This is a genomic window from Streptomyces sp. NPDC058864 (genome assembly GCF_042742985.1).
GTDB lineage: Bacteria > Actinomycetota > Actinomycetes > Streptomycetales > Streptomycetaceae > Actinacidiphila.
Map to the genome: position 1 here is coordinate 82586 of NZ_JBHYMQ010000016.1, position 55886 is coordinate 138471.

The window sequence follows — 55886 nt, forward strand, 5'->3', positions numbered from 1 at the left end:
CCCTCCTTTTTTCCCTTCTTTTTGTTAATACCCTACCCCACGGCGACGGGGGGCCCCCCCTTTGTTCATCCCCCCCCCCCGGGGGGGGGGGGCCCCCCCCCCCCCCCGCCCCCCCCCCCCCCGCCTGTCGACTTGGGGGACGGCTCCGGGTGAACTTCCCCTGGGCCGTACGGGAATGTTCTGGGCCACCGGAATGACAGCGGCACAGAGTCCGCGCGCCGGGGGGTACGCATCCCGTCGATCAAGCCCTGCGGCTTTCGCATTCGACGAGGAGTCCCCCATGAGTCCTGACGGCAGGTCGCCTTCGCCGCGCAGGTTCCGGCGGTACGGACGGCTGACCGGCGTGGTCGTGCCGCTCGCCGTCGCCGCGGCCGCGGTGTCGGCGCCCGTGCTCGCCACGACCCCCGGCGCCGTGACCACCGCGGCCGGCACGAGGGCGGCCGTGAACGACCCCCGGCCGCCCGGCACGCGGAGCGTCGCCGCCGACGACGACGAAGGCGAGGAGGGCGACGAGGGCGAGGACGGCGGCCGCCAGGACGAGGCCCGCGACGACGACGGCGGCGACGGCGAGCGCACCGACCAGCGGGGCGGCCGGGAGACCGACCGCGGCGACAACGGCGGCGACCAGGGCGAGGACGAGCGCACCGAGAACCGCCGGGACGACGGCGGCGACCAGGGCGGTCGCGGTGACCAGGGAGACCAGGGCAACGAGGGCGGCCAGGGCCGGGACGACCGCGGCGACCAGCGGAACGACCGGCCCCAGCAGCAGCGCCGCGACGACCAGGGCGGCAACCGCGACGACGGACGCCGGGACGACGGGGGCGACGGGCGTGACGCCCGAGGCGGCGACTGCGTGAGCATCGACTCCACCCTCCGCAAGCGCGACCAGGAGATCTCCGTCGCGGTGTTCGAGGGCCGGGTCTTCATCGGCGGCCGCACCCTTCCCCGCGGGCGCTTCGTCTGGCACTCACTCAGCGGCAACCGGGGCTACCCGCGCGGCGTCTGCGGGGCCACGGTGACCTCCGTCGGCGACGGCGTGTGGGTCAAGGCGATCACCCGGGACGGCCGGGTGGTCGAGACGCACTGCACCCTCCACGAGACCCCGGGCAAGCAGAGTTCGTGCGGGGAGTGGAAGACCCTGGAGAGCCGCTCCTTCCGCTCGGCCAGGTGACCTCGCGCCCGCGCCGGCCGGTGGGCGACCGGCCCGCGCGGGCGTGGTGCGTCAGGAGGCGTCCTGCCAGTAGAGCGCCGGCCGCGGGGTGCCGGACGGCACCGAGGCGAAGGCCGGCGGGACCTCGGCGGCCAGCGCCGGGTACATCTCCGTGGCGGGCGCCTCGGCCCGCGGCTGCGGCTGGACCTGCGGTTGCGGCTGGATCTGCGGCTGGGCCTGGGGCTGCGGCTCGGGTCTGAACTCGTAGACCGGCTGCGGCGGCGGTGGGGGCGGCGCGAAGGGCTGCTCGTACATCGGCTGGGGCGGCGGGGCCTGCTGGATCTGCGGCAGCTGCTGCACCGGCGGCACGGCGGGCTGCACCGGCGGGGCCGCCTGGATCTGCGGCAGCTGCTGCGGAGCGGGCTGCGGAGGCTGCTCCTGGACCGGCGCGGCGGCCCCCGGCGCGGGTGCGGGTGCGGCGTACCAGGTGCTGCCGTACAGCACCGTGCTCAGCCCCGTGAGCAGCCGCTGGACGTCTGCCTGGGGGCGGACCACCAGCCGCATGAAACGGCTGCTGCTGCCCAGCTTGTTGCCGCACTCGCGGACCAGCACCCCGTGCTCGGCCAGCAGCCGGTCGCGCAGCACCGCGCCGTCGACGCCGTCGGGGAGCTTGACGAAGACGAAGTTGCCCTGGGACGGGTAGACGGTCAGCCCCGGCAGCGCCGCGAGCTGCCAGGTCATCTCCTGGCGGTCGCGGGAGACCATGCGCAGGCTCTGCGCGTACTCCTCGCGGTGGTCCTTGAGCATGAAGACCACGGCCTCGGCGAAGGAGTTGAGGTTCCACTTGGGCAGCATGCGGCGGACCTTCCCGGCCAGCGCGGGGTTGGCGACGAGGTAGCCGAAGCGGATGCCGTGCAGGCCGAAGTTCTTGCCGAGGCTGCGCAGGACGATCACGTTGGGCCGCAGGACGGCCTCGTCGGCGACGCTCGGCCAGGCCTCGGCGTCACTGAAGTCGAGGAACGACTCGTCGATCACGACGAGGTCGAGGTCGGCCAGGGCGTCCATGAGCGCCACGACGGCGTGCTTGGGGAGGAAGCCGCCGTCGGGGTTGTTGGGATTGCAGATCACGGCCGTACGGGAGCCGCGGGCGCGGACGAACGCGACGAAGGCCGCCGGGTCGAGGGCGAATCCGGCGGCCTCCGGGAGGAGGAACATGTCGACGCGCTTGCCGGTCTCCATCGGCTGGTCCGTCCAGCGGCCGAAGGTCGGTATGGGGACGGCCAGGCTCTCGCGGACCAGCAGGTGGTCGATCCAGGTGATCAGCTCGGTGGAACCGTTGCCCATGGCCACGGTCTGCGGGTTGAGGCCGAGCAGCGAGCACAGCTCGTTGGTGATGACGTCGGTGCTGCTCGGGTAGTAGGTGAGGATGTCCCGCATCGACTCCTGGAGCTTGTCGTACATGGCCGGGCTCGGGAAGTACGGGTTGCACGGGATGCAGAAGTCGACGATGTCGTGTCCTTGACCGGAGGACGACAGGCCGCCGGCGGCGCGGCGCAGCGCGAAGTACGAGGGACTGTGCGCGGTGTTGGCGCGGAACAACTCGGTGGCATTACCGGTGACGCCGACAGCGACGGTCACGGCAGGACCTCCCTCGATCACGGGGGCCACGCCGCGGCGGCCCGCTTCCCCTTGCCTTCACCACCTTGTCGCACATCCCTCACATCTGGCGCATGTGGGTCGTTTGTGGGACAAGTCGTGCACGGTCCGGCTATCTTGCGGCCTTCCCGCGTCTCATACGGGCCGGGCCGCGCTTCCGTTCAGCCGAGCGTGCCCGCGGCCGCGACGAGGAGGGCGCGGATCTGGGCGGTGACCGCGAGGCGCCGGGCGACGAAGGCGGGGTCGGTGACCGTGCCGGTGGCCGGATCGGTGTTGCCGGGGCCGAAGTGGAGCACCGGGGTGTGGACATGGCCGCCCGGGGCGGGCAGCGCGAGCCCGTCCCGGAGCAGGGTGGCCCGGTAGGCGATCTCGTTGGAGAGGTAGTCGCCGCCGCCCCCGGCGCGGGCGGCGGAGCCGGCCGTCGGGCCGCCGTCGCGCGTGACGGGGCCGGTGGCCCCGGCGGGGATCTCGGTGACGGTGGTGCGGTCGTGCACCGGGAAGGCTCCGGTGCCGGCGGCGGCGATCGCCCCGTACGGGAGCGTGGACGCCGTCCACTGCGGCTGCCGGCCGGGGGCGGCGACCGGGACCGGGCCGGTGACGGACAGACCGGCGTTGTCGGGGAGGCCGCCGCGCCAGGCGCCGTTGAAGCGTTCGAGGTCGAATCGCCCGTCCCGGCCCTGGCTGACGGTGGTGAAGAGGTCGACCCGGCGCGGTCCGGGCCGGAACCGGGGGCGCAGCACGCTCTCGACCGTGCCGTCGGTGAAGTCGCCCCAGCGCACCGGGAAGACCACGGTCTCGACGCGGGCCGGGCCCGCGGCGGTCTCCAGCGTGACGCCGTCCAGGGCGAGCGCCGCGGCCCCGGACGGATTGCTGCGGCGTATGTCGGTGTCCAGCCGGAAGGGATCGAAGCCGGTCAGCAGGACGCGGCGGACGCCCTCGGCCACGGGCGGGCGGACGGCGTCCTGTCCCCGCGAGGCACGCTCCAGACGGGCCGGCAGCGCCGCGCGCAAGGTCGCGGACAGCGCGAACGCCGGTTCCCACCGCCGCAGTTCCCTGCCGAGGGCGAGCCGGGCCCAGTACAGCGGCCGGTCGTCGTCGTGGTCCAGGTCCCCCGCCACCGGCCCGCGGCCCTGGGCCCGGTCCACCGCGGAGCGCCACAGGGCGCGCCCGTGCCGCCGTACGGTCCGGGCGGCCGCGGCCGGGTCGCGGGCCTCCGCCAGCGCCCGGGCGAACCGCGGAGCCGCGGTGTGGAAGCCGCTGCGCCGCAGGATCTCGCGCGGCACCGCCCCCTCCAGGCGCAGTTCCTCGGCCGTGGGCGGCGGTACGTCGGTGGGCACACCGGGCTGGAGCGGCAGCCGCATCGCGGGGAACCTCCGGGCGGTCGGGTACGGGTCGGCCGCCCGGAGCATGGCGCACCGGGGCTCCGCTCCGCCACCCCGGCGGTCGAGCGCCGCGGTGTGCCCTAGGACGTCAGGGCCCTGCCCGGCTTGCGGACGAGGAAGAAGATGCTCGGCCCGAACCCCACGCGGGCCAGCGGGGACTGCAGCGCGCCCTCCGCCCGTACCAGCGTCGAGTGCGGGACCACCCGCTTCAGCCGCGCACTGCGCAGGTTGGACACCGACAGCCGCCGGTCCACGCGCAGTCCTACGGCCTCCAACTGCGCGGCGACCGTCCTCGGGTGGTGGTTCACGAACGGAATGCTGTCGCGCTCCCGGTTCTCCGCGGAGCGGATGTCCACCGGCGACAACGGCACCCGACGCCGGTGTGCGGCGTAGCGCAGCCGGTTGGCGGCGTGCGCGAGGTTGGCGGTCTCGACGACGGCGGTGCCGCCCGGGCGCAGCACCCGGGCTATCTCGGCCAGGGCGGGCCGCGGGTCGGGCAGGTGGTGCATGACGCGGATCAGGGTGACCAGGTCCACGCTGTCGGAGTGCAGGCCGAGGCCGCCCGCGCTCATCAGCCGCATGCTCACCCCGGCGATGCCCTTGAGGTACTCCTCCGCGTCGTTCAGCTGCTTGCGGCTGGCGTCCACCAGCGTGACCCGGTCGGCGAACTCCCGGAGCACGGGCACGAGCCGGCCGAAGCCGCCCCCGACGTCCGCCGCGTGGCCGAAGTGCCGCCCTTCGAGCAGCCGGCGCAACGCCGCCACCTCCGCGTCGTGTTCGTAGCCGCGGCCCACCCAGTAGGTGCGGTAGCTCTGCGGGTCGTCGTCGTACTGGTTGGTGCGCTGCGCCATGGCGCGCCTCCCCCTCGCGTGCTCGTCCTCCGGACATAGGTCACGCCGCAGGTGCGGAATGGTTCCCTCCGGATCGCCTCCGGCGGCTACGGCTTGCGGAGGTCCAGCGGACCCACGGGCGCGCCGGGCTCCGGCCGCGGCTCCGGGTCCTCCTGCGGCGGCATCAGGGACCGCACCAGAAGCGTGGCGCCGGCCACCGCACCGGGCATGAGCAGGACGGAGACCAGCGGCACCAGGAAGCACAGGATCAACGGCACCCCGAAGCCGAGCGTGAGCGCCATCCGGCCGCGCAGCATGCGCATCCGCTCCCGCAGCGGCACCTCCCGCCGCTGGAAGGCCACGCCGCTGAGTTCGAGCGCGAGGAAGTAGCCGGAGACGCAGAAGCCGATCGCTGGGACGACGGTCTGGCCGACGAAGGGGATGAAGCCGGCGGCGAAGAGCAGGATGCCCCAGGCCGCGACCCGGACCAGCACCCGCAGGCTGTCCCGGGCGGACTGCAGCAGCTCCCGCCACAACGGGACGTCGGGCCCGTCCGGGGCACCGCCCTCGGAGACGTCGACCCGCTCGGCGAGGGACTCGTAGAAGGGCTGGCCGACCAGGAGGGTCACCGCGGTGAAGGAGATCACCGCAAGCAGCAGGCCGCCGCCGAAGGCGACCGCGGTGAGCAGCCCGCGGAACAGGCCGCGCCAGGGCGAGTCCCAGTCGTCGGCGAAGGGCGTGGCCCAGGCGGTCGCGTCGTCGGCCCAGAAGGCGAGGGCGACCAGTGCCGCCGCGTAGCCGACGAGGGTGATCAGCGCGGGCAGCAGCCCGAAGCCGAACCAGCGGCCGTGCCGGAGCACCCAGCGCTGGCCGTCCACGAAGAGCCGTATACCGGAGGCAAGATCTCGCATGCGCGACAGGGTATGCGAACCGCGGGCGGGCGGTACGGCTCAGACCACGACCTCGCAGTCCCGGGCGCCCGAGGGGTCCGGGTCGAAGAGGCAGACGTCGGAACCCGTGTCACCGGAGACGACGCCGGTGCCCGCGATGTCCCCGGCCCTCAGGAAGAGCACGTCGTCGCCCGGCCCGCCGCCGGCGATGCCGGAGTTGGCGTCGGCGTCGCCGATCAGGTCGACGAGGTCGTCGCCGTCGCCGCCGGTCACGCGTCCGCCGTTCCCGCCGTTGATCTCGATCATGTCGGCCCCGCCGCCGCCGTCGACGGTCCCCGCGTTGCCGCCGTGGACGGTGATGACGTCGACGCCGCCGCCCCCCGCGACCACCACGCCGGCCGGGACGCCGTGCGCGCAGTCGATCTCGTCGAAGCCCTCGGTGCCGGCGACGACGGCACCGGTGACCGGCAGGCCGTTCACCGTGCAGCCGGCGACGACGGGCGCGGGCGGTTCGCCGGCCCGCGCGGAACCGGCCGGCAGCACGGACGCGCCGGCCAGGAGGAGTGCCGCGCCGGCCAGGACCGGACGGGTGCGCGTACGTGCCGTCATCGCTGCTCCTCGGATGGACGCCTGGAGTGGGGCGCGGTTGGCACGAGCGTCACGTCACGGCACGCCGCCCGCAATCGGGCGGGGTCCGCCCGGGGGACCGCACCGGCACACCGCCTGACGCTCCGTCACCGAGCGGCGGACGTCCCCGGCCCGGCCGCATCTCCTCCCGGACGTGGCGCCGGACCGCACCGGCGCGCGGGCACGGCGCGGGGAACCCGGTCGACGACCCCGCACCCCGGGGAGGCTGTCAGGGACCTCCCCGGGGTGGTGGGTCAGCCGTCCACGGCCACCGGCACCGTGAGACGGCGGTCGGCGACGCTGCGCGCGACCTCGGCGGTGTACGTACCCGCCAAAGTGCGCCAGTCACCCTCCGAGGGGTCCCAGATCTGCGCGGCACGGCGGGCGAGCGCGACACGGGCCTCCGTCACGGCGCCCGCGGGGAGTTCGACGGAGAGGAATCCGGCCAGGACGCGGGCCGGGCGGCCGACCGCCGGGTCCTCCCCCGCGGGCGCCGCCAGGTAGACCTGGACGACCTCGCGGCCGGGCCGGTCGCCGGTGTTGCGCAGCCGTACGGTGAGCGTGCCCAGCACGTCCGGGCCGCCGTCCGCGGCCGGGCCCGCCGCGGGCGTGAAGGAGGCGTCCTCGTAGGCCCAGTCGGTGTAGCCGAGCCCGTGCCCGAAGGGGTACGCGGGCGCCGTCCCCGCCCGCTCCCAGGCGCGGTAGCCGATGAAGACGCCCTCGTCGTAGCGGAGCACCCCGTCCCGGGGCACGACCTCGGCGACCGGGGCGTCGGCCAGCCGGGCCGGCCAGGTGGTGGGCAGCCTGCCGCCGGGCTCGGCCGCGCCGAGGAGCACGTCGGCGAGCGCCGCGCCGGCCTCCTGCCCGGGGAACCAGCCGATCAGCGCCGCGGCGACCTCCTCGCGCCATGGCATCTCCACCGGTGAGCCGGCGTTCACCACGACCACCGTCCGCGGGTTCACCGCGGCCACCGCGTGCACGAGTTCGTCCTGCCGGCCCGGCAGCCGCAGGTCCGCACGGTCGAAGCCCTCGCTCTCGACCCGTTCGGTGGTCGCGACGACGACCACCGCCACCTCCGCGTCCCGCGCCGCCGCGACCGCCTCCGCGATCAACTCGTCCCCGTCCCGCTGCGGTTCCCCGTGGACGAGCGAGAAGACGACCGCCCGGACCGGCCCCCTGCCGTCCCGGGGCAGGACGTGGGTCAGCGAGACCTCGACGGGCTCCCCGGCGGTCAGTTCGACCCGGCCGCGCTCGACGGGCGCGCCGAACATCCCCTCGAAGGGGCCGGACTCGGGGCCGGCGACCTGCGTCCCGTCGAAGACCACCGCACCGTCCACGACGAGCCGGAAACCGCCCAGCCCGCGGGTGCCGAAGTGGTGGGCGCCGCTCTCGCGCGGGGTGAAGGTGCCGGTCACCTCGACGGAGTGCAGGGCGTCGTGCGTCACGCCGTCGGGCAGGTCGCTGCCCATCCACTGCACGTGGCCACCGGGCAGCGTGCACCTGCCGAGGACCTCGCCGGCGGCGTCCCGGCAGACCGCGCGCAGCGCGAACCCCGGCCCGGCGGGCGCCAGTTCCCCGTTGGGGTCGGCGCCCACGGCGTAGGCCAGGGCGGTGCCCCGCGGCAGCGCCGCGCGCAGGCCGTCCAGCGGGGCGACCACGTGGTCGGGGAAGACCTGCGCGGACCCGCCGCCGAGCACCCGGGCGTCGCGCGCGGCCGCGCCGATGAGCGCCATCCGGCGCACCGCGGCGGGGTCGACGGGGAGGACGGGCCGCTCGCCGCGCGGTTCGTTGCGCAGCAGGACGAAGGAACGGCGGGCGATCTCCCGGGCCAGCGCGGGTCCGTCGATCGCGGCGGGGATCCGCTCGGCGGGCACCTCCGCCGGGGTGTCCGCCAGCAGGCCCACCCGGGCGGCGAGCCGCAGCACGTTGCGCACCGCCGTGTCGACGGCGGACTCCTCGGCCCGCCCCTCGCGCACCGCGCGGGCCAGCGCCTCCCCGTAGACGGTGCGCGGCCCGGGCATGGCGACGTCGAGGCCGCCCGCGAGGGCGGCGACGGTGTCCCGGGCGGCCGCCCAGTCGGAGACGACGAAGCCGTCGAAGCCCCACTCCTGACGCAGCACCCCGTTCTGCAGGCGGTGGTGCTCGGTCATGGTGGTGCCGTTGACGGAGTTGTAGGCGGCCATGACACCCCAGGGGCGGGCGTCCCGGACGACGGCCTCGAAGGGCGCGAGGTAGAGCTCGCGCAGGGCGCGCTCGCCGATCACGTTGTCGACGGTGAAGCGCTCGGTCTCGGCGTCGTTGGCGACGAAGTGCTTGACGGTGGTGCCGACCCCGCCGTCCTGGACGCCCGCGACGTAGCCGGTGCCGATCGCACCGGTGAGGTACGGGTCCTCGGAGTACGCCTCGAAGTGCCGTCCGCCCAGCGGCGAACGGTGCAGGTTGACGGTCGGGGCGAGCAGGACGTGCACGCCTTTGCGACGGGCCTCCTGGGCGAGCAGCCGCCCGGCGCGGCGGGCGAGGGCGGGGTCCCACGTGGCGGCGAGTGCCGTGGGGCTGGGCAGCGCGATCGAGGGGTCGTCCGCGGTCCAGCGCACCCCGCGCACCCCGATGGGCCCGTCCGACATGACCAGCGAGCCCAGTCCGATCTCGGGCAGCGCGGGCAGCGACCACATGTCCTGCCCGGCCAGCAGCCGCGTCTTCGCGTCGAGGTCGAGCTTGCCCAGCGCGCGTTCGACCGCGTCGTCGAGCGGGGTTCCGGAGGTGTCGCTCATGGGGTGGACTCCTTCGTGAGGACCTGACAACCCGTCGCCTGCCTGCCTGACTGGTCGCCATCCTCCGGCCCGCGCCCTGTTGATCGGTAGGTGTCGTCATCTCTTCGTTACATTCGGCCGCCATGTGCGAGGACAGGGCCTAGGCTCGCGCCTGTGACTGCCAACGACCGCGGCCGGGGACTCGGCCGCGCGGTCCGCAGCGAGGACCGCAAGGCCGGGATCGTCCGGGCCGCCCTCGAAGTGATCGCCGAACGCGGCTACCGGGGCGCCTCGCTGGCCGCCGTCGCGGAACGGGTCGGGCTCACCCAGCAGGGCCTGCTCCACTACTTCCCGACCAAGGAGGCCCTGCTCGTCGCGGTGCTCGAGGTCCGCGACCGGTGGGACATGGCCCCCGCGGTGCCGCACGGCACGGCCTGGCCGATGGAGATGGTGGCCGGCCTGGTCGAGTACAACGCCACCCGGCCGGGCGTCGTCCAGGTCTTCACCGTGCTCGCCGGCGACAGCGTCACGGAGGGCCACCCCGCACGGGAGTACTTCCGGGACCGCTACACCCGGGTGCGCCGCTGGGCCGCCGACTCGCTGCGCGCCGAGTACGGCGACGCGCTGCCCGGCGGCCTCACACCCGAGCAGGCCGCCCCGCTGCTGGTGGCGGTCATGGACGGTCTGCAGCTGCAGTGGCTGCACGACCCCGGCGAGGTGGACATGCCGGCGGTCTTCCGGCACTTCGTCACCCTGCTCGACCCGGGCCGCGACGACGGGGAACCACCCGGCGGCGCGTGAGGGGCGCGCCCGCCCGGGCACGCCCCTCGTCCCCGTTCGCGCCCGCGGTCACTCGGGCAGACGCACCAGCATCTTCCCGGTGTTGTCGCCGCGCAGGACGCCGAGGAAGGCCTCCAGGTTGTTCTCGATCCCGTCGACGACGGTCTCGCGGTAGCGCAGCCTGCCCTCGCGGATCCAGCCGCCGACCTCCTGGACGAACTGCGGCTGCAGGTCGTAGTGGTCGCCGACGAGGAAGCCCTCGATGCGCAGCCGGTTCTGGATGAGCCGGGACAGGTTGCGCGGGCCGGGGGCGGGCTCGGTGGCGTTGTAGATGGCGATCATGCCGCAGACGGCCACCCGTCCGCGCAGGTTGAGGGCCCCGATGGCCGCCTCGAGGTGCTCGCCGCCCACGTTGTCGAAGTAGACGTCGATGCCGTCGGGCGCTGCCGCCGCCAGCTGCTCGGCCACGGGGCCGTTCTTGTAGTTGAAGGCGGCGTCGAAGCCGTACTCCTCGACCAGGAGCTTGACCTTCTCGTCCGAGCCGGCGCTGCCGATCACCCGGGAGGCGCCCTTGAGCTTGGCGATCTGGCCGGCCTGGCTGCCGACCGCGCCCGCCGCGCCGGAGACGAAGACCGTGTCGCCCTCCTTGAGCCCGGCGACGCGCAGCAGGCCCGCGTAGGCGGTGAGACCGGTCATCCCGAGCACACCCAGGTAGGTGCTCAGCGGGGCGAGGCCGGGGTCGACCTTGACCGCGGCCTCCGCCTTGACCAGGGCGTACTCGCGCCAGCCGAGGGGGTGCAGCACGTGGTCGCCGGGGGCGAAGCCCTCCGCGCCCGAGGCGACCACCCGGCCGACCGCGCCGCCGTGCATCGGCTTGTCCAGCCGGTACGGCTCCGCGTACGACTTCGCGTCGTTCATGCGGCCGCGCATGTAGGGGTCGACCGACACATAGAGGTTGCGCACGAGGATCTCGCCGGGCCCGGGCTCGGGGACCTCGGTCTCGCGCAGCGCGAAGTCCTCGGGCTTCGGCCACCCGTGAGGGCGGGCGACCAGGTGCCATTCACGGCTCTTCGGCATGGGGGAGCGCCTCCAAAGCTTTAGGTTCTTAACTAACCATGAGCCTGGATGTTTGAGGAAGTCAAATAAATCGGCACGGGCGTGTCCCGTCGCACACCGGAGCGCCGGCCGGCGGGGCCGACCGGCGCGGAGGACCGGGGTTCGGAGGAGCGGAGGATCGGGGGCGGAACGGACGGGGCGGTGCCCGTCAGGTGCACCACCACAGGAAACGCGTGCAGGAGGGCGTCGGCTTCGGCGTGTGCGTGGGGGGTTGCGAGGCCGGGGCGGACTGCGGCGGGGCCGAGACCGTGGGGGCTCCGCCGGCAGGGGCCGTGGACCCGGAGCCGGCGGATGAGTGACTGGCCGTGGCGGAGACGGAGACCTTGGGGGACGGCGACTTCTTGGCGCTCTCCGAGGCGCTGGGCGACGCCGAGGTGCTCGCGCTCTCGGACGCCGAGGCCTCCGAGTCGGGCGTCACCGGGTCCCCGGAGGTCTTGCCGCCGGGCGAGGAGGTCGTGCTCGGGGAGGCGCCGTCGGTCCGCGTGTGTTCCGAGGCGGCCGAGTTCGCGCCCGTCACGTAGCCGGCGAGCGGGAGTTCCGCCACGCTCCAGCCGACGAGCACGATGGCGGCGCCCACCAGGGTGCCGACCAGCAGCCGCGAGCGGCGGCGGGTGCGGACGCGGCGGGTACGGGCCCGGCTGCCGGAGCGGCGCGGGGCGCCCTCCGCGGAGCCCCGCCCCCCGCCCTTGCGGCGTTCGGCGCGGCCGCCCTCGGGGGCGGCGGTCTCGCCGTCGCCCGTCTCGGGTCCTTGCGCGGGTGCGTCGGCAGGCCCCTGCGCACCGAGCTGGTGGGCGGGCGTTCCGCACCCCGGGCAGGAAAGGGCGCCGTTGATGTGCCGTCGGCAGGCTGCGCAGTAGTCCATTGCCCTGGCAGCGTATGGGACGCACCGATACGACGTACATATGAGTTGCCCGTCGATCCCGTGAAACCTCTGTGAAACCCGGGACATGCGGGTTTAGGGCGCCGATCAGCCCCGAATCAACCCCGAACCACCACGGAATCAACCACCGAACGGCACATCGGGCATCCCCTGCCCGGCTCCCGGCACCACCAGCAGCGATCCCGACAGGGGCCGCTCCGCCAGTTCCCGGGCGTCAAGACCCGTGCTCGCGGAGGTGATGTAGAGATCCGTCAGGGAAGGGCCGCCGAAGGCGCAGGCCGTGGGACGCCGTACCGGTACCTCCACGACCCGGTCCAGCTCGCCGCGCGGGGTGTAGCGGCGGACGGCCGCCCCGTCCCACAGGGCCACCCAGACGCAGCCCTCGGCGTCCACGGTGAGCCCGTCCGGCAGACCCGCGGATTCCTCGACGACCGCGAACGGCCGCCGCCCGCGCACGAGTCCGGTGTCCTTGTCGACGTCGAACACGTCGACGCGCCGGGTCGGGCTGTCCACGTAGTACATGAGGGAGCCGTCGGGGCTCCAGTCGGTGCCGTTGCTGACGGTCACGTCGTCCAGCACCGGCACGACCGTGCCGTCCGGGGCGATCCGGCGCAGGGTCCCGCCGCCGGGCGCCTCGTCGTAGCGCATGGTGCCGGCCCACAGGGTGCCGGCGGCGTCCACGGCGGCGTCGTTGGCCCGGCGTCCGGGGACGGGGTCGTGGTGCAGCCAGCGGAAGGCGCCGTCCGCGTCGTACAGGCCCACGCCGTCACGCAGGTTGACCACCACGCCGCCGGCCGCGCGCGGCTTGGCCGCGCCGACGTGCTGCCCGGTCGCCATCACGCTCCGGCCGCCGCCGGCCGGGTCGTACCAGTGCACCCGGGAGGCGAGGATGTCCACCCACAGCAACCGGGCGCCGACCGGGTCCCAGGTGGGTCCCTCGCCGAGCCGCGCCTCCGCCTTCAGCGCGAGTTCGACCCCGTTCACCGCGCACCGCCCCGGTGGCCGAGGCGCTCGGACAGCTCGGCGGCGCCCTTGACGGCCAGTTCCTCCAGTTCGGCCCGGCGTTCCTCGCTCCAGCGGATCATCGGCACCGAGATGCTCAGCGCGGCCACCACCCGGCCCGCCGAGTCGCGGACCGGGGCGGCGACGCAGGAGACGTCGGGGTTGGACTCGCGCCGCTCGACGGCGACGCCCCGCTCACGCACCGCGTCGAGCTGGCGCCGCAGTTCGCCGGCGGTAGTGATGCTGTGCTCGGTCATCGCGGCCAGCGGCCCGTCCCCGGGCAGGCGTTCGTCGAGGTCGTCCGGGGGCAGCGAGGCCAGCAGCATCTTGCCGACGGAGGTGCAGTGCGCGGGCAGCCGGCGCCCGGCCGCCGACACCATCCGCACCGCGTGGGTGCTGTCCACCTTGGCGATGTAGATGACGTCGGTGCCCTCCAGGATCGCCACGTGCACCGTCTCGTCGCAGGTCTCCGCGACCGAACGGGCCACCTGCTGGCCCTCGGCCGCGAGGTCCAGCTGCTCGGCGTAGCGGCTGCCGAGCTGGTACGAGCGCACGCCGAGCCGGTAGCGGCCGGCCTGACCGGGCTGCGGCACCAGGTAGTTGCGCGCGGCGAGGGTCGTCACCAGCTCGTGCACGGTCGTGCGCGGCAGACCGAGCCTGCGGGTGATCTCCGGCGCGGACATCGTGCCGTCGCCTTCGAGGAAGAGCTCCAGGATGTCCAGGGCTCTGGTCACGGCGGGTACGAGACGTCCCATCTCTGCTCGCTCTCTCCGGCGCCTGTTCGAGATTCCGTATAACGATCGGTATCGCGAACGCAGCGTATCCGCGCCAGGTCGTAACGGGCAATGGGCGCGCACCACGCCACGCCGATTGTCTGCTTGTCGGACAAGTCTAGGGCCGTTTGCTACGTTCTCATTGCCCATCAGGGACTTTGTCCCACTTTCCACCTTTCGGTGATTCCTTCACCTCTCTCCTCCTACGGGGTCGCCGTGACGATCACGCCCAGCAGCATGCGCAAGACGCCCACCCGGCCCGGCGGGCTCGTCCCCTCCCCGGCCACCGGCGACGGCGGCCGGCCCGCCCCGGACCCCGGCGCCCCCCGCCGCCACGACTACGCGCGCCACGGCACGCTCACCGGACCCCTCAACGACCCGCCCCGGCCGGGGGTGCTGTACCGGGTCAGGTACCGCAGCCTGATGTCGCGCGAGGGGCACCGGGTCCGCACCTGGCTGCTGCTCACCGCCGCGCCCCTGGCCTCGCTGGGGGTGCTGGTCTGGCTCCTGCAGCCGCGTCACTGGACGGCCCGCGAGGCCGTGCCGCAGTGGGCGCACGTCGCGGACGTCGCGATGCTGGTCTGCCTCGGTCTCGTCGAGCTCTTCCGGCTGGTCTCCGTCGTCTCGTACGCCCATGCCACCCTGGTCGCCCGCGACCCGGTCCCGGTCGCCCCGGCACCGGGCACCCGGATCGCCCTGCTGACCTCCTCCGCCCCGGGCGAGGAGTCCCTGGTGGGGGTGCGGGCCACCCTGGAGGGCGCCGTACGTGTCCGGCACGACGGACCCGTCGACGTGTGGCTGCTGGACGAGGACGACGACCCCGAGGTCCGGCGGCTCTGCGAGTCCCTGGGTGTACGGCACTTCACCCGCAAGGGCGTCGAACGCTGGAACCGGCCCTCCGGCGCCCTCCGCACCGGTGCCCGGCACGGCGACCACAACGCCTGGCTCGACGCCCACGGCGACGCCTACGAGTTCACGGCCTGCCTCGGAACCGGCCAGGTGCCGCTCCCCAACTACCTGGAGCGGATGCTCGGTTACTTCCGCGACCCGGACGTCGCCTTCGTCGTCGGCCCGCAGGTCCACGGCAACCACGGCACGACGGTGGCGCGGGCCGCCGAGAGCCACCGGCTCCTCGTCGACGCGTCGGCCCAGCGGGCCGGCAACCGCTACGGCTCCGCCCTGTTCACCGGCACCACCAACGTCGTCCGCGTCTCGGCGCTGCGGCAGGCCGGCGGGCTGTACGACTCCGCCGCCGGCGACCTGGCCACCGGGCTGGAGATCCACAGCCGCCGCAACCCCGCCACCGGCCGCAAGTGGCGCTCGGTGCACACCCCGGACGTGGTGGCCGTCGGCGAGGGGCCGTCCTCCTGGGCCGGCTTCCTCGACCAGCAGAAGCGCCGCAGCCGCGGCACCTGCGAGTCCCTCCTGCGTCAGTTCTGGAAGGCCCCGTGGAAGCTGCGTCCCGGCAGCCTGCTCTCCTACACGCTGACGGCCGCCCACCACCCCCTGGCGGGTCTCGGCTGGGTCCTCACCGCGCTCGCCTGCGTCCTCTTCCTGGGGCTCGGCGCCACCGGGTCCCCCATCGACCCCGCGGCGTGGCTGGCCCTCCACTGCACCGCCGTCGCGTTCCGCCTCGCCCTCCGCGTGGGCAACCGCGGACGCAGCGTCAGCCCGCACCGCCCCAAGGGCTCCTTCGGCGTCGCCGGGGCGGTGATGTCCGCGGTGGCCGCGCCGCAGTACGTGCTCGCCCTCGTTTCGACGCTGCTGCGGCGCACACCGGGCCCGGCCACCGCGGCCGGGGGCGCCCGGGTCCGCCCGGACCGGCTCGCCACCTTCGGTGTCCACCTGGTGTGGGCTGCCCTGTTCGCCGGTTCGCTGCTGGCCTCGGTGCTCCTCGGCCACGGTCACCCGGCGATGCGCGCCTGGGCGGCGATCGCACTGCTGACCTGCCTGGTCCCGCTGCTGGTCTGGCGGTGCAGCGTGCTGCGGCGCCGGGTGGCGGGCGCCCTGTCCGCACGGCGGGGCCGGCGTACGGTCAGGGGCCGGCACCGTGCGCCCCGGCAGCGCGCCTCCACCCGGATGGCGGCGGTGCGGCAGCACTTGGCGCGGCGCTGAGGGACGCGGGAGAACCGGACAGCCGAGGACGGCCGCCCCGACCGGGCGGCCGTCCTCGCTTGTTCCCGGCCTCGCCCTGGCCGTCCCCCACCGGACGCCGAAGCCGGGGCGGAGGCCCGAACCGGGGCAGCCACCGAAGCCGGGGCGAGTCCCGACGCCGCCCGCGACCCGGCGAACCGACGCACCGTCATGCGGTATCCGAATCCGGTACGACTATTCGGGTGATCATGCGCATCCATGGACAAATAGGGTCGTTGATCAGATCACGACCTTTGGTCCCCTCCAGTCCGAAAGGAACAGAAGTGAAGCGTTTCTCCAAGGCTGTCGCGCTGACTGTCGCCACCGGTGCCCTCGTCCTCGGTTCCGCCACCACCGCCCTCGCCGCCGGCTACGACGGCGGCGGCAAGGGTTACGGCAAGAGCCACGGCAAGGGTTACGGCAAGAGCTACGGCAAGGGCTACGGCCTCGACGGCTACGGCTACGGCAACCGCCGCGGCGGTGCCAGCGCCCGCGCCATCGCCGTCGGCTCGCCCGGCATCCTGAGCGGCAACGTCATCCAGGTGCCGATCAACATCCCGATCAACGTCTGCGGCAACGGCCTGAACGCGATCGGCCTGCTCAACCCGACCGCGGGCAACGTCTGCATCAACGGCTGACGCACACCGTCGCACCACCCGGGGCCGCCGGAGGGCACCATCCTCCGGCGGCCCCGCCATGTCACAGGTCGTTGGTGTACGCCGACAGCCGCGCGGTGCCGTAGCCGCCGTCGATGGGCACGTTGCGGACGGCGTGGCCGGTGAGCCAGGCACTGAGCGTCGCGAAGGAGGCGTCCCCGTGGGTGTCCTTGTAGAGGGCCGCGATCCCGGTGACGTGCGGGGCGGCCATCGACGTGCCGTCCATGTCGCGGAAGCTCCCGTTGAGGTACGCCGACAGGATGCCCATGCCCGGTGCGTGGATGTCGACGCAGGTGCCCCAGTTGCTGAACCAGGCGCGGCGGTCCTCCTGGTCGATCGCCCCGACCGTGAAGGCCGTCCGTGAGCTCGCCGGCGAGACGAAGCACGCGTTGAGGTTGTCGTTCCCCGCCGCGGCCACCGGGAACACCCCGGCCCTGGCCAGGCCCTCGACGGCCCGGTTGGTGGCCTGCGACCAGCGCCCGGAGAGCGACAGGTTCGCCACGGCGGGCTTCTTCGCGTTCCCCGCGACCCAGTCGATGCCCGCGATCACCGCGGAGTCGGAGGTCCGCCCGACGCACGGGAAGACCCGCACCGACACCAGCGTCGTCTTGCGTGCGACACCGGTGTAGCTGCCGCCGACGACGCCCGCCACATGGGTGCCGTGTCCGTTGCAGTCCCCGCCGTCCAGGCCGTCGCCGATCGCGTCGTAACCGGGGACGGCACGGCCGCCGAAGTCCGGGTGGGAGAACTCGATGCCGCTGTCGACGATGTACGAGGTGACCTTGGCGCCGGTGGCCCGCACCTCGAAACCGGTGCCGCCGAGGGCCCGGTTGTTGATCCGGGTCAGGCCCCAGGGCGTGAACCCGCCCAGGCCGCGCAGCCCCTTCGACCGGGGTCCGGAGGAGTCCGGCACCGGGGCCGAGGGCGTGCCCGGGCCGGTCGCCGCCGGCGGGACGGGGACGGGCTTGGTCCCCGGCCGCGGGGCGAAGGACTCCGCCGGGGGTGCGGGATACGGAACCGCCTGCCCGGGTCCGGCCGGTTCCGGCGCCGCCTGGAACGGCACCGTCTGATCCGGGGCCGCCGGGGCCGGACCGGACAGCTCCGGCACCGCCTGCTCCGGTGACTGTTCGGGGGACTGCTCCAGCGGCTGCCCGGCCGGTCCCGGCCCCACCGGCAGGGGTGCCCCGGGTGCGCCGGTGTCCTGGGGGAAGTCGACGGGGCCGGTCGGCTCACCGGGGACGCCCCCGGGGTAGGGGGGCTCCAGGTCGCTGTCGGCGGGGGCGTCCTCCCCGAGCGGAATGGCGACCACCGCGTCCTGCTCCACCTCGTCCACGCCGGGCGCCGCGCGTACCCGCTCCACCTGCGCCGGTGTGAGCCGGGCCGCGAAGCCGGCCAGCGCGTGCCGGTAGGTGAAGAGCGGCTGGACTCCCAGCCCGTCGAGGACGGTCCGCGGTGCGGTGCCGCGGTCCAGGGTCACGATGTACTGGTCCGGAATCGCCCCGGGAGGACCGGGCCGCGGTTCCGCCGCGCTCGGGAAGGGCGCCGCGAGGGCGAGGGCGGGAAGGGCGGTTGTCAGAGCGGCGGAAGCCGTCCGCCGCAAGGAAATTCGCATCTGCGGAGCTCCTTGACCGGTGTCGGGAACTGACGACCCCCCAGGTTTCTGGTTATCAGCTCACCATCCCGGGCGCCCGGTTCCGGCGGCTGATCGGGTGACGCTCCGCATCCGCCCCGCGCTGCGCGTCGTTGACCAGACCGCACGTCTGTGACCCAAGGAAAGGAAGAGCTCGTGAAGCGTCTCTCGAAGGCCGCAGTGCTGACCGTCGCGGCCGGTGTCGCGGTGATGGGCAGCGCGGGTGGCGCCCTCGCAAGCGACGGCGGCAAGGACCGCCACCACGACCGCGGCGGTGCCTCGGCCGAGGCTGCGGCCGTCGGCTCCCCGGGCGTCCTCAGCGGCAACGTCATCCAGATCCCGGTCAACATCCCGGTCAACATCTGCGGCAACGGCATCAACGCCGGCGCGCTGCTGAACCCCACGGCCGGCAACGCCTGCTTCAACGTCTGACGGCGGCGCCCGCCCCCGGACGCCCCGCCATCCGCCCGCACCTCATCTGGAGCTCCGCAACATGCTGAAGAAGGCACTCGCCTGCGCCACCCTCGCGGTGGCCGCGACCGGCAGCGCCGCGGCCCTCGCGCCGACCGCGCAGGCCTCCGACGTCCATGGCGGGAACTACTCGCAGAACGTCAACGTCCTGCCGCACCTCTGCCTGGACGTGAAGCGCGTCAACGTGCTCAACCCAGTCGCGCTCGACGCGCTGACCGAGACCAGCGGCCAGCAGTGCAACGAGAAGTCCAGTGTGGTGGACGGGCACAAGTCGGCGCTGTCCGACCTCGCCGACGTCGGCGCGTACCAGAACTGACTCCACGGCGGGATCCACGGTGGCCGTCCCCGGCGAACGGGGGCGGCCACCGTTCGTGCGTACGCCGGGGAGAGCACGTCCACCGGGCGGAAGCGGGCACCGGACACCGGAAAGGGCCCGGTCCGTCAGTTCTGGTAGGCGCCGGCGTCGATCAGGTCCGACAGCGCGGACTTGTGCCCGTCGACGACCTTCGACTTCTCGTTGCACTGCTGGCCGCTGGTCTCGGTCAGCAGGTCGGCGACCACCGGGTTGAGCACGTTGACGCGCTTCACGTCGATGCAGGGGTGCGGGATCAGGTTGACGTTCTGCGAGTAGTTCCCGCCCGAGGTGTCGGAGGCCACGGCGGCGGGTGCCACGGCGCCGGCGGCCGCGACGGCGAGAGAAGCGCAGGCAAGAGCCTTCTTCAGCATGGGGAGTTTCTCCTCTGGGAGTTCAACGACGTCCTCCGGACGCCGACACCAGGAGCAACGCCCCCCGCCGGGCGGACGTGACGGGCATTGCTCCAGGTTCTCCCTCATTCACTCCCAGGCCGTAGGGCACGCCGCTAATACGAGGAGTCCGCGTCCAACGACCCGAGGACCACGGCGCTGTTGAAACCGCCGGTCCCGCGGGCGAGCACCACGGCCGTCGTCAGCCGTTCCGGCCGCGTCCAGCGCGTGACGAGTCGGATGCCGTACCGATCGCGGGCGGCCCGCGCGTCGCCGCCGCGGGTGGGCGGGACCACCCCGGTGCGCAGGGCGAGGGCGGCGGCCACCGCGTCCAGGGCGCCCGCGCCGGAGGTGAGGCGTCCGACGCCCGCCTTGGGCACCGTCACCGGGACCTCCGCCAGCCGGTCGCCGAAGACCCGGTGGAGCGCCGCCGCCTCCGCCGCGTCCCCGGCCGGGTCGCCGGCGCCGTCGGCGAAGACCACGTCCACGTCCCCGGGGGCACGGCCGGCCTGTTCCAGCGCCGTGGTGACGGCCCGGGCCAGCTGGACGCCGTCGGCCGCGGGCGCCGTGTGGTGGTGGGCGTCGTGCGTGGCGGCGTGGCCGAGCAGTTCGGCGTAGCCGCGCACCCCGCGCTCCGCGGCGTGCGCCTTCTCCTCCAGGACCATCAGGGCGCCGCCCTCCCCGGGGACGAACCCCGAGGCGTGCGGGCTGAAGGGCAGGTAGGCCCGTTCGGGGTCGGTGCCGCGGTGCACCGTGGGCAGGGTGGACTGGCAGGCGAGCGCGTAGGGCGACAGCGGCGCCTCGGTGCCGCCGACGATCACGGCCTTGCCACCGCGCCGCAGCAGCCGCCAGGCGTGCTTGAGCGCGTCGAGACCGCCCGCGCCGTCCGCGGCGACGACGCCGCAGCCGCCGGTCAGCCCGTGCCGGATGGAGATCTGGGCGGCGCCGGCCGCGTGGAACCAGGCGATCGACTGGTGGGCGCCGGCCTCACCGGGCTGCCGCGCCCACAGGGCGTGCGTCTCCCGCTGGCCGGACTCGTTGCCGCCGGAGCCGCTGGAGGTGACCACCGACAGGTGGAACGGGGGGTGGCCGGCGGGCCGCAGCGCCGCGTCGGCCAGCGCCATCTCGGCCGCGGCCAGGGCGAACCAGGTCCAGCGGTCGGTCTCGGCGCGGAGCGTGTCGTCGATCCAGCGCGCCGCGTCGAACCCGGTGACCTCCCCGGCCAGTACGACCGGGGAGCGACTCGCGTCGGGCCTGCCGATCGGCCGGATGCCGTTGCGCCCCGCGACGGTGGCCCGCCAGTAGCGGCGGGCGCCGACGCCGGTGGGGGCGACGACCCCGAGCCCGCTGAGGACCGCGCGTGTGGTCATGCCTCCGCCTCCCGTTCGGGGTCCGGCTCCAGGGCCGAGAAGACCATCGCCGACTGGAAACCGCCGAGGCCGCAGGCCACCGACAGCGCGTGCCGTACCCGCCGTTCGCGGGCGAGGACCGGCGTGTAGTCGAGGTCGCACTGCGGGTCGGGCCGCAGCAGGTTGGCGGTCGGCGGGATCACCCCGCGCCGCACGGCGAGGGCGCAGGCGGCCATCTCCAGGGCGCCCGCCGCGCCGAGGCAGTGGCCGATGACGGACTTGACGGAGCTCACCGGGACCTTGCGCGCGTACTCGCCGAGGGCGCGCTTGTACGCGGCGGTCTCGTAGCGGTCGCTCTGCACCGTGCCGGAGCCGTGGGCGCTGATCCAGTCGAGCTGCTCGGGGGCGATGCCGGCCTCCGACATGGCGGAGATGATCGCCTCGCTCAGCTCGTAGCCGTCGGGGCGCAGACCGGTCATGTGGTAGGCGCCGGTCCGGTTGTCCCAGCCGCCCACCTCGCAGTAGACGGACGCGCCCCGGGCACGGGCGTGCTCCAGTTCCTCCAGCACGAGCACGGCGCCGCCCTCGCCGAGGACGAAGCCGTCGCGCCGGGCGTCGAAGGGTGCCGGGGCGAGTTCGGGGTCGCCGGCGAAGGCGGTGGTGGCGCCGATCGCGTCGAAACACGCCACCGTGACCGGGGAGATGGGCGCCTCGCCCGCGCCCGCCAGCATGACGTCGGCCTCGCCGTCGCTCAGCGTCCGGAAGGCGCAGCCGATCGCGTCGACGCCGGAGGTGCAGCCGGTGGAGACGACCGAGGACGGACCGTGCAGGCCGTGCCGGAGCGAGAGTTCGGCGGCGGCCGAGGAGGGGTGCATCGCCCGGTGGAGGAAGGGCATGCCGTGGTCGGGGCTGACCTCCCAGTGCCGGCCGCCGTCGCTGGCGACGACGTACTCGTCCTCCAGGGTGACGGTGGCGCCCACGGCGGTGCCGAGGCAGACCCCGATGCGGTCGGTGTCCTCGGCCTCCGTGCGCAGTGCGCTGTCGGCGAGCGCCTCGGCGGCGGCGGCGAGCGCGAACTGGGCGAACCGGCCGTTGCGGCGCGTCTCCCGGGGGGTGAGGCCGGCCGCGAGTGGGTCGAAGTCGGCCTCGGCGGCGATCCGCGAGCGGTACCGCGCGGGGTCGAAGCGGGTGATCCGGCGGATCGCCGGCCTGCCCCCGACGATCCGCTCCCAGAACGCCTCCCGCCCGACGCCGCCGGCGGCGACGGCCCCGACGCCGGTCACCACCACCCTGCGCGCGGTACGGCCCGCGGTCACCGGTCGACCAGTTCGCGGCCCGGTGCCGGGCCCTCCGTCGCGGGTCCCGCCGCGGTCGCGGCACGGGCGATGGCGGCGGCCTGCTCGCGGGTCTCGGTGTCGACGTGCCCCAGTTCGGGGCGCGGCGCGAGCGGTGCCAGGAAGAACACGGCGCGGGCCACGGAGCCGGAGGTGTTCACCAGCCGGTGGCGGACCCCGCGCGGGATCAGCAGGGCCTCGTTGGCGGCGACGCTGCGCGGCGAGCCGTCAAGGTCGACCCGCACCTCGCCCTCCACGACGACCAGTTGTTCCTGCGAGTACGGGTGGTGGTGCTCGGCGACGGCCTCGCCGGGGCCGACGGTGACCATGCCGCAGAACCCGTCGGTCGTACCGACCGAGGTGGTCGTCAGCAGGGTGCGGATGTCGCCGCCGCGGCGGGTGTCGGCATGGGTGTCCAGGGTGCCGACGGGACGGATCCGGCGGGACTCCAGCCGGTCCTTGATCAGCTGCATCTGGACACGGGAGTTGCTGTTGATCCGTTGCCGCATGCCCTCGTCGTCGACGGGTGCGTCCACCTTCATCCGGAAGTCCTGCAGCCAGCGCATGCGGGTGCTCTCCGGGCCGAGCTCCTCGTACTGCCAGTAGATGTTCATGAACTCGAACGGGCCGGTCTCCAGCCGCCGGGCCCGCACGGTGCGGGTGGCGGGGTCGGCGGTGCGCTCGGACACCCAGGACCAGATGCGGCCCTTCTCGTCGGGGTGCATGGTGAGCCGGAAGCGGGTGGTGTCGCCCTCCTGGGAGATGATCTCGGCCTCGGCGTACTCGCTGAAGAGGGTGGGCCAGCCGGCGACGTCGTTGGTCCGCAGCCACACGTACCGCAGGGGTGCGTCGATGACGATCTCGTTCTCGGTGTGCATCGTCATCGGTTCCGCACCTCCGCGGCGCGGTGGCCGGACAGACGTTCCGTCACTGGATTCATGGGGGGACTACCTCCAACCGAGCGGGCCGAATAATCACACAATCGGTCCCCGCGGTGACGGAACGTGACACACCCTCCCGGCCCGCTCCACCCGGACGGGGGCACACTTCGTGAGGGTCCGTCAGCGGGCCTTCCCGCGCCGGTGGTCGCGGACTCGGAGCGTCCGGTCCGGAAGCGGTGCGCGGCCCGCTCTCACGCGCGATGGTGGGGCGCCTCCGTGCCGTCCACGTGGGTGCCGGGCACCACCGGGGCGTGGGCGGGCGGCAGGTCCTCGGGGACGCGCTCGCGGTCGCGGCCGTCCTCGCGCTGCGGGGCGGCGTGGCGGGCGGGCCCACCCGTCCTGACCTGGGAGCGGTGCGGCCAGAGCGATGACTTCCTGTGCTTTCCGGTCATAACGGGCGAATACCCGTACCGGACCCCCGTCACCCGTCGTCCGTCACCGGTCGTCCGTCACCCGTCGTCGGTCGGCGTCACGCCGCCGTGAGCGCGACCGCCGCCTCCGCCGTGTGCACCAGGAAGGTGAGGGTCTCCTGGAAGTACAGCCGCACGCTGGTGTCGTCGTGCGACAGGTAGCCGATGGAGACGTCCTCGCCGATGCGCAGCTCGAAGTCGCCGCCGCGGGTGGAGAGCAGGAACGCCCCGTCGATGGCGGGTGCCCACACGATCTCCCCGTCGAGGAGCCGGGCCAGGTGGGCGTGGATCGGGTAGCCGTAGTGCGAGGTCTCGTTGACGGCGGTGTACGCGTCGGCGCTCAGCGCGAGCGTGTACGGGCCGCCGACGCCCGCGAGGCGGAGCGCCGAGATGGCCTGGCTGACGGCGTTGGGGTAGTCGCGCACGTCGGCGGGGAGGCTCAGCGGTGGATTCGAGGCGCTCGCGCGGATGCCGGTGATGCCGGCCGCCGCGTACCCCTCGAAGACCGCGCGGTCCTCGGTGAAGGCGATGCGCCGGGCGGCGTCCTTCACGGGCTGCCAGTCCGCGTCCTGGGCGCCGCGCTCCACGATGTCGACCTCGCTGCGGTCGACCGTGAAGGGCACGCGCAGCTCCACGACCGGCTGCGCGCGGCGCACGCGGGCGACGACGCCCTCGTGGGGCGCCTCGACCGGGTCGAGGTGGCCGGTGTTCACCCCGGCGAACGCGGGGCCGGCCGCCTCGGGCACGTCCACGATCCGGCGGGCGGCGACGTGGCGCTTGAAGGTGCGCCGCGCCTCCTCCTCCAGGTCGTCCCAGGCGGCTTCGGAGATGGGGGCGAGTTCCCGGTGCAGGTTGTTCATGACGTGACGGTCTTCCTCAGGTCGCCGATCCCCAGCGACTTCGCGGCCGGGACGGCCGCGACGGCGGGGGGATCGGGAAGGTCGTCCAGGAAGTCGGCGGAGGGCACGAAGAACAGCGTGCCGGTCACGGCCCGGGAGAAGTCCAGGATCCGGTCGTGGCTCGCCTGCCCGTCGCCGAGGAACATGTTGCGCAGCATCCGCTCGGTGACCTCGGGGGTCCGCGCGTAGCCGATGAAGTACGTCCCGAACTCGGCGGTGCCCACCCGGCCGAACGGCATGTTGTCGCGGAGGATCTGCCGTTCGGTGCCGTCCGCTTCGACGATCGTGGTCAGGGCGACGTGGGAGTCGGCCGGCTTGACGTCGTCCGCCATCTCGACGTTGCCCAGCTTGCTGCGGCCGATCACCCGCTCCTGCGCCTCCACGGGCAGGGCGTTCCAGGCGTCGAGGTCGTGCACGTACTTCTGCACGATCACATAGCTGCCGCCCGCGAAGTCCGGGTCCTCGTCGCCGGTCAGGACCGCCTCGATGGCCTCGGGGCCCACCGGGTTCTCGGTGCCGTCGACGAACCCCAGCAGGTCGCGGACGTCGAGGTACTTGAAACCGTGCACCTCGTCACGGACCGTGACGTGGCCGCGCAGCCGGTCCATCACCAGCGAGGCCAGCGCGAAGCACAGGTCCAGCCGGGTGGCCCGGATGTGGAAGAGCAGGTCGCCCGGGGTGGCGGGCGCCTGGTGGCGGGCCCCGGTCAGCTCGGCGAAGGGGTGCAGCCCGGCCGGGCGCGGTCCCGCGAAGAGGCGGCCCCACACGTTCGACCCCACGCCGGCGACGCAGCTGAGCCGCCCGTCCGGGGTGCCGAAGCCGACCGAGCGCTGCAGACCGGACAGGTCCTCCAGCAGATCGCGGACGGCACTCTCCCCGCCGGGGTCGACCGTCACGACCAGGAAGATCGCGGACGTGGTGAGAGGGCTGAGCACCGGCTGCGGCAGCGGTTCCGCCATCACCACGCTCCTTCGTGTCGGGGCGGCGCCCGGGGCCGGGCGGACACGCTCAAGTCTGCTCCGGGCCCCGGCCCGGTGCATCCTGACCAGGAGCGGCACCGAACCCCTGCGGAAGGCGGCTGGACATGAGCGGTGGCCCGGAAGGGGAACGGCGGCGCCTGCTGACCGTGCTGCTGCTGGTCCTCACCGTGCTCAGCGGGCTGGTCGACGCCGTGAGCATCCTCAGCCTGGGCCATGTCTTCGTGGCGAACATGACCGGCAACCTGGTCTTCGTCAGCCTGGGCCTCGCCGGGGCGGCCGAGTTCTCCGTCGTCACCTCGCTGGTGGCCCTCGGCGGCTTCGCCGTGGGCATCCTCTTCTGCCGGGCGGCGCTGTCCCGGCTGGGTCCCCCGGTCGCGCTGGTGAGCGCGGCCGCTCTGTGCGAGACCGCGCTGTTCGCCTCGGCCACGGCACTGCACGCGCTGGACGGGCCGCGGCGCGTGCTGGTGGCGGTCTGCGCGGTGGCGATGGGCATCCAGAACGCGATGGCCGGGCGCGTCGGCATCGCCGGGCTGACCACAACCGTGATGACCCGCACCCTCGTCGGGCTGCTCGGTGACACCGGCGCCGCGGCGCACGACCGGAGGGTGGCCGTGCGCCAGGCGCTGAGCGTCGCCGCCCTGGTGGCCGGCGCCCTCGCCGGGGGCCTGCTGGTGCTCCTGGTGACACCGCCCGCGGCGCTCGGCGCGGCCACGGGGTGCGCGCTGGCGGTGGCCGGGGCGGCGACCGTCGCCGCCCGCCGGTAACCCGTCCTCCCGTACGGCCGCTCAGAAGCGGACCGGGAGGGCGACCAGGCCGCGGGTGCGCATCGAGGGGCGCCACCGGAGCTCCGCGGGGTCCGCGTCCAGGGCGAGCCCGGGGAAGCGGGCCAGCAGTTCGGTGAGCGCGATCTCGGTCTCCAGCCGGGCCAGGGGTGCGCCGAGGCAGTAGTGGATGCCGTGCCCGAGGCCGAGGTGCGCGGTGTCGGCGCGGCCGAGTTCGAGCCGGTCGGGCTCCGGGAAACGGGCGGGGTCGCGGTTGGCCGCGGCCAGCGACAGCAGCACCGTCTCGCCGGCGGGGACGGTGACGCCGCCGATGGTGACGTCCTCCAGCGGGAAGCGCCGGATGGCCAGCGGGGCCGGTCCGTCCCAGCGGGTCAGCTCCTCGACCGCCGCCGCGGTCGAGCCCGGCTCGGCCCGCAGGGCGGCCAGTTGCCCGGGGTGCGTCAGCAGCGCCAGGACGGCGTTGCCGATGAGCTGCACGGTGTTCTCGTACCCCGCGAACAGGACGAGGAAGGTCAGCGACATCAACTCGTCCTCGCTGAGCCGGTCGCCGTCGTCGCGGGCGGCGATCATCGCGGAGAGCAGGTCGTCCTCGGGGTGGGCGCGCTTGCGGGCGATGAGCTGCCCGAAGTACGCGAGCATGGCGCCGACCGCCTCCTTCGCCGCGGAGGGACGCGCCGGGTCCGGTGCGACCAGCGCGTCCGTCCAGCCCCGGAAGTCGCGGCGGTCGCCGGGGGCCACGCCCAGCAGGTCGCAGATCACGCTGATCGGCAGCGGCGCGGCGTAGGCGGCGATCAGGTCGGCGCGGCCGTCGGGGGCGACGGCGTCCAGGAGTCCGGCGGCGGTACGGCGGACCGGCTCGCGCAGGTCCGCGACGCGGCGCGGGGTGAAGGCCTGCGACACCAGGCGCCGGATGCGGGTGTGGTCCGGCGGGTCCATGTTCAGCAGGTTGGCGTCGAGAGCGGGCGGCAGCGCGAACCCGGAGTAGTTGCCGGGCAGGGCGTTGCGCTTGTCCAGGGACAGCAGCGGGTCGCCGAGCGCCTGGCGCACGTCCTCGTACCGGGTGACCACCCAGGCGGGATGCCCGTCGGTGCCGGTCACACGGTGGACGGGACCGGCCTCGCGGAGCCTGCCGTACGCCCCGTAGGGATCGGCGATCAGCTCGGCGGGGCCAACGGGTGCCTGCCCGGGCGGCGTTGCGTCCGGCACGGCGTCCGGCTCGGCGTTCGGTGGGGTCGAGGTGGCCATGACCCCACCCTAAGAGCCGGCTCGTGGCGCTTCGTCCCTTCGCCCCTGCGGCCGCCTCGACGGGCCCTAACCGAGCGCCGCCGACAGGAGAGCGGCGGCCACGAGGTAGGCGATCACGGCGGCGACGATGACGCCCACCATGGCGAGCGCCTTCACCGCGGAGGGCAACCCGGAACGGGCGATCTTCAGGTTGATCATGGTGGCCGCTCCGCCGGCGATTCCGCCGAGGAGCCCGCCGAAGACGATCAGCACCAGCGGAAGGAACGTGCCCCCGGCCTGCCACGGGGAAAGTCCCCGGAACTGGGCCCATCTGTCGGGCTTCACGGCGGAATCGGGCAGGAGGTCGGGCAGCTGGGCCATGCGGGCTTCCTTGATCACATCGGAATGAGGAGCGCAAGGATGACGCATGTCCCGGACGGGCGAGGAAACTCCCGGTGAACGACCGGGCGACAGTAGGTCTCTCCCGCGGTGAGACGGGCCCGGCGGCGACCGTGTTGCCGAGGCTCTGCCCGCCGGAGAGCTTGGAGCCGCGGTGCGTCCGAGAGCGGTAAGCCCTCGGGCGGCATCAGCCGAAGACCTCCGGGTGCTCCCGGACCAACTCCGGTATGCCGGAGGCCGGTCTGCCCAGGATCTCCCTGATGTCGTCGGTCGCGCGGTCGTAGCGGTTCGCGGCGTGGAGGCGGGCCATGGTGGCGATGTGCTGCCGTACGTGGTCCGGGAGCCCCAGCGCGTCCAGGTCCCGGGCCCACTCCTCGTACGGCACGTCGAGGTAGCGGACCTTCCTCCCCAGCGCCTCGGTGAACTCGGCGGCGATCGCCGTCATGTCTCGGGACTCCGCCCCGGTCAGCTCGTGGACCCGGCCGACGTGCGACGCCGGGTCGGCCAGTACCGCCGTGACCACCTCGGCCACGTCGCGGGCCAGGACGGGCGAGGTGCGCCCGTCGCCGAAGGGCAGGCGGATCGTGCCGTCCCGGGCGATCGAGCGGAACCCGAGCCCGAGGAAGAGCGGGTTCTCCATGAAGACCGTCGGCCGGATGTGGCACACCGGGACCCCGGACCAGTCCATGACCTGCTCCGCCAGCCACTGCTGCCACTGCTGCTTGGACTCGGTGGTGCTGGTGAGCTCCATCTGCGAGACCGTCATCTGCGACATGTTGACCAGGACGTCGAGTCCGCCGTGGGCGCGGGCCACGGCCGCCGTCGTCGCGGCGGCCTGCAGGTACTGCGCCGACACGCCCATCCCGAAGTACATCCGGCCGCAGCCCTCCGCCGCCCGCGCGACGTCCGCGGTCCTGATCAGGTCGCCGGCGAACACCTCCGCCCCGGTGGCCCGCAACTGCTCCGCCCGCTCGTCCTCCCGGTGGACGAAGGCCCGGACGGGGAAGCCGCGTTCCCGCAGCAGCTCGACGGTGGTGTGCCCGACCGCTCCCACGCTGCCCGCGGCACCGGTCACGAGGATCATCGGGCGGTCGGAGGTCATCGCGGTGCTCCGCCGGTTCCGTCAGGACGGCGACGTCACGCAGGACTGTGGTGCGCCGCCCGCCTCCAGGCAGGAGACGACCGGTGCCAGCGCCGCCGTCAACTGGTCGGCCGTCATCCCGGGATGCGCCTGCAGCCACTGCGTGGCGAGGGCGGTGAAGGCCTGCACATGGGGATCGGCGGCGATGTCCGGATGGGCCTGCAGGAAGGACTGCAGCGCCTCCTGGACGTCCGCCGTGGACCATCCCGAGGCACCCGGCAGGCAGTGCGCCGGGGAACCGCCCTGCCCGTCCCCGCCCTGGCAGCCGTCGTCGGCGAGGGCCGTACCGGTCCCGCCGAGGGCCAGGGCCCCCGCCGCCAGCGCGGCGATCGTTCCTGCGGCGAGCTTCTTCGAGAGAGACATGGGGTCCACCTCGGGGTCGGGTGGTCGGATCGGCGGTGCCGGCGCTCCCGAGGCACCGGGCACACGACGGTGCCTGCGAGGGAGCGCGGATCACCGGCCCCCTGGGGAGGGGCGGGATAGCCGGGGCCCGGGGCACCCGGATCGCGGTGCCGGGCCGTCATCGACAAGACCCAGCACATCACAGTCACCCGGATGGCGCATCCGGAGGATCCGGGGCCCCGGTCGTCCCCGTTCAGCCCGTGATGCCGTCCAGTTGCTCCGGCGCGGGCCGCAGCGCCCACAGGTCGCCGCCCGGGGGCGCCTCCAGGTCCGGGAGCGCGGCGCGCGCCCGCCGGTCGCCGTGGTCGGCGGCCGCGTGGACCACGTCGGAGGCGGCGTAGGCGTGGAAGGCCAGCTCTGGGTGGGGCCACGGCCCGGCGCCGGTGGCGGCCGGCAGCAGGAAGTCGACGGCCCGCCGCAGTGACGCGCCGTCCGTGTCCGTGTGGTGCCACAGGTCGACGCCGACGTGGTCCCCGACGGCGGCGAGCCGGGTGAAGGCCACCAGGTTGAAGGTGGAGTAGTGCCAGCTGCGGGTGCGCGCGAGTTCCTGCGGCTGGCTGCCGTCGGCGGCGATCTGAGGGTCGATCAGCCCGGCCCGGGCGGCGGCGACGGTCTCCCGGGCGAGCGCGGTGCGGCCGGTGGCGGCGGCGAGCGCGGCGACCTGCATGTGGTGGAAGGTGCCGTGGTTGTTGGCGGCGGCACCCTCCTGCTTGCCGAAGTCGCTGTCCACCAGCCAGTCGAGGAACCCGTTCTCCCAGATCCGCATGCCGTCACGGTCCCCCGCCGACCAGCCGGGGGCGCCCAGGTCCAGGACGGCGGTGGCGTCGAGGAGGCTGGTGAAGCCCTGGGAGAAGTCGATGATGCCGATGGCCCGTCCGTCGTAACGGCACGGGATGGCCTGCGCGTTGCCCAGGTTGGGGTTCATCCGCGTCTCCGGGTCCACGAACCAGGTGCGCAGGATGCGGGCGGCGTGCTCGGCGTACGCGCGCCTGCCGGTGTAGTACCAGGCGAGGGAGAGCTCGTAGGCCGACTCGAAGACCTTGCCCCGCTCGTCGTGGTCGGTGAGCCCGTCGACCTCGGGGTTGCGCTCCCCGTCGCGCTGCACGTACGGGCAGCCCTGCGGGTTGTCGGGGGTCCTGGGCGCACCGGGCCACCAGTAGGGGGCCTGGCTGAAGTAGTCGTGCGGGTCGCCGCTGGGCGGGACGCGGTCCTTGTCCACGACCGTCCACGGACCCTGCCCCAGCCAGGCGTCGGCCTGGACGACGAGGTCCCGCAGGGCGCGGCGGGCCTGCGGATCGCCGGCGCGCAGCCGGGCCTTCGCCCGTACCAGGTCCTTCCCGTCGAGGACGACCGTCCGCGGTGCCGCGGCGGGCCCGCCGGCCGTGCCGTGGTGTCCGTCCGGCCGCGCCGCGGCGGGAGCGGCGGAGGCCGGCGGGACGAGGAGGGCCGCGAGGACGGCGGCGAGGACGGCCGCGACGCCTGCGCGGCGCCGCGGGTGACCCCAGGGGGTGCGCATGTCTCTTCTCCCTCTGTCTTCCTATGTGAACAGAGCTCAACTCCATGAACGCGCCACCGGAACCTAGAGCGGGGCCGGAGAAGCGTCAAGAGCGCCCCTCCGGCCATGGCCTCCACCCGGGCGTTCACATACAGGAACCTTCGCCACGTAGGTGTACAGAGATGTCATAGCCATGCCACGCTGAGCCCGGCCTCCTCGTGAACCTCCCCCCACTCCGAAGGGCAGGCACCCATGGGCATCTCCCGGCGCCACCTGCTGACCACCGCCGCCGGCGCCGCCGCGGCGACCGCGGCGCTCGCACCCCCGGCACAGGCCGCGCCCGACGCGCGCGACGCCCTCACCGCGTACGCCGACGACCCGGCCGCGACCACCCGCACGCTGCGGGAGGCGGCGGACTACGCCGTGGCCAAGCTGCGCGCGGTCGCACCCGGCGTGACCTCGTTCCCCGTCATCACGAAGTTCGAGAAGTGGACCTACTCCGCGGGCGGCGACTGGGTCGGCGGCTTCTGGCCCGGCACGCTGTGGATGGCGTGGCTGCACAGCGGCGACGCGCAGTTCCGCTCCCTGGCCCTCGCCGCCGCGGAACGCCTGGCGCCCCGGCGCACCGACACCGGAACGCACGACCTCGGCTTCCTCTTCTACCCGTCCTGGGTGACCGCGTGGCGCCTCACCGGCGACCCCAAGTGGCGCGACGGCGCCCTGCAGGCGGCGGCCGGCCTGATCAAGCGGTACAACACGGCGGGCCGCTTCATCCGGGCCTGGGGCGCGCTCGGCAGCGCGGACAACGCGGGCCGGGCGATCATGGACACGATGATGAACCTCGACCTGCTGGCCTTCGCCACCCGGCAGACCGGGGACCCGGCCTACCTCGACATCGCCGTCGCGCACGCGCGGACCACCCAGCGCCACTTCCTGCGCCCCGACGGCTCCACCCCGCACGTCTTCGACTTCGACCCGGCCACCGGCGCCCCCGTGGGCCCGAACACCGTGCAGGGCTACAGCCCCGCCTCCTGCTGGTCCCGCGGCCAGGCCTGGGGCGTCTACGGCTTCACCACGATGTTCCGGCGCACCGGCGATCCGCAGTTCCTCGCCACCGCCCGCAGGCTCGCCGACTTCGCGCTGGGCGCGCTGACGCCCGATCACGTACCCGTCTGGGACTACCTCGCCCCGCAGCAGCCGAACGACGTCAAGGACGCCTCGGCCGGCGCGGTCCTGGCCTGCGGCCTGCTCGACCTCGCCGCGGCCACCGGCACGGCCCGCTACCGCGACAGCGCCCTGCGCCTGCTCCTCGCCCTCTGCGGCACCTGCCTGACGACCCGTTCCACCCGCGCCCAGGCCGTCGTCGCCCGCTGCACCCGCAACCGCCCCGCCGAGGACGGCGTGGAGGTCTCCGTCCCCTACGCCGACTACTACCTCCTCGAGGCCATCCTCCGCGTCCTGCGCCCCGCCGACGCCGACCGGGCAATCGACCTCTCCACGGTGTGACGCGCCCTCCTACGGCGCCGGACTCCCCCGCGAACGCGGGCACCTGCCCTCGCCGTCCCCCGGGACGGCGGGGCGCTCCCGTGATGACCACGCAAGGTCAGGACACGTAGCGCGTCACCTCGGTGACCCGGCACGTGATCTTCCCCGTGGCCTTCTCCAGGCCTTGCGCCGTCTCCTTCGCCTGCTGCCCCGGTCCGAGGTTCTTCGTAGCGGCGAGGCCCTCTCCGATGCGCTTGCCGCCGGAGTCCACGAACTCGACCTGCACCACGTAGTCCGACGTCTTCGAGCCGCGGTTGGTGATGGTCAGCTCGGCCGACGGCCACTTGATGAGGTCGTCGATCGTGCACGCGTCGATCTTCACTTCACCCGTGGCCTCGGACTCCGCTTCGTCGCCGCCGGCGTCCTTCGACTCCGACGGGGCGGCCGGGGCCCGCCTGGACTCCTTCGACGCCCCGGGCTTCGGGTCGCCGCTGTCGCCCTTGGTCATCAGGAGCCCGACGACTCCGCTGACGGCGACGAGGACGGCCAGTGCGACGACGCCGAGACAGCTGAACCCGATGATCTTCCCGGCATTGGACTTCCGCGGCTGCGGCGGCGGACCCGCCCACCCGGGCTGCTGCCACCCGGGCGGCGGATACGGCGGCCCCGGCGGCGGTCCCGGCGGCGGTCCCGGCGGCGGTCCCGGCGGCGGCGGGTACTGAGGCGTAGACATAGCGTCCCCCCTGGGTTGTCACGTGCAGGGGACACCGTGTCAGAAGAGCACGTCAAACACGTAGTTGCCGGCGCGCGACGTAACAGGTCCGTGATCAATACGGGGCACGTCAGGCTTCGTCCGACACGACAAGGTTGGCGCTCACATAGGGGTTGTCGCCATGCGCGCGCCAGGCGTGATCGCAGGCAACTCGGGTCCGCGGCGGGCCGGCCGACGATCAATGAAGCCCCTCCGGTGACCCGGAGGGGCTTCGTTCGTTATCTCGCTGCAGGCCCTGAACCTGCGGGCGCACGGCCCTTGGTGGGGCGGGTGGGACTCGAACCCACGACCGACGGATTATGAGTCCGCTGCTCTAACCGGCTGAGCTACCGCCCCGCACGGCGTGCCGTCACCATCCCGTGCACTCCGTCTGCCGCAGCATAGCTGCTCATACGATCTGTCGCCCTCGCGGGTCACAGACGCACCACCTGGTGGAGTGGGATCGCCCGGCGATCGGTTCCCCGGGTCACGAAAAAGGACCCCCGAGGGGGTCCTTGAGCGCTGCTCCCCCGACTGGACTCGAACCAGTAACCTGCCGGTTAACAGCCGGCTGCTCTGCCAATTGAGCTACAGGGGATAGAGGAGCGCGAGCTCCCCCGACTGGACTCGAACCAGTAACCTGCCGGTTAACAGCCGGCTGCTCTGCCAATTGAGCTACAGGGGATCGCTCCGCTTGCACCGAATGCACCCGTTTCCGGCATCCCGGACGGCGTGCGCTCGCTGCGACACATACATTAGCGCAAGGTGGGGGGTGCTCCGCCAACCGGTATCTCCGTGGTTGTCCGCAGGCCACGAAGGGTAGGCGCGAAGCACAGCCCCGAGACGAGGAGAGGGTGGAGCCATGCGCTACCGGCTGACGTTCATCAGCGGGGTCGCCGTCGGGTACGTGCTCGGGGCGCGGGCCGGCCGCGACCGGTACGAGCAGCTGCGCAAGGGCGCCCAGCGCATCGCGCAGAACCCGGCGGTGCGGAACACCGTGGAGTCCGCGGGGCAGGCGGGGCGCGGGGCGGCCGTGAAGGCCGTGGACGCGGTGACCGCCAAGGTCGGGGACCGGCTGCCGCCGGCGGTCGCGGAGCGGCTGCGCCGGGTGCGCGGCAACGGCTCGGCCGTCGAGGACGACTGGGGCACCAGCAACACCTGACGACGCCGGTCCGGCCGCGGACGAACACGGGTACGGGTGAGGGTACGAGTACGGGTGCCCGGTTTTCCGCCGTACGCACCGGGTGCGGCATGATGCCCGCATGGGGATTGTGGCGGGGATCGACAGCTCGGGCACCGGCACGACGGTGGTCGTGTGCGACACCGGCAGCGGAGCCGTGCTCCGGCAGACGCACGCCCCGCACCCCCTGCCGGGCGGTGAGGGCGCCGCGATGCCGACCGAGGTCGACCCCGAGGCGTGGCTGCTGTCGCTGGGCGAGGCGGCCAAGAGCGGGATGCTCGAAGGCGTGGAGGCCATCGGGGTCTCCGGGCAGCAGCACGGGATGCTGGCGCTGGACGCCGGCGGGGCACTGGTGCGGCCCGCACTTCTGTGGAACGACAAGCGGGCGCAGATCCAGGCCGCCGACCTGACCGAGGAGCTGGGCGGTCCCGGCGCCTGGGCGGAGGCGGTCGGGGCGGTGCCGCAGGCCGCGTACCCGGTGGCGAAGCTGCGCTGGCTGGCCAAGCACGAACCGGCCTCGGCGCAGCGCACCGCCCAGGTGCTGCTGCCGCACGACTGGCTGGTGTGGCAGCTCATGGGCCGCCCTCAGCGACGCACGACGGACCGGGGCGACGCCTCGGGCACGGGCTACTGGTCTGCGGCGACCGGCCGGTGGCGCATGGACATCGTGGAACTGGCGCTCGGCCATCCGGTACAGCTGCCCGAGGTGCTGGCCCCCGCCGAGCCGGCCGGCCGCACCCCGGAAGGGCTGCTGATCTCGGCCGGTACCGGGGACAACATGGCGGCCGCGCTCGGCCTGGGCGTCGGCCCCGGGGACGCGGTGGTGTCGCTGGGCGCGGCGGGGACGGTCTTCGCGGTGCACCACCACGCGCTGAGCGACCCGTCCGGCATGATCACCTCCTTCGCCGACGCGACCGGCCGCCACCTGCCGGTCGTGCACACCCGCAACGCGGTGCGGGTGCTGCGCGGCACCGCCGAGTTGCTCGGCACCGACCTGGCCGGCCTGTCGGAGCTGGCGATGCGCTCCACCCCGGGTTCGTACGGCCTGGTGCTGCTGCCGTACCTGGAGGGCGAGCGCACGCCGGACCTGCCGCACACCGCGGGGACGCTGCACGGGCTGCGGCGCGAGAGCATGAAGCCGGAGCACCTGGCGCGGGCGGCGTTCGAGGGGATGCTGTGCGGGCTGGCGGACGCGCTGGACGTGCTGCGGGCGCGCGGGGTGGAGGTGCGCCGGATCTTCCTGCTGGGCCCGGCGGGTGACCTGCCCGCCGTACGGGCCATGGCCCCGGCGCTGCTGGGCGCGCAGATCGTGGTGCCGCCGCCGGGCGAGTACGCGGCGCTGGGCGCGGCCCGGCAGGCGGCGTGGTCGCTGGGCGTGGTGAACGGCTCGGCCTCGCCGGAGCAGCCCCCGTACTGGCACCCGGCGGACTACTCCGTGGTCGAACCGGGACCGGACGACGGGCCGATCGGGCACTCGGTGCGGCAGCAGTACATCGCGGTGCGTGAGCAGACGCATCCGGGGGCGTTCCCGGGTTGATCCCGGTGTCGGCCATGAGCCGGTAAATCGTGTGCCTGCGGCAACCATCGGACTATAGGCTCATCCGTCGTGCTGATCCGCCTCCTCCGGTCCCATCTCCTGCCCTACAGGCGCGCCGTCTCCGTGCTCGTCGTGCTGCAGCTCGTGGCGACCCTCGCCATGCTCTACCTGCCCACCCTGAACGCCGACATCATCGACGAGGGCGTCGTGAAGGGGGACACCGGCTACATCCTCCGCATCGGCGGCATCATGCTCGCCGTGACCCTGGTCCAGCTCGCCTGCTCGGTGGGCGCCACCTACCACGGGGCCCGCACCTCGATGGCCGTCGGCCGGGACATCCGCGCCTCGGTCTTCGACCGGGTGCAGCGCTTCTCCTCGCGCGAGGTCGGGCAGTTCGGCGCCCCCTCGCTGATCACCCGGACGACCAACGACGTCCAGCAGGTGCAGATGCTGGTGCTGATGACCTTCACGCTGATGGTCTCGGCTCCGATCATGTGCTTCGGCGGCATCATCATGGCGCTCGGCCAGGACGTCCCACTGTCCTCGCTGCTGCTGGCGGTGGTGCCGGTGCTGGGCGTGCTGGTGCTGCTGCTGGTGCGCACGCTGCGTCCGCTCTTCCGTTCCATGCAGGAACGGCTCGACACGGTGAACCGGGTGCTGCGCGAGCAGATCACCGGCATCCGGGTCATCCGCGCCTTCGTCAAGGACGACTTCGAGCAGGACCGCTTCCGCAAGGCCAACGACGACCTGACGGACGTCGCGCTGCGCGCCGGGCGGACGATGACGCTGATGTTCCCGGTCGCGATGGCCGTCGTGAACATCACGAGCGTGGCCGTGCTGTGGTTCGGCGCCCACCGGATCGACAGCGGCGGCATGCAGATCGGCGCGCTGACCGCCTTCATCAGCTACCTGATGCAGATCCTGATGTCGATCATGATGGCCACCTTCATGGTGATGATGGTGCCGCGCGCCGAGGTCTGCGCCGAGCGCATCGAGGAGGTGCTGGGCACCGACCCGAGCGTCACCCCGCCCGCCGAACCGGTGCGGCTGCCCGCGCGGCGCGGCGAGCTGGAACTGCGGGCCGCGGACTTCGCGTACCCGGGCGCCGAGGCCGAGGTGCTGCGCGGCGTCGACCTGATCGCCCGGCCCGGTGAGACCACGGCGGTGATCGGCTCCACCGGCAGCGGCAAGACGACCCTGCTGGGGCTGGTGCCGCGGCTGTTCGACGCCACCGGCGGCCGGGTGCTGATCGACGGCACCGACGTCCGTGAACTGGACCCGGTGAACCTCGCCGAGACGGTCGCCCTGGTCCCGCAGAAGCCGTACCTGTTCTCCGGGACGGTCGCCTCCAACCTGCGCTACGGCAACCCCGAGGCGACCGACGAGGACCTCTGGCACGCCCTGGAGATCGCGCAGGCCCGGGACTTCGTGGAACGGCTCGCGGACGAGGACGGCCGCTCCGGGCTCGACGCCCCGATCGCACAGGGCGGCACCAACGTCTCCGGCGGCCAGCGCCAGCGCCTCGCCATCGCACGGGCCCTGGTGCGCAGGCCGGGCATCTACCTCTTCGACGACTCCTTCTCCGCGCTGGACTACGCCACCGACGCCGCGCTGCGCCGGGCGCTGGCCCGGGAGACGGCGGACGCGACGGTCGTGATCGTCGCCCAGCGGGTCAGCACCATCCGCGACGCCGACCGGATCGTGGTCCTCGACGAGGGCCGCGTGGTGGGCACCGGCACCCACCACGAACTGATGGACGGCAATCCCACGTACCGGGAGATCGTGCTCTCCCAGCTCACCGAGCAGGAGGCGGCATGAGCGTCCCCGCGCCCCGCAGGGGGCCCGCGCCCACGGCCGGGCCGATGCGGTTCATGGGCGGCCAGCCCACCGAGCGGTCCATGGACTTCAAGGGCTCCGGCAAGCGGCTGCTGGGGCTGATGCGCCCCGAACGCGCCCTGGTCGTCGCCATGCTGGCCTGCACGACGCTCGGCGTCACCCTCAACGTCATCGGCCCGAAGATCCTGGGCAAGGCCACCGACCTGATCTTCGCCGGGGTGCTCGGCCGTTCGCTGCCGGCCGGCACCGACAAGGCCGGGGCCATCGAGCACCTGCGGCAGCAGGGCAGCGACACCCTCGCCGACCTGCTGCAGTCCGCCGACTTCACCCCGGGTGCCGGCATCGACTTCGACGCCGTGGGCCATGTGCTGCTGACCGCCCTCGCGATCTACGCGGCCGCGGCGGTCTTCGCGATCATCCAGGGCCGGCTCGCCACCACGGTCATCCAGCGCACCGTGTTCCGGCTGCGCCAGGACGTCGAGGCGAAGCTGGCCCGGCTGCCGCTGTCGTACTTCGACCGGCAGCCGCGCGGCGAGGTGCTGAGCCGGGCCACCAACGACATCGACAACATCGGCCAGACGCTGCAGCAGACGATGGGGCAGATCATCTTCGCCCTGCTGTCGATCGTGGGCGTGCTGGTGATGATGTTCTCGATCTCCTGGCTGCTGGCGCTGGTGGCGCTGGTGACCGTGCCGCTGTCGGTGTTCGTCGCCACGGCGGTGGGCAAGCGGGCACAGCCGCAGTTCGTCCAGCAGTGGCGGACCACGGGCAAGCTCAACGCCCACATCGAGGAGATGTACACCGGGCACACCCTGGTGAAGGTCTTCGGCCGCCAGGAGGAGTCCGCCGAGGCCTTCCGCGAGCAGAACGAGGCGCTCTACCAGTCGGGCTTCCGGGCGCAGTTCATCTCGGGCGTCATCCAGCCCGCGATGATGTTCATCGGGAACATCAACTACATCCTGGTAGCCGTCGTGGGCGGCCTGCGGGTGGCGAGCGGCGCGCTGTCCATCGGCGACGTCCAGGCCTTCATCCAGTACAGCCGCCAGTTCAGCCAGCCGCTGACCCAGGTGGCGAGCATGTCCAACCTGGTGCAGTCCGGGGTCGCCTCCGCCGAGCGGGTCTTCGAACTGCTCGACGCGCAGGAGCAGAGCCCGGAACCCAAGACGCTCTCGCTGCGCAAGCAGCAGCACGGCGAGGTGCGCTTCGAGGACGTGGCGTTCCGCTACGAGCCGGAGAAGCCGCTCATCGAGGACCTGTCGCTGACCGTCGAGCCGGGCCACACGGTGGCCATCGTCGGCCCCACGGGCGCGGGCAAGACCACCCTGGTCAACCTGCTCATGCGCTTCTACGAGGTCACCGGCGGCCGGATCACCCTCGACGGGACCGACATCGCGTCCATGCCGCGGGAGGAACTTCGCTCCGGCATCGGCATGGTGCTGCAGGACACCTGGCTGTTCGGCGGCACCATCGCGGAGAACATCGCGTACGGCACCGAGGGAGCCACCCGCGGGCAGATCGAGGAGGCCGCGCGCGCCGCGCACGCGGACCGCTTCATCCGCACCCTCCCGGACGGGTACGACACCGTCATCGACGACGAGGGCACGGGCGTCAGCGCCGGCGAGAAGCAGCTGATCACCATCGCGCGGGCGTTCCTGTCCGACCCGGTGATCCTGGTCCTCGACGAGGCCACCAGTTCCGTCGACACCCGCACCGAGGTGCTGATCCAGCGGGCCATGGCGCAGCTCAGCCACGGACGGACCAGCTTCGTCATCGCGCACCGGCTGTCCACGATCCGCGACGCGGACGTCATCCTGGTGATGGAGAACGGCGACATCGTCGAACAGGGCACCCACGAGGAGCTGCTGACCAAGGACGGTGCCTACGCCCGGCTGTACGCGGCGCAGTTCGCGCAGGCGGTGGCGGAGGTCGACTGACCGCCCGCGCGTCCTGACGTGAGCCCCCGCCGGCCCGGCCGGCGGGGGCTGACGCGTCCTCAGTCCAGGTAGCCGCGCAGCTGGTCGGCGAAGGCGTGGTCGCGCAGCTTGTTGAGGGTCTTGGACTCGATCTGCCGGATGCGCTCGCGGGTGACGCCGAAGATCCGGCCGATCTCCTCCAGGGTGCGCGGGCGCCCGTCGACCAGGCCGTAGCGCAGCTGGACGACCTTGCGCTCGCGCTCGCCCAGCGTGGACAGCACCGCCTCCAGGTGCTCGCGCAGCAGCAGGAAGGAGGCGGACTCCACGGGCGAGGCGGCGTCCCCGTCCTCGATGAGGTCACCGAGGGCGACGTCCTCCTCCTCGCCCACCGGTGCGTGCAGGCTCACCGGTTCCTGCGCCAGGCGCAGCACCTCGCTCACCCGCTCCGGGGAGATCTCCAGGTGGGCGCCGACCTCTTCGGTGGTGGGCTCGTAGCCGCGCTCCTGCAGCAGGCGGCGCTGGACGCGGACGACGCGGTTGATCAGCTCGACGACGTGGACCGGGACCCGGATGGTGCGGGCCTGGTCGGCCAGGGCGCGGCTCATGGCCTGGCGGATCCACCAGGTCGCGTAGGTCGAGAACTTGTAGCCCCGGGCGTAGTCGAACTTCTCCACGGCGCGGATCAGCCCGAGGTTGCCCTCCTGCACCAGGTCGAGCATGGTCAGGCCGCGGCCCACGTAACGCTTGGCGACGGAGACGACCAGGCGCAGATTGGCCTCGATCAGGCGGCGCTTGGCCATCCGTCCGAGCACGACCAGCCGGTCGAGGTCGACCGCCAGCCGGGAGTCGGGGTCCGGGGCGCTGTTCAGCTTCTCCTCGGCGAAGAGACCGGCCTCGACCCTGCGGGCGAGCTCGACCTCCTCCTCGGCGGTGAGCAGGGGTATCCGGCCGATCTCGCGCAGGTACTGGCGGAACAGGTCGGCGGACGGGCCGGAGACCTCCTCGGCGGACCGCCGCCGTACCGGCCCCGGGTCGGGATCGGACTCGGGGTCCGGGTCGGAGCCCGCCTCGGCCGCGGCCTCGGCCCGCGCCTGCGCCTCCGCCTCGTCGGGTTCGCCGGCCGGTTCCTCGGGGTGCACGGCCGCATGGTTCTGCACCGGCACGCGCTCCAGCAGGTCGTCGGCCGGGGCCGCCGGGGACGTCAGGGTCCGGATGTGCACGGGAGCGACCTCCACGGTGAGCGCAGCCACGGACTCGGAGACACGCACCTGCGGAACGGTCGCGGCGCCCTCGCCGCGGCCCGTCCGGGAGTTCGCCGTCAGCGGTACTCCGGTGGCGTCACCATCGACACCGCTCGGTAGTCCGCGCTCCGAGGACTCTTGCACCGCCCCCAGTGTGGCGTACGGCACACCGTGCCCACGAGGGTCGTGCGCCGCTTTTTTGCTACGGAGGGCAACCCCCTCGTCACGCCGGTGCCCCCGCCCGTTCCCGGACCGGACGGCCGTCCGCGGCCCGGCTCAGAGGGCGGCGGCGCCCTGCTCGCGCAGGCGCTGGCCGTACTGCTGGAGCGCCCACAACTCGCCCTGGACGGCCGCGAGCCGGGCCTCGTCCGCACGCGGGCCGAGCCGGGCGAGGGAGGCCCGGACCTCGTTGACGCGGCGGTCCACCGCGAGCAGCCGGACCCTGACGAGGACCTCGCCCGCGTAGATGTCCGGGGCCTTGTGCATCACGGCCTCGACGGCGAGTTCCGTCACCATGCTGCGCACGGTGTCGTCCGGCGCGACGTCCCGCACGCGGGCGAGGTACCCGCCGTCCGCGGACTCCGCGCCGCCCGCCTCGGTGATGGCACGGCGCACGGCGATGTAGGGCGGGGCGGTGAACTCGTCCTCCCCGTAGGCGTCGAAGGCCGGGGAGACCAGCCCGGGGTGCTGCAGGGCCAGCTTGAGCAGCTCGCGCTCGACGCGGTGCGCCGGGCTGCGCAGGTCCAGCCGCGGACCGCGCGGCACGGCGGGTCCCGCGGGGGCCGCCTGCTGACCCTGCGGCGGACCGCCGCGGGTGCCGCCCGGGCCGCCCGGGCCCGAGGGCCCGCCGGACTGGCGGCGTTCGCGCTGCCAGCGGGCGAGCTGGGCGACACGGCGCACCACGAACTGCGAGTCGAGGATGCCGAGCATGCCTGCCAACTGCACCGCGTACTCGTGCTGGATGGCGGCGTTCTTGATGCCAGCGACGATGGGCGCGCCCGCCTCCAGCGCGGAGGCCCGGCCCTCGGCGGTGTCGAGGTTGTAGCGGGCGACGACCGACGTCAGGGCGAAGGCGAACAGCGGGGTACGGGTGTCGACCAGCCGCTGCACGGCGGCGTCGCCCTCGGCGAGGCGCAGGTCACAGGGGTCCATACCGCCCGGGGTGATGGCGATGGAGGTCTCGGCGGCGAACTTCTGGTCGTCCTCGAAGGCGCGCAGGGCGGCCTTCTGGCCGGCCTCGTCGCCGTCGAAGGTGAAGACGACCTCGGCGCCCGAGTTGTCCATCAGCAGCCGGCGGAGGATCTTGATGTGATCGCCGCCGAAGGCGGTGCCGCAGGTCGCGATGGCGGTGGTGACGCCCGCGAGATGGCAGGCCATGACGTCGGTGTACCCCTCGACGACGACGGCCCGGCTGGTGCGGGCGATCTCCTTCTTCGCCAGGTCGATGCCGTACAGGACCTGGGACTTCTTGTAGATCGGCGTCTCGGGGGTGTTGAGGTACTTCGGGCCCTGGTCGTCCTCGCGCAGCTTGCGCGCGCCAAAGCCGATGACCTCGCCGGTGATGTCGCGGATCGGCCAGATCAGCCGGCCGCGGAAGCGGTCGATGGCGCCGCCGCGGCGGCTCTCGCTGGCCAGCCCGGAGACGATCAGCTCGCGGTCGGTGAAGCCCTTGCCGCGCAGGAAGCGGACGAGGTGGTCCCAGCCCGCCGGGGCGTAGCCGACGCCGAAGTGCTCGGCGGCGGCCTGGTCGAAGCCGCGCTCGGCGAGGAACTTGCGGCCGATCTCGGCCTCGGCGCCGCCCAGCTGCTCGACGTAGAACTGCGCGGCCGCCTTGTGCGCCTCGATCAGCCGGATCCGCTCGCCCTGCTGGCGGCCCGGGGTGTAGCCGCCCTCCTCGTACCGCAGTGTGATGCCCGCCACGGCGGCGAGCCTCTCCACGGCCTCGGAGAAGGACAGGTGGTCGACCTTCATCACGAAGTCGAGGGTGTCGCCGCCCTCCTGGCAGCCGAAGCAGTGGTAGAGCCCCTTGCTCGGGCTCACGTGGAAGGAGGGGGACTTCTCGTCGTGGAAGGGGCACAGACCCTTGAGGTTGCCGCCGCCCGCGTTCCTGAGCTGGAGGTACTCGGACACGACGGCGTCGATCGGGACCGCGTCCCGCACCGTCTTGACGTCTTCGTCCCTGATCCGCCCAGCCACACAGGGATTCTACGGCGCGGCCCGCGGAAGGTCAGACCAGCTTGGCGACGAAGAGGAAGTGCGGCCCGGCCGGCTGCAGCACGAACTCCTCCCCCACCACGGTGAAGCCCTGCCCCTCCCAGAAGCCGCGGGCCGAGGTGCGGCCGTTGCACCACACCAGCTCGGCCCCGCGCTGCCGGGCCTGCTCCAGCGCGGCGTGCAGCAGCGCCGCCCCGTAGCCGCGGCCGCGGACCTCGGGGGCGCTGGCCATGCCGCGGATCCGGTACGCGATCGCGGTGTCGCCGGGCAGTTGCTCCGGGAAGAACGTGACGCACGCCACGACCTCGTCGCCGCCGTCGCCGTAGGCCGCCATGTGGAAGGCGAGCGGGTGACCGTCCTCCAGGAAGATCGCCGACTCCCGCGGAAGCCCCGGCCGCAGGACCCTCCAGCGCAGATCGAAGATGTCCTCGACGGGTACGACGGCGGTCCTGGGCTCCATGGCAGCCATGCTAGGCGGTCGCCTGCGCGCTCACTCCAGCAGGGAGGCCAGCGGCACCGTGGGGTCGGCCAGCGCGTCGGTGTCGACCCGGCGGCCCGAGCGGATCAGCTTCTGGACGGTGTCGGTCACGTCCCACACATTGACGTTCATCCCGGCCAGCACCCGGCCCTCGCGCAGCCAGAAGGCGATGAACTGCCGCTTGCCGACGTCGCCCCGGGCCAGCACCTGGTCGTAGGTGCCGGGGGCGGCGTGCCCGGAGAACTCCATGCCGAGGTCGTACTGGTCGGTGAAGAAGTACGGGACCCGGTCGTACACGACGTCCCGGCCCAGCATGGCCCGCGCCGCCACGGGCCCGCTGTTGAGCGCGTTCGCCCAGTGCTCGACCCGCAACCGGCCGCCCAGCAGGGGGTGTTCGGCGTTGGCGACGTCGCCGGCGGCGAAGACGTCGGGGTCGGAGGTACGCAGGGACGCGTCCACCGCGATGCCGCCGCCGGCGGCGCGGTCGGCGAGGGCGAGCCCGGCGGCCTCGGCGAGCGCGGTGCGCGGGGCGGCGCCGATCGCCGCGAGCACGTGGTGGGCGGGGTGCTCCTCGCCGTCGTCGGTGAGCACCGACATCACCATGCCGTCCTGGCCGGTGATCCCGGTGAGCCGCGCGCCGAAGTGGAAGCGCACCCCGTGCTCGCGGTGCAGGTCGGCGAAGACCTCGCCGAGCTCCGGGCCGAGGACGGAGTGCAGCGGGCACGGCTGCGGCTCGACGACCGTGACCTCGACCCCGTACCCGCGGGCGGCGGCCGCCACCTCCAGGCCGATCCAGCCCGCCCCGGCGATGACCAGGTGGCCGTTCTCGCGGCCGAGCGAGGTCAGCACGTTCTTCAGCCGTTCGGCGTGCGCGAGGCGGCGCAGGTGGTGCACCCCGGCCAGGTCGGTGCCGGGGATGTCCAGCCGGCGCGGCTCGGCGCCGGTGGTCAGCAGCAGCCTGTCGTACGGGATGGAGGTGCCGTCGCCCAGGGTGATCCGCTTGCCGGTCCGGTCCAGGCCGGTGACCGGCTGGCCGAGGTGGAGTTCGACGTCGTGCTCGGCGTACCAGGAGGCGGGATGGACGAAGACCGAGTCGCGCTCCTCGTTGCCCAGCAGGAAGCCCTTGGAGAGCGCGGGTCGTTCGTAGGGGTGGTCGCGTTCGTCCCCGATCAGTATCACGCGGCCGGTGAAACCCTCGGAGCGCAGCGTCTCCGCCGCTTTCGCCCCGGCGAGCCCCGCCCCGACGATGACGAATGTGTGGTCTGCGTCCACCACTGTGCGCCTCCCTGGTGTCCTCGGGTGCCCGGCGGCCCTCCCTCTGGCAATTGCCAGTCATGTGAGCGTCCCGCACGGCAGGGCCGACGTGAAGAGTGCCGCGCCGACCGGGAACGGGGGCGGCACGGCGCGCGGGGGCGGGCAGGGGCCCGCCGGGGGCTCACCGGGGGGCGGTGAGCCGGGCGTGCAGGGCGGTCGCGGCGGCGTCGGTGAGCGAGGCGATCTGGTCGACGACGGCGCGCTGCCGGGCCCGGTCGTCCTTGGCCGCGTCGAAGATGCCGCGGAACTGCGGGTCCAGCCCCTCCGGCGCCCTGGCCAGCAGGGCCTCGGCGAGCTCCCCGATGACCACCCGCTGCTGGGCGCGCCGCCGCTCCTGCGCCTCGCGCTGCATGACGTACCGGTCGGCGACCGCCTTCAGGACCGCGCACTCCAGCCGCTGGTCACGCGGGACGACCAGCTGGGCGCGGTGGCGGGTGAGCCGGCCGGTGCCGTAGGCGTCCCGGGTGGCGTGCTCGGCGGCCAGGCAGAAGCGGCCGATCAGCTGCGAGGTGGCGTCCTTCAGCCGGGCCTGCGCGATGGCCGAGCCGTCGTAGCCGTGCGGCCACCACTCCATGTCCAGCAGCCGGTCCAGGGCCTCGGCGAGCTCGTCCTCGGCCGCCCCGGGGGCGTAGCGGCCGGCGGCGACGGCGAAGATCTCGCGGCGCTCGGGCTCGGCCTGCAGCACCGCCGGGTCCAGGTGGCCGGCGTGCAGCCCGTCCTCGACGTCGTGGACCGAGTACGCCACGTCGTCGGCCCAGTCCATCACCTGCGCCTCGAAGCACTGCACGTACGGGCGGTCCGCGGGGGCCGTGCGGCGCAGCCACTCGAAGACCGGCAGGTCGTCCTCGTACACGCCGAACTTCGGGCTGGTGGGGTCGGTGGGGTGCCCGCCGCGCGGCCACGGGTACTTCGTCGCCGCGTCCAGCGCCGCCCGGGTCAGGTTGAGACCCACGCTGACCAGGGTGCCGTCCTCGGCATGGGCGAAACGCTTTGGCTCCAGGCGGGTCAGGATGCGCAGGCTCTGGGCGTTGCCCTCGAAGCCGCCGCAGCCGGCCGCGACCTCGGCGAGCACCATCTCCCCGTTGTGGCCGAAGGGCGGATGGCCGATGTCGTGCGCCAGGCAGGCGGTCTCCACCAGGTCCGGGTCGCAGCCGAGGGCCGCGCCGAGCTCCCGGCCGACCTGGGCGCACTCCAGGCTGTGCGTCAGCCGGGTCCGCGGGCTGCTGTTGATCGCCCGGGCGTCGTCGACCGGATCCACCACCTGCGTCTTCCCGGCCAGCCTGCGCAGCCCCGCGGAGTGCAGCATGCGGGCCCGGTCCCGCTGGAACGACGTGCGGCCGGGCCGCTTGTCGGGCTCGGGCACATAGCGTTCGGTGTCGGCTTCGCTGTAGGGGGCGTAGTCGGCCGCCGCGGGGTGGTTCGCGTCCATACCGCGACGGTAGCGGGCACGACCGGGTACCGGTGGCTACGCCGTGGCCGGCTGCGCCGCGGCGGCGGAACCGGCCGTCCCGGCCCGCGCCCGGTCGTAGCGGTGCAGCACCAGCGCCGCCATCGCCGGATGCGCGCCGAGCGGGGCGGCGGCGATCCACGGCGCCGCGGCGGCCGTCGCCGTCGCGAAGCGGCCCGGCGCGGCGAAGCAGGACGCCACGGCGACCCGGTCCCGGCCCGCGGCCGCCAGCCGCCGCACCGCCGCGGCGACGTCCGGGCCGGCCGACGCGTACGCGGGCACCACCGGGACGTCACCGCCCAGCCGGTCCCGCAGCAGCGCCGCCGTCGCCTCGGTGTCCCGGGCCGACCGCGGGTCCCGGGACCCGGCGGCGGCCAGCACGACCCCGGCACGCCGGGCGGCCCGCGCGGAGCCGGTGCGCCAGCCCGCCTCGGCCAGGCGGTCGTGCAGCGCCTCGGCGAGCAGCGGGTGCGGCCCGAGCGGCGCCGCGACCCGCCCGCGCAGGTGCGGGGCACGGGCCAGCGCCCCGGGGATGTCCCGTCCGACGTGGTGGCCACGGGTCAGCATCAGCGGCACCAGGACCGCCTCGCCGTGCAGGGCGGCGAGGGCGTCGTCCAGGGCGGGCTCGTCGATCTCTATGTGGCCCAGCCGCACGGTCAGCCCCGGGCGCAGCTCCCTGATCCGGTCGAGCAGGGCCCGCGCGGTGCGCAGCGCCTCAGGGTCCCGGCTGCCGTGCGCGACGGCGACCAGGACCGGGGGACGTGCGGAGTGCAGCGTCACCCGGGCGAGCCGGCTGCTGAGCTGCGCGGTGATCCGGGACATCAGCTGCGCCGTGCTGTCGAAGTGGTCCGGTCCTGGCGCGCCGTGCGGCGCGGGTTCCTCGGCCGTCATGGACCGAGTGTCGCGAGCGGGCGTTGCCGGGCCGTTGCACCGGCATGACGACTGGTTTCCGCCGCATCACACCCCCCGCGCACCGCCGTGAGGGGCCGCGCGCGACGTCCGTCAGCGGTGCTTCCAGTCGCCGCCGGCGATGGGGCGGCCCTTCTCGCGCAGCTCCCGCTCGTGGTCCGCGGCCGCCAGGTACACCCAGGCGGGCAGCGTCTGCCCGGAGTACGTGCGCACGTCGCGGACCACACGCTCGTACAGGTTCCCGGACGCGCCCGGGCTGTACTCCTCCAGACGGTCGAGGTCCGCGAGCACCTCCTGGTACAGGTCCTCGACCGGATGGATCACGTCGCCGTGGATCCGGCCGCGCTCGTCCCCAACGGCGTACGGGTAACCGGGGCCGTCGAACAGCAGCGCGCCGTGCAGCACGGCGGGCGTCTCCGACGTCGTCCGGCCGCGCAGCAGCCACGAGTGGTTGATCTCGCCGGGCCGCAAGGTCCCGTACACGAAGAACGGGAGGCGGGAATGGTCGTCACGCATCATCATCATGGAACCGCAGGGACGTGCGGGACGTCGACTCGGACGTGGAGGAAAGCGGAAACCGCAAGGCGCCGGGGGCGCGGGTGAAGGCCGTCCTGCGGGGGCTCGCGCGGCTGCGCGGGCTCGCGCGGCTGCGGGGGCTTGCGCGGCTGCGGGGGCTCGCGCGGCTGCCGCGGTCCAGGCGGGGGCGGCGGCGCCTGCTGTGGGCCGCCGTGGCGGTGGGCGTCCTGACGCTCCTCCCCGCGACGTGGCTGCGGCTCACGGCGGACGACCGGGTCCGTACTGTGGCGGACGCCCCGGCGGAACCCGTCGCCGTCGTCTTCGGCGCCGGCCTGTGGAACGGCGAGCCCTCCCCCTACCTGGCCCACCGCCTCGACGCGGCCGCCGAGCTGTGGGCGGCCGGCAAGGTGCGGGCGGTCCTCGTCACGGGCGACAACAGCCGCACCGACTACGACGAGCCCACCGCGATGCGGGACTACCTGGCCGCGCACGGGGTGCCCCGGGACAAGGTCGTCCTCGACTACGCGGGCTTCGACACGTGGGACTCCTGCGCCCGGGCCCGGCGCGTCTTCGGCGTCGACCGGGCGCTGCTGGTGAGCCAGGGCTTCCACATACGGCGGGCGCTGGCGCTGTGCGGGGCCGCCGGGATCGAGGCGTACGGGATCGGGGTCGACGAGCGGCACGACGCGACCTGGTACTACGGCGGCACCCGCGAGGTCGCGGGAGCGGTGAAGGCCGCCTTCGACGCGGCCTTCACCCCTGATCCGCGTTTCCTCGGCCCCCGCGAGCCCGGGGTGCGACGCGCCCTGCGGTGACCCTCCGGGGGTCTCCGGGGTTGTGGTTGCGGCCGGTTGTCGTGTGCGGGTTGTTTGCGCCTGCGGCGGGCTGTTCTCCCGCCCGCCCTCCCGTGGCCCCGGTCGGTCAGTGACCGCCTCGCACCCGTGTGCCTGGGTCGGTGGCGCGCCGGCGCACGTCCTCAGCGCTCGCGGATTCGCCGGGTCATTGCGTCACCGGCATCACCGCTCGTCGCTTCCGGGCGCACCCCGCCACACCCCCTCCCGCTGAGTGGGCGCATGACGGCCGGAGGGGGGTGAAGAGGCGGTCCGGGGTCACCCCGGACCGCTTCATCCCCCCACCGGCCGTTAGCCGCCCGCCTGCCCTCCCCCGTCCTTGGGCCGGGTCGGTGAGGAGGCAATCCGGGGTGACCCCGGACTGCTTCATCACCCCCCACCGGGCGTTGGTCGCTCGCGATAGGGAGGGGGTGGGGTCGTAGGGGTGGGCGTTCTGGACGCTGACGTGTATTTGTTGTGCGGCAGAGCGGCGCCCATTCGGATTGCCCGCCATGCACATAAATATGCGGTACAGAATGCCCACCCCGGAGGCCCCGCCCCCGGCCCACCAACGAAACCGGGCGCCGACCCGCACCAACCGTCCCGGGGCAACGGGCGGGCGGGGAAAAAGCCAAACCGCAACCACAACGCGCCCGCACCGTCTCACACCCGGCACGGCCCCGCAGGGAGCGCCCCGTGCGCCCCGCGTAACGCCGACGCGCGCGGCGCGAAACACCGGCGCCGCATCGTGGACGGCATGAGCGCGAGCGCCGACGGCACCGTCGACACCCACTGCCCCTACTGCGCCCTGCAGTGCGGAATGGGCCTGGTCCGCAACGCGGGAGGCGTCCCGGACGTCGTGGAGCGGGACTTCCCCGTGAACAGGGGCGCCCTCTGCGGAAAGGGCCGCACCGCGCCCGCCGTGCTGTCCCCGGCGGCACGGCTGACCGGCCCGCTGGTCAGGGACCGCGCCTCCGGGCGGCTGGAGCCGGCCCCCTGGGAGGACGCCCTGGACCGGGTCGCGGAGGGCCTGCTGCGGGTGCGGGCCGGCCACGGGCCCGACGCCGTCGGCGTCTTCGGCGGCGGGGGCCTGACGAACGAGAAGGCGTACGCCCTGGGCAAGTTCGCCCGCGTCGTGCTGCGGACGTCCCAGATCGACTACAACGGCCGCTTCTGCATGTCCTCCGCCGCGGCCGCCCACACCAGGGCCTTCGGGCTGGACCGGGGCCTGCCGTTCCCGCTGGCGGACATCCCGCGGACCGGCTGCGTGATCCTGGTCGGCTCGAACCCGGCCGAGACGATGCCGCCCGCGCTGCGCTACTTCACGGAGCTGAGGGAGAACGGCGGCCGCCTGATCGTCGTCGACCCGCGCCGCACGCGCACCGCCGAGCACGCCGACCTGCACCTGCAGCCGCGTCCGGGCACCGACCTCGCCCTCGCGCTGGGCCTGCTGCACCTGGTGGTCGCGGAGGGCCGCGTGGACGAGGGCTTCGTCGCGGAACGGACGACCGGCTGGCCGGAGGCGCGCGCCGCGGCGATGACGCTCTGGCCCGAGCTGGTCGAGCGGATCACGGGGGTGCCGGTGCCGCGGCTGCGTGAGGCGGTGGAGATGTTCTGCGGCGTGCCGGAGGCGATGGTGCTGACCGCGCGCGGCCCGGAGCAGCAGTCGAAGGGCACGGACACCGTGAGCGCGTGGATCAACCTGTGCCTGGCGACGGGCCGCGCCGGGCGGCCGCTGTCGGGTTACGGCTGCCTGACGGGCCAGGGCAACGGCCAGGGCGGCCGGGAGCACGGCCAGAAGGCCGACCAGCTCCCGGGCTACCGCAGGCTCGACGACCCGGCGGCGCGCGACCACGTGGCCGGGGTGTGGGGGGTCGACCCGGACGACCTGCCGGGGCCGGGGCGCAGCGCGTACGAGCTGCTGGACGCGCTGGGCGGGGACGTGCGGGGCCTGCTGCTGATGGGCTCCAACCCGGTGGTCTCCGCGCCGCGGGCGGCGCACGTCACGGAGCGCATCGCGGCGCTGGACTTCCTCGCCGTGTGCGACGTGGTCCTGTCGGAGACGGCGGCGATGGCCGACGTGGTGCTGCCGGTGACGCAGTGGGCCGAGGAGACGGGCACCATGACGAACCTGGAGGGCAGGGTGCTGCTGCGGCGCAGGGCCGTGGACCCGCCGGAGGGCGTGCGCAGCGACCTGTACGTGCTGAACGCGCTGGCCTCGCGGCTGGGCCGGGAGAAGGGCTTCCCGGCCGACCCGGAGGAGGTCTTCGCGGAGCTGCGCCGCGCGTCGGCGGGCGGGCCCGCGGACTACTCGGGGATCACCTACCGCCGGATCGAGGCGGAGGACGGGGTGTTCTGGCCGTGCCCGGACGTCCCGGCCGGGGAGGCCGCCGTGCATCCGGGCACGCCCCGGCTGTTCCTCGACCGGTTCGCGACGCCGGACGGCCGGGCCAGGTTCGTGCCGGTGCTGCACCGGCCGGCGGCCGAGGAGCCGGACGGGGAGTTCCCGCTCTACCTGACGACCGGCCGGGTGCCTGCGCAGTACCAGTCGGGCGCCCAGACGCGGCGGGTGGCGGAGCTGAACGCCGCCGCGCCCGGCCCGTTCGTGCAGCTCCACCCGCGTCTGGCCGAGCGCATCGGCGTCGCCGAGGGCGACCCGGTGGCCGTCACGTCCCGCCGGGGCCGCGCGGTGGCGCCGGCCAGGGTGGACCGCGCCATCCGTCCGGACACGGTCTTCATGCCCTTCCACTGGGCGGGCGAGGGCCGGGCGAACACCCTCACCAATCCGGCGCTCGACCCGACCTCACGGATGCCCGAGTTCAAGGTGTGCGCGGTCCGCGTCGAGCGGGCGCAGCCGCGGGCCATCGACGTCTGATATCGCTGTTGATATACAGGCATCCTGCTTGATATCAACCGGGAGGTGGTCATGGCACGCACGGTCATCGATCTGGACGACGCGATGCTCGCCCTCGCCCAGCGGCAGCTCGGCACCAAGACGAAGCGCGAGACGATCAACCTGGCCCTGTCGATAGCGGCCGGGACGAGCGCCGACGACCGTGCCCGCGGGCTCGCATGGCTCCAGGAGCACGCCGAGGACGTCCTGGACTTCGACTACCTGGCGGAGCAGGAGCGCGGCGGCCGATGAGCTACCTCGCCGACACCTCGGCGGTGTGGCGCCTGTTGCGGCGGCAGATCCCCGAGCCGTGGCCCACGCACGTGGCCCGGGGGCTGGTCGCCATGTGCCCGCCGGTCGAAGCGGAGTTGTTGACCGGTGTGCGCTCCGATCGCGAGTACGAGCCGTTCCTCGCCGTACTGCGCCGGACCTTCGGCTGGTGCCCGGCGCTCGACGACCCCTGGCGCCGGATCCGCGCCGTGCAGCGTGATCTGATCGGCATCGGGCACCACAGGGGACCGTCGCCCATGGACATCCTCGTCGCGCTGACCGCGGAGGCCCACGGCCTGACGCTGATCCACGCCGATCAGGACTTCGCGTCGGTGGCCAAGGTCCGGCCCGGTATCGCCATGATCAGGGTCGACCGGCCGTAGCCGGAGGCCGTTTCGGGCTCACAGCGGGGCCGGGCGGGCGCTGAGGGCACTGTTCCCCGGGGGAAACGGCGGGGATGCGGCCGGGTAACAGCGGGACCGCAGGCTCGTGCCATGAGGATGGTGGTGGTCGGCGGCGGAATGGCGGGGGCGCGCCTCGCGCAGCGTCTGGCGTCCTCCGGCGCGGACGTCACGGTGATCGGCGAGGAGCGGCACACCCCGTACAACCGGGTGCTGCTCGCGGAGGTGCTGGCGGGCCGGTACGCGCCGGAGGCGGTCGCCCTGCCGGGGATGCCCGGCGCGGTGCTGCGCCGGGGTGTCCGGGTGGTGCGGATCGACCGCGACGAGCGGGCCGTGGTCTGCGACGACGGCGGCGTGGTCCGGTACGACCGGCTGGTGCTGGCGACCGGCTCCAATCCGGTCCTGCCGCCGCTGCGAGGGCTGTTCGCGGAGGACAGCGGCACGTTCCCGGAGGGGGTGCACGCCTTCCGGACGATGGACGACTGCCTGGCGCTGTCGGCGGCGGTGCGCCCCGGCTCCCGCGCGGTGGTCGTCGGCGGCGGGCTGCTCGGGGTGTCGGCGGCGCGGGCACTGGCGGCGCGCGGGGCCGAAGTGGTCGTCGCCACCCAGGGCGAGCACCTGATGGAACGCCATCTCGACGCCGGTGCCTCGGAGTTGCTGCGCTCGCACCTGGAGGGGCTGGGCGTCGAGGTGCACACCCAGTGCCGGGTGCGCGGTCTGCCGGCCCGCGACGAGGGCGGCGACGCGGAGCCGTCGCGGCAGTCGCGGCCGGCCATGGCGGCGCGTGCGGGAAGCGGGCCCGCCGGGACGCCGCGACGGGCCGCCGGTGACGGCCGGGGGGCGCGTCCCGTCGTCACCGCGGTCGAACTCGCCGACGGCTACCGCCTCGGCACCGACCTGGTCGTGCTGGCCTGCGGCGTCCGGCCGCGGGTCGGGCTCGCCCAGGCGGCGGGCCTCGCGGTCGCCAAGGGGGTGGTGGTGGACGACGCGCTGCGCACCTCGGACCCGTCGGTCCACGCCATCGGCGACTGCGCCCAGCACGACGGGGTCGTCTACGGCCTCGCGGGCCCGGCCACCGAGCAGGCGGACGTGCTGGCGGACGTCCTGACGGCCGGCCCGGCGCCGCGGTACGGCGGCACCCGTTCGCTGACCCGGCTCACCCTCAACGGCCCGGCGGCCCTGGACATCGCCTCCTTCGGCGAGACCGCCCCCGCCCCGGGCGACGACGTGCTCCGCCTCGCCGACGCCACGCGCGGCGCCTACCGGAAGGTCGTCCTGCGCGGTGACCGCCTCGTCGGCGGCATCCTCCTCGGCGACCTCAGCACCGTGGGCACCCTGGCCCGCACCTGGGAGGGCGACGAGCCACTGCCCGGGTCCCCGCTCCACCTGCTCACCGACAACGGAGGGTCCTGACACATGACCACGCCCACCATCGTGCTCGTCGGCCACGGGATGGTCGGACAGCGGTTCCTGGAGGCGCTGGCCGACCGGGGCCTGACCTCCCGGGCCCGGGTGGTGGTGCTCTGCGAGGAGCCCCGCCCGGCGTACGACCGCGTCCACCTCAGCTCGTACTTCGCCGGCACCGGCCCCGAGGCGCTCTCCCTGGTGGAGGCCGGCTTCATGGCGGAGCACGGCATCGAACTGCACCTGGGCGACCCGGCGGTGACGATCGACCGGGAGACAAGGACCGTCACCGCCCGCTCCGGCCTCACCGTCGGCTACGACACCCTGGTGCTCGCCACCGGCTCCTACCCCTTCGTGCCGCCGGTCCCCGGCAAGGACGCGGGCGGCTGCTTCGTCTACCGCACCATCGAGGACCTGCTGGCGATCGAGGAGTACGCGATGACCTCCCGCACCGGCGCGGTGGTCGGCGGCGGGCTCCTCGGGCTGGAGGCGGCGGGCGCCCTCAAGGGGCTCGGACTGGACACGCACGTCGTGGAGTTCGCCCCCCGGCTGATGCCGGTGCAGGTCGACGAGGGCGGCGGCGAGGCGCTGCGCCGCACCGTCGAGGACATGGGCGTGGCCGTGCACACGGGGGTGGGCACGCAGGAGATCCTGACGGCCGGCGACGGCTCGGTCCGGGCCATGGCGCTGTCGGACGGCTCCGCGCTCGACGTCGACCTGGTGGTCTTCTCGGCGGGCGTACGGCCGCGCGACCAGCTCGCCAGGGAGTGCGGGCTGCCGGTCGGCGAGCGCGGCGGCATCGTCGTCGACGCGTCCTGCCGCACCGAGGACCCGAACGTCTTCGCGATCGGCGAGTGCGCCCTCGCCTCGGACGGCCGGGTGTACGGCCTGGTGGCGCCCGGCTACGACATGGCGGAGACCGCGGCGAAGGCGATCGCCGGCGAGGAGGGCTCCTTCACCGGCGCCGACACCTCCACCAAGCTGAAGCTGCTCGGCGTGGACGTGGCCTCCTTCGGCGACGCGCACGGCGCGACCGCGGGCTGCCTCGACGTGGTCTACTCCGACTCCCGCTCCGGGGTCTACAAGAAGCTGGTCGTCTCCCCGGAGGGTGTGCTGCTGGGCGGCATCCTCGTCGGCGACGCCGAGCAGTACGGCATGCTGCGCCCGCTCACCGGCTCGGTGCCGCCGGTCCCCGCGGAGCAGCTGGTGCTGCCGGCGGGCGCCGGCGCCCCCGTGGCGCTGGGCCCGTCCGCGCTGCCGGACGAGGCGGTGATCTGCTCGTGTCACAACGTCACCAAGGGCACGATCCGCGGTGCGGTCACGGAACACGGCTGCGCCACCGTCCCCGAGGTGAAGAAGTGCACCAGGGCCGGGACCGGATGCGGCAGTTGCGTGAAAGTGCTGGGCCAACTGGTCACCGCGGAACTGGAGGCCTCGGGCGTCGAGGTCGACAAGGGGCTGTGCGGCTGCTTCGCCCACACCCGCCAGGAGCTCTTCGAGATCGTGCGGGCGCTGCGGATCACCGGCTTCCGCGAGCTGCTCGACCGGCACGGCCGTGACGGTGCCCGCGGCGGCGACGGCTGCGAGGTCTGCAAGCCGGCCGTCGGTTCGATCATCGCCTCGCTCGCCCCGTCGATCGGCGCCTCCGGCTACGTCCTGGACGGCGAGCAGGCGGCGCTGCAGGACACCAACGACCACTTCCTGGCCAACATGCAGCGCAACGGCTCGTACTCGATCGTGCCCCGCATCCCCGGCGGTGAGATCACCCCGGAGAAGCTGATCGTGATCGGCGAGGTGGCCCGCGACTTCGGCCTCTACACGAAGATCACCGGGGGGCAGCGGATCGACCTGTTCGGCGCCCGGGTCGACCAGCTCCCGGCCATCTGGGCCCGGCTGGTGGACGCCGGCTTCGAGTCCGGGCACGCGTACGGCAAGGCGCTGCGCACCGTGAAGTCCTGCGTCGGGCAGACCTGGTGCCGCTACGGCGTGCAGGACAGCGTCCGCATGGCCATCGACCTGGAGCTGCGCTACCGGGGCCTGCGCTCCCCGCACAAGCTCAAGTCCGCCGTCTCCGGCTGCCAGCGCGAGTGCGCGGAGGCGCGGAGCAAGGACTTCGGCGTCATCGCGACCGCGAACGGCTGGAACCTCTATGTCGGCGGCAACGGCGGCGCCACCCCGCGCCACGCGGATCTGCTCGCCCAGGACCTGGGAGACGCCGAACTGGTCCGGCTGATCGACCGCTTCCTGATGTTCTACATCCGCACCGCCGACCGCCTGGAGCGCACCTCGGCCTGGCTGGAGCGGATCGAGGGCGGGCTCGGCCACGTACGGGACGTCGTCGTGCACGACTCGCTCGGCATCTGCGCGGAGCTGGAGCGGCAGATGGCCGACCACGTCGCCAACTACCGCGACGAGTGGGCCGAGACGCTGGACGACCCGGA

49 protein-coding genes and 3 tRNA genes (1 of these 52 cut by a window edge) are annotated in these 55886 nt (G+C 73.8%); 18 read left to right on the forward strand and 34 right to left on the reverse strand.

Translation table 11 applies throughout. The annotated features are described in order from the left end of the window. The first annotated feature begins 280 nt into the window (after positions 1-280). Positions 281-1171: a hypothetical protein gene (locus ACFW3D_RS15315; RefSeq protein WP_500504612.1), complete on the forward strand. Its 891-nt coding sequence runs from the start codon at positions 281-283 to the stop codon at positions 1169-1171. Positions 1172-1222: 51 nt separating this feature from the next. On the opposite strand, the gene ACFW3D_RS15320 is transcribed toward ACFW3D_RS15315, so the two are convergent. The 6 genes from ACFW3D_RS15320 to ACFW3D_RS15345 all read right to left on the reverse strand — a co-directional run bounded on the left by ACFW3D_RS15320 (position 1223) and on the right by ACFW3D_RS15345 (position 9306). Continuing rightward, the gene (locus ACFW3D_RS15320; protein ID WP_500504613.1) at positions 1223-2788 is read right to left on the reverse strand and encodes a pyridoxal phosphate-dependent aminotransferase; all 1566 of its coding nucleotides are present in this window, start codon (positions 2786-2788) and stop codon (positions 1223-1225) included. Positions 2789-2967: 179 nt separating this feature from the next. Beyond that, on the reverse strand, positions 2968-4215 hold the full coding sequence (locus ACFW3D_RS15325) for a PA0049 C-terminal domain-containing protein (protein ID WP_500504614.1): 1248 nt from the start codon (positions 4213-4215) through the stop codon (positions 2968-2970). A 53-nt stretch (positions 4216-4268) separates the two neighbouring features. Further along, positions 4269-5039 carry a class I SAM-dependent methyltransferase gene (locus ACFW3D_RS15330; RefSeq protein WP_500504615.1) on the reverse strand — a complete coding sequence of 257 codons (771 nt, stop codon included), beginning with the start codon at positions 5037-5039 and terminating at the stop codon, positions 4269-4271. Between the two features lie 86 nt (positions 5040-5125). Next, positions 5126-5929, reverse strand: a complete 804-nt coding sequence (locus ACFW3D_RS15335; protein WP_500504616.1) for an EI24 domain-containing protein — start codon at positions 5927-5929, stop codon at positions 5126-5128. 39 nt (positions 5930-5968) lie between these two features. Further along, a complete protein-coding gene (locus ACFW3D_RS15340) occupies positions 5969-6517 on the reverse strand; it encodes a hypothetical protein (RefSeq protein WP_500504617.1) in 549 nt (182 codons plus the stop codon). Between the two features lie 272 nt (positions 6518-6789). Next, positions 6790-9306, reverse strand: coding sequence for a glycoside hydrolase family 3 protein (locus ACFW3D_RS15345; protein ID WP_500504618.1), 2517 nt, complete (start codon positions 9304-9306; stop codon positions 6790-6792). 153 nt (positions 9307-9459) lie between these two features. On the opposite strand from ACFW3D_RS15345, the gene ACFW3D_RS15350 reads away from it, so the two are divergent. Further along, positions 9460-10086 (forward strand): TetR/AcrR family transcriptional regulator, encoded by a 627-nt coding sequence (locus ACFW3D_RS15350; protein WP_500504619.1) that lies wholly within the window; start codon positions 9460-9462, stop codon positions 10084-10086. A 48-nt stretch (positions 10087-10134) separates the two neighbouring features. On the opposite strand, the gene ACFW3D_RS15355 is transcribed toward ACFW3D_RS15350, so the two are convergent. The 4 genes from ACFW3D_RS15355 to ACFW3D_RS15370 form a co-directional block, all read right to left on the reverse strand. Then, a complete protein-coding gene (locus tag ACFW3D_RS15355) occupies positions 10135-11142 on the reverse strand; it encodes an NADP-dependent oxidoreductase (protein ID WP_500504620.1) in 1008 nt (335 codons plus the stop codon). A 187-nt stretch (positions 11143-11329) separates the two neighbouring features. After that, entirely contained in the window at positions 11330-12043 is a 714-nt protein-coding gene (locus tag ACFW3D_RS15360; protein ID WP_500504621.1) for an SCO2400 family protein, read from the reverse strand. A gap of 138 nt (positions 12044-12181) precedes the next feature. Continuing rightward, the gene (locus tag ACFW3D_RS15365) at positions 12182-13045 is read right to left on the reverse strand and encodes an SMP-30/gluconolactonase/LRE family protein (RefSeq protein WP_500504622.1); all 864 of its coding nucleotides are present in this window, start codon (positions 13043-13045) and stop codon (positions 12182-12184) included. Next, positions 13042-13818: an IclR family transcriptional regulator gene (locus ACFW3D_RS15370; protein ID WP_500504623.1), complete on the reverse strand. Its 777-nt coding sequence runs from the start codon at positions 13816-13818 to the stop codon at positions 13042-13044. The genes ACFW3D_RS15365 and ACFW3D_RS15370 overlap by 4 nt, the downstream gene beginning before the upstream one ends. 234 nt (positions 13819-14052) lie before the next feature. Here ACFW3D_RS15370 and ACFW3D_RS15375 point away from each other — a divergent pair, with 234 nt between their 5' ends. Further along, complete coding sequence (locus ACFW3D_RS15375; RefSeq protein WP_500504624.1) at positions 14053-15951, forward strand: glycosyltransferase family 2 protein; 1899 nt, start codon at positions 14053-14055, stop codon at positions 15949-15951. Positions 15952-16253: 302 nt separating this feature from the next. Continuing rightward, positions 16254-16607, forward strand: a complete 354-nt coding sequence (locus ACFW3D_RS15380; protein ID WP_500504625.1) for a chaplin — start codon at positions 16254-16256, stop codon at positions 16605-16607. A gap of 61 nt (positions 16608-16668) precedes the next feature. Here the strand turns inward: ACFW3D_RS15380 and ACFW3D_RS15385 are convergent, their stop codons facing one another. After that, the gene (locus ACFW3D_RS15385; protein WP_500504626.1) at positions 16669-18237 is read right to left on the reverse strand and encodes a S8 family peptidase; all 1569 of its coding nucleotides are present in this window, start codon (positions 18235-18237) and stop codon (positions 16669-16671) included. Positions 18238-18411: 174 nt separating this feature from the next. Here ACFW3D_RS15385 and ACFW3D_RS15390 point away from each other — a divergent pair, with 174 nt between their 5' ends. Both ACFW3D_RS15390 and ACFW3D_RS15395 read left to right on the forward strand, forming a co-directional pair. Further along, entirely contained in the window at positions 18412-18687 is a 276-nt protein-coding gene (locus ACFW3D_RS15390; protein ID WP_089221557.1) for a chaplin, read from the forward strand. A gap of 61 nt (positions 18688-18748) precedes the next feature. Beyond that, positions 18749-19042 carry a hypothetical protein gene (locus ACFW3D_RS15395; protein WP_500504627.1) on the forward strand — a complete coding sequence of 98 codons (294 nt, stop codon included), beginning with the start codon at positions 18749-18751 and terminating at the stop codon, positions 19040-19042. Positions 19043-19167: 125 nt separating this feature from the next. On the opposite strand, the gene ACFW3D_RS15400 is transcribed toward ACFW3D_RS15395, so the two are convergent. The 7 genes from ACFW3D_RS15400 to ACFW3D_RS15430 all read right to left on the reverse strand — a co-directional run bounded on the left by ACFW3D_RS15400 (position 19168) and on the right by ACFW3D_RS15430 (position 25362). Next, entirely contained in the window at positions 19168-19452 is a 285-nt protein-coding gene (locus ACFW3D_RS15400) for a hypothetical protein (RefSeq protein WP_500504628.1), read from the reverse strand. Between the two features lie 134 nt (positions 19453-19586). Next, positions 19587-20840, reverse strand: coding sequence for a beta-ketoacyl synthase N-terminal-like domain-containing protein (locus ACFW3D_RS15405; RefSeq protein ID WP_500504629.1), 1254 nt, complete (start codon positions 20838-20840; stop codon positions 19587-19589). Then, positions 20837-22135, reverse strand: coding sequence for a beta-ketoacyl-[acyl-carrier-protein] synthase family protein (locus ACFW3D_RS15410; RefSeq protein ID WP_500504630.1), 1299 nt, complete (start codon positions 22133-22135; stop codon positions 20837-20839). Before ACFW3D_RS15410 ends, ACFW3D_RS15405 begins: the two co-directional genes overlap by 4 nt. Next, positions 22132-23037, reverse strand: a complete 906-nt coding sequence (locus tag ACFW3D_RS15415; protein WP_500504631.1) for a cupin domain-containing protein — start codon at positions 23035-23037, stop codon at positions 22132-22134. The genes ACFW3D_RS15410 and ACFW3D_RS15415 overlap by 4 nt, the downstream gene beginning before the upstream one ends. 248 nt (positions 23038-23285) lie before the next feature. Then, positions 23286-23486 (reverse strand): hypothetical protein, encoded by a 201-nt coding sequence (locus ACFW3D_RS15420; RefSeq protein WP_500504632.1) that lies wholly within the window; start codon positions 23484-23486, stop codon positions 23286-23288. Positions 23487-23563: 77 nt separating this feature from the next. Continuing rightward, on the reverse strand, positions 23564-24364 hold the full coding sequence (locus tag ACFW3D_RS15425) for a family 1 encapsulin nanocompartment shell protein (protein ID WP_500504633.1): 801 nt from the start codon (positions 24362-24364) through the stop codon (positions 23564-23566). Next, entirely contained in the window at positions 24361-25362 is a 1002-nt protein-coding gene (locus ACFW3D_RS15430) for a Dyp-type peroxidase (RefSeq protein WP_500504634.1), read from the reverse strand. The genes ACFW3D_RS15425 and ACFW3D_RS15430 overlap by 4 nt, the downstream gene beginning before the upstream one ends. 125 nt (positions 25363-25487) lie before the next feature. On the opposite strand from ACFW3D_RS15430, the gene ACFW3D_RS15435 reads away from it, so the two are divergent. Beyond that, positions 25488-26147: a YoaK family protein gene (locus tag ACFW3D_RS15435; RefSeq protein WP_500504635.1), complete on the forward strand. Its 660-nt coding sequence runs from the start codon at positions 25488-25490 to the stop codon at positions 26145-26147. A 21-nt stretch (positions 26148-26168) separates the two neighbouring features. On the opposite strand, the gene ACFW3D_RS15440 is transcribed toward ACFW3D_RS15435, so the two are convergent. The 5 genes from ACFW3D_RS15440 to ACFW3D_RS15460 all read right to left on the reverse strand — a co-directional run bounded on the left by ACFW3D_RS15440 (position 26169) and on the right by ACFW3D_RS15460 (position 30847). Continuing rightward, positions 26169-27410 (reverse strand): cytochrome P450 family protein, encoded by a 1242-nt coding sequence (locus ACFW3D_RS15440; protein ID WP_500504636.1) that lies wholly within the window; start codon positions 27408-27410, stop codon positions 26169-26171. Positions 27411-27476: 66 nt separating this feature from the next. Then, positions 27477-27770: a hypothetical protein gene (locus tag ACFW3D_RS15445; protein WP_500504637.1), complete on the reverse strand. Its 294-nt coding sequence runs from the start codon at positions 27768-27770 to the stop codon at positions 27477-27479. A gap of 205 nt (positions 27771-27975) precedes the next feature. Continuing rightward, positions 27976-28890: an NmrA family NAD(P)-binding protein gene (locus ACFW3D_RS15450; protein ID WP_500504638.1), complete on the reverse strand. Its 915-nt coding sequence runs from the start codon at positions 28888-28890 to the stop codon at positions 27976-27978. 21 nt (positions 28891-28911) lie between these two features. Then, positions 28912-29292, reverse strand: coding sequence for a hypothetical protein (locus ACFW3D_RS15455; RefSeq protein ID WP_500504639.1), 381 nt, complete (start codon positions 29290-29292; stop codon positions 28912-28914). A gap of 232 nt (positions 29293-29524) precedes the next feature. Further along, positions 29525-30847, reverse strand: coding sequence for an alginate lyase family protein (locus ACFW3D_RS15460; RefSeq protein WP_500504640.1), 1323 nt, complete (start codon positions 30845-30847; stop codon positions 29525-29527). 231 nt (positions 30848-31078) lie between these two features. Between ACFW3D_RS15460 and ACFW3D_RS15465 the strand changes: the two genes are divergently transcribed. After that, positions 31079-32332, forward strand: coding sequence for a glycoside hydrolase family 88 protein (locus ACFW3D_RS15465; RefSeq protein ID WP_500504641.1), 1254 nt, complete (start codon positions 31079-31081; stop codon positions 32330-32332). A 97-nt stretch (positions 32333-32429) separates the two neighbouring features. On the opposite strand, the gene ACFW3D_RS15470 is transcribed toward ACFW3D_RS15465, so the two are convergent. From ACFW3D_RS15470 to ACFW3D_RS15485, 4 genes are all read right to left on the reverse strand, one after another. Further along, positions 32430-33044, reverse strand: a complete 615-nt coding sequence (locus ACFW3D_RS15470; RefSeq protein ID WP_500504642.1) for an FxLYD domain-containing protein — start codon at positions 33042-33044, stop codon at positions 32430-32432. Between the two features lie 298 nt (positions 33045-33342). Continuing rightward, positions 33343-33419 (reverse strand) — tRNA-Ile (locus ACFW3D_RS15475). 168 nt (positions 33420-33587) lie between these two features. After that, positions 33588-33660: transfer RNA gene (locus ACFW3D_RS15480), tRNA-Asn, on the reverse strand. Positions 33661-33674: 14 nt separating this feature from the next. Then, positions 33675-33747 (reverse strand) — tRNA-Asn (locus tag ACFW3D_RS15485). 177 nt (positions 33748-33924) lie between these two features. On the opposite strand from ACFW3D_RS15485, the gene ACFW3D_RS15490 reads away from it, so the two are divergent. The 4 genes from ACFW3D_RS15490 (at position 33925) to ACFW3D_RS15505 (ending at position 39549) form a co-directional block, all read left to right on the forward strand. Beyond that, positions 33925-34224: a YtxH domain-containing protein gene (locus ACFW3D_RS15490; RefSeq protein ID WP_500504643.1), complete on the forward strand. Its 300-nt coding sequence runs from the start codon at positions 33925-33927 to the stop codon at positions 34222-34224. Between the two features lie 100 nt (positions 34225-34324). Beyond that, a complete protein-coding gene (locus tag ACFW3D_RS15495; protein WP_500504644.1) occupies positions 34325-35779 on the forward strand; it encodes an FGGY family carbohydrate kinase in 1455 nt (484 codons plus the stop codon). Between the two features lie 69 nt (positions 35780-35848). Continuing rightward, positions 35849-37597: an ABC transporter ATP-binding protein gene (locus ACFW3D_RS15500; RefSeq protein WP_500504645.1), complete on the forward strand. Its 1749-nt coding sequence runs from the start codon at positions 35849-35851 to the stop codon at positions 37595-37597. Continuing rightward, positions 37594-39549 carry an ABC transporter ATP-binding protein gene (locus ACFW3D_RS15505; RefSeq protein ID WP_500504646.1) on the forward strand — a complete coding sequence of 652 codons (1956 nt, stop codon included), beginning with the start codon at positions 37594-37596 and terminating at the stop codon, positions 39547-39549. The genes ACFW3D_RS15500 and ACFW3D_RS15505 overlap by 4 nt, the downstream gene beginning before the upstream one ends. A 59-nt stretch (positions 39550-39608) precedes the next feature. Here the strand turns inward: ACFW3D_RS15505 and ACFW3D_RS15510 are convergent, their stop codons facing one another. The 7 genes from ACFW3D_RS15510 to ACFW3D_RS15540 form a co-directional block, all read right to left on the reverse strand. Further along, complete coding sequence (locus ACFW3D_RS15510) at positions 39609-40913, reverse strand: RNA polymerase sigma factor (RefSeq protein WP_500504647.1); 1305 nt, start codon at positions 40911-40913, stop codon at positions 39609-39611. Between the two features lie 132 nt (positions 40914-41045). After that, on the reverse strand, positions 41046-42965 hold the full coding sequence (dnaG, locus tag ACFW3D_RS15515) for a DNA primase (protein WP_500504648.1): 1920 nt from the start codon (positions 42963-42965) through the stop codon (positions 41046-41048). A 31-nt stretch (positions 42966-42996) separates the two neighbouring features. Beyond that, positions 42997-43443 (reverse strand): GNAT family N-acetyltransferase, encoded by a 447-nt coding sequence (locus tag ACFW3D_RS15520; protein ID WP_500504649.1) that lies wholly within the window; start codon positions 43441-43443, stop codon positions 42997-42999. 30 nt (positions 43444-43473) lie between these two features. Beyond that, a complete protein-coding gene (locus ACFW3D_RS15525; RefSeq protein ID WP_500504650.1) occupies positions 43474-44736 on the reverse strand; it encodes an NAD(P)/FAD-dependent oxidoreductase in 1263 nt (420 codons plus the stop codon). A 160-nt stretch (positions 44737-44896) separates the two neighbouring features. Next, the gene (locus ACFW3D_RS15530) at positions 44897-46204 is read right to left on the reverse strand and encodes a deoxyguanosinetriphosphate triphosphohydrolase (protein ID WP_500504651.1); all 1308 of its coding nucleotides are present in this window, start codon (positions 46202-46204) and stop codon (positions 44897-44899) included. A gap of 36 nt (positions 46205-46240) precedes the next feature. Beyond that, on the reverse strand, positions 46241-47113 hold the full coding sequence (locus ACFW3D_RS15535) for a sirohydrochlorin chelatase (RefSeq protein WP_500504652.1): 873 nt from the start codon (positions 47111-47113) through the stop codon (positions 46241-46243). 111 nt (positions 47114-47224) lie between these two features. Then, the gene (locus ACFW3D_RS15540; RefSeq protein ID WP_500504675.1) at positions 47225-47647 is read right to left on the reverse strand and encodes a gamma-glutamylcyclotransferase family protein; all 423 of its coding nucleotides are present in this window, start codon (positions 47645-47647) and stop codon (positions 47225-47227) included. Positions 47648-47760: 113 nt separating this feature from the next. On the opposite strand from ACFW3D_RS15540, the gene ACFW3D_RS15545 reads away from it, so the two are divergent. From ACFW3D_RS15545 to nirB, 6 genes are all read left to right on the forward strand, one after another. Further along, positions 47761-48462 carry a SanA/YdcF family protein gene (locus ACFW3D_RS15545; protein WP_500504676.1) on the forward strand — a complete coding sequence of 234 codons (702 nt, stop codon included), beginning with the start codon at positions 47761-47763 and terminating at the stop codon, positions 48460-48462. Between the two features lie 772 nt (positions 48463-49234). Beyond that, positions 49235-51352 (forward strand): molybdopterin oxidoreductase family protein, encoded by a 2118-nt coding sequence (locus tag ACFW3D_RS15550; protein ID WP_500504653.1) that lies wholly within the window; start codon positions 49235-49237, stop codon positions 51350-51352. Positions 51353-51403: 51 nt separating this feature from the next. Continuing rightward, positions 51404-51622, forward strand: a complete 219-nt coding sequence (locus ACFW3D_RS15555; protein WP_378360713.1) for a type II toxin-antitoxin system VapB family antitoxin — start codon at positions 51404-51406, stop codon at positions 51620-51622. After that, positions 51619-52023, forward strand: a complete 405-nt coding sequence (locus ACFW3D_RS15560; protein ID WP_500504654.1) for a PIN domain-containing protein — start codon at positions 51619-51621, stop codon at positions 52021-52023. Before ACFW3D_RS15555 ends, ACFW3D_RS15560 begins: the two co-directional genes overlap by 4 nt. A gap of 117 nt (positions 52024-52140) precedes the next feature. Next, positions 52141-53454, forward strand: coding sequence for an NAD(P)/FAD-dependent oxidoreductase (locus tag ACFW3D_RS15565; RefSeq protein WP_500504677.1), 1314 nt, complete (start codon positions 52141-52143; stop codon positions 53452-53454). 3 nt (positions 53455-53457) lie between these two features. Beyond that, positions 53458-55886, forward strand: partial view of a nitrite reductase large subunit NirB gene (gene nirB, locus ACFW3D_RS15570; RefSeq protein ID WP_500504655.1) — the 5' portion only. Its footprint extends 157 nt past the window's final position; the window shows 2429 of its 2586 coding nt (coding positions 1-2429); its start codon is at positions 53458-53460; the stop codon falls past the right edge of the window.

Bases quoted from the DNA above. Each gene is read 5' to 3' on its own strand.
- ACFW3D_RS15430 (WP_500504634.1), bottom strand. From the start codon at position 25,362: ATGGCGGAACCGCTGCCGCAGCCGGTGCTCAGCCCTCTCACCACGTCC.
- ACFW3D_RS15455 (WP_500504639.1), bottom strand. From the start codon at position 29,292: ATGTCTCTCTCGAAGAAGCTCGCCGCAGGAACGATCGCCGCGCTGGCG.
- ACFW3D_RS15565 (WP_500504677.1), top strand. From the start codon at position 52,141: ATGGTGGTGGTCGGCGGCGGAATGGCGGGGGCGCGCCTCGCGCAGCGT.
- ACFW3D_RS15330 (WP_500504615.1), bottom strand. From the start codon at position 5,039: ATGGCGCAGCGCACCAACCAGTACGACGACGACCCGCAGAGCTACCGC.
- ACFW3D_RS15395 (WP_500504627.1), top strand. From the start codon at position 18,749: ATGCTGAAGAAGGCACTCGCCTGCGCCACCCTCGCGGTGGCCGCGACC.
- ACFW3D_RS15495 (WP_500504644.1), top strand. From the start codon at position 34,325: ATGGGGATTGTGGCGGGGATCGACAGCTCGGGCACCGGCACGACGGTG.
- ACFW3D_RS15400 (WP_500504628.1), bottom strand. From the start codon at position 19,452: ATGCTGAAGAAGGCTCTTGCCTGCGCTTCTCTCGCCGTCGCGGCCGCC.
- ACFW3D_RS15345 (WP_500504618.1), bottom strand. From the start codon at position 9,306: ATGAGCGACACCTCCGGAACCCCGCTCGACGACGCGGTCGAACGCGCG.
- ACFW3D_RS15440 (WP_500504636.1), bottom strand. From the start codon at position 27,410: ATGGCCACCTCGACCCCACCGAACGCCGAGCCGGACGCCGTGCCGGAC.
- ACFW3D_RS15520 (WP_500504649.1), bottom strand. From the start codon at position 43,443: ATGGAGCCCAGGACCGCCGTCGTACCCGTCGAGGACATCTTCGATCTG.
- ACFW3D_RS15325 (WP_500504614.1), bottom strand. From the start codon at position 4,215: ATGCTCCGGGCGGCCGACCCGTACCCGACCGCCCGGAGGTTCCCCGCG.
- ACFW3D_RS15460 (WP_500504640.1), bottom strand. From the start codon at position 30,847: ATGCGCACCCCCTGGGGTCACCCGCGGCGCCGCGCAGGCGTCGCGGCC.
- ACFW3D_RS15505 (WP_500504646.1), top strand. From the start codon at position 37,594: ATGAGCGTCCCCGCGCCCCGCAGGGGGCCCGCGCCCACGGCCGGGCCG.
- ACFW3D_RS15370 (WP_500504623.1), bottom strand. From the start codon at position 13,818: ATGGGACGTCTCGTACCCGCCGTGACCAGAGCCCTGGACATCCTGGAG.
- ACFW3D_RS15465 (WP_500504641.1), top strand. From the start codon at position 31,079: ATGGGCATCTCCCGGCGCCACCTGCTGACCACCGCCGCCGGCGCCGCC.
- ACFW3D_RS15335 (WP_500504616.1), bottom strand. From the start codon at position 5,929: ATGCGAGATCTTGCCTCCGGTATACGGCTCTTCGTGGACGGCCAGCGC.
- ACFW3D_RS15445 (WP_500504637.1), bottom strand. From the start codon at position 27,770: ATGGCCCAGCTGCCCGACCTCCTGCCCGATTCCGCCGTGAAGCCCGAC.
- ACFW3D_RS15535 (WP_500504652.1), bottom strand. From the start codon at position 47,113: ATGACGGCCGAGGAACCCGCGCCGCACGGCGCGCCAGGACCGGACCAC.
- ACFW3D_RS15560 (WP_500504654.1), top strand. From the start codon at position 51,619: ATGAGCTACCTCGCCGACACCTCGGCGGTGTGGCGCCTGTTGCGGCGG.
- ACFW3D_RS15490 (WP_500504643.1), top strand. From the start codon at position 33,925: ATGCGCTACCGGCTGACGTTCATCAGCGGGGTCGCCGTCGGGTACGTG.
- ACFW3D_RS15470 (WP_500504642.1), bottom strand. From the start codon at position 33,044: ATGTCTACGCCTCAGTACCCGCCGCCGCCGGGACCGCCGCCGGGACCG.
- ACFW3D_RS15405 (WP_500504629.1), bottom strand. From the start codon at position 20,840: ATGACCACACGCGCGGTCCTCAGCGGGCTCGGGGTCGTCGCCCCCACC.
- ACFW3D_RS15420 (WP_500504632.1), bottom strand. From the start codon at position 23,486: ATGACCGGAAAGCACAGGAAGTCATCGCTCTGGCCGCACCGCTCCCAG.
- ACFW3D_RS15540 (WP_500504675.1), bottom strand. From the start codon at position 47,647: ATGCGTGACGACCATTCCCGCCTCCCGTTCTTCGTGTACGGGACCTTG.
- ACFW3D_RS15355 (WP_500504620.1), bottom strand. From the start codon at position 11,142: ATGCCGAAGAGCCGTGAATGGCACCTGGTCGCCCGCCCTCACGGGTGG.
- ACFW3D_RS15555 (WP_378360713.1), top strand. From the start codon at position 51,404: ATGGCACGCACGGTCATCGATCTGGACGACGCGATGCTCGCCCTCGCC.
- ACFW3D_RS15530 (WP_500504651.1), bottom strand. From the start codon at position 46,204: ATGGACGCGAACCACCCCGCGGCGGCCGACTACGCCCCCTACAGCGAA.
- ACFW3D_RS15360 (WP_500504621.1), bottom strand. From the start codon at position 12,043: ATGGACTACTGCGCAGCCTGCCGACGGCACATCAACGGCGCCCTTTCC.
- ACFW3D_RS15435 (WP_500504635.1), top strand. From the start codon at position 25,488: ATGAGCGGTGGCCCGGAAGGGGAACGGCGGCGCCTGCTGACCGTGCTG.
- ACFW3D_RS15425 (WP_500504633.1), bottom strand. From the start codon at position 24,364: ATGAACAACCTGCACCGGGAACTCGCCCCCATCTCCGAAGCCGCCTGG.
- ACFW3D_RS15315 (WP_500504612.1), top strand. From the start codon at position 281: ATGAGTCCTGACGGCAGGTCGCCTTCGCCGCGCAGGTTCCGGCGGTAC.
- ACFW3D_RS15550 (WP_500504653.1), top strand. From the start codon at position 49,235: ATGAGCGCGAGCGCCGACGGCACCGTCGACACCCACTGCCCCTACTGC.
- ACFW3D_RS15450 (WP_500504638.1), bottom strand. From the start codon at position 28,890: ATGACCTCCGACCGCCCGATGATCCTCGTGACCGGTGCCGCGGGCAGC.
- ACFW3D_RS15415 (WP_500504631.1), bottom strand. From the start codon at position 23,037: ATGACGATGCACACCGAGAACGAGATCGTCATCGACGCACCCCTGCGG.
- ACFW3D_RS15385 (WP_500504626.1), bottom strand. From the start codon at position 18,237: ATGCGAATTTCCTTGCGGCGGACGGCTTCCGCCGCTCTGACAACCGCC.
- ACFW3D_RS15340 (WP_500504617.1), bottom strand. From the start codon at position 6,517: ATGACGGCACGTACGCGCACCCGTCCGGTCCTGGCCGGCGCGGCACTC.